Below are 57,671 nucleotides of genomic sequence, written 5' to 3'. Positions count from 1 at the left end.
CGATACTTGGCTTCACTCTTTTGTAAAGACTCCTCTGCTTGCTTACGCTTACGCCGCTCCTTAGCTTCCCGCAATGCGCGTTGCACCGAGGGAACTAACCGCCCTAGTCGTTGCTTTAATACATAATCGGTTGCACCGTTCTTCAAAGCTTCGATCGCTAATTCTTCACCCAGTACGGCAGAGACAAAGATAAAAGGAACCTCAGGACAACGATTCCGGGCAATTTCTAAGGCAGAAATTCCATCAAAAGAGGGCAAGGCATAATCGGCAAGAATTAAATCGAAAGCCTCTGTTTCCAAAGCCGCTAGGAAATCAGCACCGGTTTCGACTCGGATCAGTTCGCAATTAATTCCCCCTTCGGTTAATACCATTTGGGCAAGCTCTGTATCTAACAAGCTGTCTTCCAAAAGGAGGAAACGCAGGACATTCATCAGTTGCTCTCCTTTTGAGGATGAGGCGCTGGCGGTAAAGCACCAACAGGAGGCTGATTGAGTACTGCCCAAAATAGGCCGACACCTTTAATAGAATCGACAAAATCATGGTAATCTACTGGCTTCACAACATAAGCATTCACCCCTAACTCGTAGCAGCGAACTAAATCCGGTTCCTCGCGGGAAGAAGTCAGTACCACAATTGGAATTACTCGCATTACTGGGTCAGATTTGAGTTGTGCCAGCACTTCTAACCCATCAATTTTAGGCAGTTTCAAATCGAGCAGCACGACAACAGGATACCCCTCCATGCGCAACCGGAACAACCCCCGGCGATAAAGGTAATCTAATGCTTCTTCGCCATCACGTACCACCACTACTTCATTGGCGAGATGGTTTTCTGACAAGGCGGCTAGGATTAACTCTGCATCGTTGGCACTGTCTTCAATTAGCAGAATTCGCTTCAGTTCTTTCATTCACTCTCCTTCTGGGACAATTTAGGCAGCGAGAAATAAAAGGTGGCGCCACTGTCAACTACAGCCTCTGCCCAAACTCGACCATTATGCCGATGAATAATGCGTTGCACGTTTGCCAATCCAACACCAGTGCCTTCAAATTGTGGGTCGCTATGCAGGCGTTGAAATACTCCGAATAGTTTGTGTACATATTGCATATTAAAGCCTACGCCGTTATCTTGTACAAAAAAGACAACTTCGTTTTCATTGTCAATACTGCCAACAGTAATTTCTGCTGGGTTTTGAGTCTGGGTATATTTTACGGCATTGCCTATCAGGTTACGAAGCACCAGGCGCAGCATGGAGGGATCGCCCTGGGCTTCTGGTAGTGGCTTTATCTGCCAATGGATTGTGCGTCCTGGGGTTTCTGCAATTAAATCGCGTTTTACCTCATGTACCAATTCCTCCATATTGAGGTTGATGTAGCGCATTTCGGTGCGCCCCATACGAGAAAATGTCAGCAATTCATCAATCAGTATTCCTGCCTGTTTGGCAGTTTCGGCAATTATTTTTAAATAGCGCTGACTCGTTTGATCTAAACTTGTTGAGCTATGGCGTTTCTGAAGTAATTCGATAAATCCGGCGATGTGGCGCAGCGGTGCCCGCAAGTCATGAGAGACTGAGTAAGAGAAGGATTCGAGTTCTTTATTGGCGGCTTCGAGTTGGGCAGTGCGCTCTTGAATTCGTTGCTCTAGCATTTCATTGAGTTGTTGTAAGGCGGCTTCGGCAACCTTGCGATCGTGAATGTCGCTGGCGATGCCCACCCATTTGATAATCTGTCCGCTTTGATCTCGAAATGGTAAACCCCGGACAATATGCCAACGATAGCTACCATCAGAAACTTGACGGAAGCGAATTTCTATTTCGTAGTTGGTCGCGTTAGCAACAGCCTGCATCGAACTTTTAAAGACGCGATCGCGATCGTCGGGGTGAATGGAATAAATCCAGCCATAGCCAGCAGTCTGCTCCATTGTCAGTCCGGTGAAATCTAACCAGTGTTGATTGCAATAGGTAATACCACCATCGCTACTGCCCATCCAAATAGCCTGTGGCGACACTTCCGTTAAAATTCGGTACCGTTCCTCGCTGTCACGTAGCGCTTCTTCTGCCAACTTGCGCTCGTGGATATCAACACAAGAGCCAATATAGCCAAGAAATTCCCCTGTTGGTGCCAACCGAGGCACACCAGTATCAAAAACCCAATGGTATTCGCCATCAAAGCGTCTGAGGCGATATTCCATTTGAAAATTTTGTCGGGCATCAAAAGCATTGGTATATGTATCTAAGCAACGCTGAAAATCATCAGGATGAAGACCTTCAGTCCACCCGTTGCCCATCTCTGATTCCAGAGTCCGCCCGGTAAAATCTAGCCAGGGTTTATTAAAGTAGTTACAAAGTTTGTCAATGCCGGACATCCAAATCAGTACGGGGGCGGTGTCTGCCATCTGGCGAAAGCGGGCTTCACTTTCGCGCAACGCAACTTCTGCCCGATCGCGATCGCGTAGCGCAGCTTGCTGTTCGCTAATATCGGTGATTAACGCCACATACCCTTCAACAATTCCCTGTTGATTAAATTGGGGAACGTAAATGGCATTAATGTAACGTGTCCCACCATCTTTATAAGGAACTTCACTTTCAAATGTTACCTGCTCTCCTGCCAGTACTTGTTCCACATAAGGACGAAGCACTTCATAAGCGGATTCACCCAATACTTCCCAAAGATGCTTCCCATAAACTTCTACCGTCGAATGCCCAAACCAATCTTGATATGCTCGGTTGTTGAAACGGTAGCATTGTTCTGAATCTACAAAGGTAATCAGAACTGGCAATGTATCTGTAATTAAACGAAGTTCTGTTTCTCGTTGGCGCAGTGCTTCTTCTATGAGCTTACGGTTGGTGATATTGCGCCAGCAATCTATTGCACCAATAATCTGACCTTGAGAATCCCGAATCGGGACGACATTGGCGATCGCTGTAATTGTAGTACCATCTGGACGTTCAATGATGCATTCTTCATCGCAGATCGTTTCTCCATAGCGCGTAGCACGGTATAAAGGTAGTTGCTCTAAGGTAAGGGGCGTTACACCATCAGCTAGGAACAGACTGTAGAGCTGAACATAAGACTCAGAAGACATACCAACCAGAGATTCACTTGGTCTACCCAAAAGCTCTTGCGCGAGTTTGCTGTTAGCGATGATTGGGAAATCAGGGGGCCCACCAGCGATCGTAATTCCCTCTGGGACGTGTTCTAGGAGCATTTGCAGGATGCTCTGAGCAACTTCTGCTTGGTGGGATCGATCCTGGGCTTCTGCTTCGGCTTGTTTGCGTTCGCTCAAGTCAAGAACAAAACCAATGATTGTCCGATCTCCCTGTTTAGCAAAACCAAGTAGAACAGGAACTAGAGAACCGTCTTTGCGGATGTATTCCTGTTCAAAGGGCTTACAACTCCCAGTTATTGTCAGTTCTTGAATCCCTCGCTCGCTCACCTCAATATATTCGAGTGGAACAATCTCCCCCCAGCGGATTCGACCAGAGCGCAAATCCTCGCGGGTATAATTGAGCATTTTTAGAAAGGCATCATTGGCTTCAACAATTAAGCCGTTGAGGTCGGCCACAATTACTCCAATAATATTGGATTCTGTTAAGCGACCAAACCGCGCCTCGCTTTCGCGTAGTGACTTCAGGTTCGCCTCAGCTTGCCGTTGGGCTGTGCGGCGTGATTCGTTAAGCCAGCTGATTAACCCTGCTGTCAGCATGAACACTACCAAGGGAACTACAAGATTCAGATTTGTAATGTTCTGCGGATGGAGTGGCTTAAAAAAGAAATAATTAACTGCAAAAGTAGACAAAAGGGTTGCAAGTAACCCTGGCCCTAAGCCCCCGTACCAGGCACTCACCATCACCGCACCAAAAAACAGCGCCCCAGGCGTTGAAGTAAGATATGGATTGAGTAGTAGGGTTGCCCGCAGTGCTAAGGCAACGGATAGGAAGGCAACACCATAGTGCAGGAGTCTCTCCCGGATGAATGCGCCCTTGTCTCTATTGCCAAAAAAGATGTTTTGGGATTCAGATGTCCTCGCCTTACGACTCATAACCCTACTCTGCTTCTGGAAAATACTGATTTAGCAGTCTTTGTCCGGGTTCACCCATCTTCCGTAACATTTCTTCTATTAGTTTTACTGCTATCCGTGAAGGGACTGTATGCCCATTCTCCCAACGGTTGACTGTTTTGAAGGAGACTCCTAATTTAGCAGCAAACTGTTTCTGAGAAAGATTGAGCTGCTGACGAAGTTCCAAAATTAAATCTAAAATTTCCAGCCGCTTTGTTACAGACATCTCTGTAGTTTATCCTCATAGGATAATTGGCGTAAGACAGGTGTCCTCTTTATTATCCCTTACTTAAAGAATATTTTCTCTGTTTTCGTCTCTGACTGAACTGTTTGAGTTCAAAGGTTCGGCGATGAAGCAAAAAGGTTCAAGTTTCAGTATCTAATACCAATTTGAAACAAGAATGCGACAAATAGACCATTTGTAGAGACGCGATTCATCGCGTCTTTACCCAAGGATGTGTTGGAATCATTAATTGAATTGGTATAAGGGTGAAACTTGAGCTTTCTAATGTTCGGGTGGTTGAAGATTTTCCCGTAGGATGGTTGTGCGATCGCCAGAAGTTCGATTGTGGTACGGGGTGGAATAATCGTGTTAGTAATCCTAGTCTCCAAACCTTTACTAGCTTGGGTTTAGGCTTGCGATGGCAACCGTTTCAGGGATTAAATTTACGCGCAGACTACGCATCCACTGTTTGAATGCTGCATTCTTTATCTCATAAGCTTTTTAGCCTATTTTGTCACCCCGTCAGGTTCTACCATCGCCATTTCTATCTTTCGATTTCATCTATTTCTTTGGGAACCCCCGCAGTTAACACCTCATGTCCCCCAGGTGTAACTAACACATCATCCTCAATCCGAATGCCAATGCCAACCCATCGAGGATCGGTCTGTGGCTGGTCTTCTGCTAGTTTAGTATCTGGCACAATATATAGTCCCGGTTCCACTGTCAAAATTTGACCTGGTTGTAAAATCTGTGGTTTGTCTTCACCATGCTGATAAACACCGACATCATGGACATCTAAACCTAACCAATGACTGGTGCGGTGCATATAATATGGTTTATATTTCTCTTCTTCAATTAACTTATCAATTTCACCCTTGAGAATGCCAAGTTCGACTAAACCTTCTGTGAGGACGCGCACCGCTGTATCATGAACTAATTTAAAGGGATTACCTGGTTGCACTTGAGCGATCGCTTGTTTTTGCGCCTCCAAAACAATGTCATACAAAGTCTTTTGTTCTGGCGTAAACTTACCTCCCACGGGAAATGTTCGGGTAATATCCGAGTTGTAATAACCGTAAGCACAACCGGCATCAATTAGCAGTAATTCTCCATCCTGCATTTGACGATTATTTTCAATGTAGTGGAGTACGCAAGCATTGACACCAGAAGCCACAATGGAAGGATAAGCTGGCCCCATTCCACCCCGCACTCGAAAGATGCGTTCCATCTCCGCCTGGATTTCGTACTCATAACGTCCCGGTGCGGCGATTTCTTGGGCGTAATTGTGTGCTTCAGTGGCGATCGCAGCTGCTTGACGCATCAATTCCAATTCAGCTTCGCTTTTGATCAATCTCATGCTATTGAGGACAGGGCCAGTATCTTCAATAGCGATCGGCCCAGTACCGCGCTTCGGATAAGTCCGCAACAAACTTTGGTAATGTTTGAGGATTTGATCGTTAAAAGTGCGATCGCGTCCTAAGTGATAGTAAATCCGGCTGGCTTTTTCTAAATACTGCGGTAACTTTTCATCTAACTCGCTAATCGGGTAAGCTTCATCAGCACCATAAATTTCCTTGGCTGCATCTACCCCACAAAGATAACCAGTCCATACTTCCTTTTCGCGATCCTTCGGTTGAACAAACAGCACAAATCGATGTTCCGAATGATGCGGCGCTAACACTGCCACTGCTTGTGGTTCATTAAAACCAGTCAAGTAAAAAAAATCACTTTCTTGACGATAAACATACTCGACATCGTTGTGCATCACTGCCATTGGCGCACTGCGAAAAATGGCTGTACCATCACCAATTTTTGCCATTAACTGCTCGCGACGCTGCCGATATTCTGCTTGCATAGTTGATCTACTTTTAAAAGTATTGTATTATTTGACACTTTTAACAACTAATAGATGCCCAGATGATGCCTCCTAATAGTTGCTAATTTAAGTTATTCTAACCAATATTTGTTTCCACTTAAGTTATACAGCAGAATACAGAATTCAGGAGTAAAACAAGCTTTATAACTGGCTAACAGACTTAGCTGGTTTCCCTCACCAACTTGAAATCTGCTGTAAATTATTGGAACAGAATTAATTATCTCGAAAGGCTCAGTTTTCCTACTTTTTAAACGATTCAGAAATCTTGTTGTTATCGAATAATTGAGGATATTCATGAAGTTAAATAAGTTTTAAACGTTTATTTTATACAAACTTTGTGATTTCAGACATTTCACAATACATAGTAAAAAATATGTCTACTCAACCCCTAAGAAAAAAAGCGATCGCTTACGTAACCAACAAAGAGTTGCAATGATTCGCTTAATGCTGAGAAGACTCGCTTAATTGAATTGTTTAATACTTTTCAAACATCCTCTTAGGAAGAATGTAGCGTCCGCTTCTATTTTAATTAAGTCTGTTAATTAAACATAAAATAAATTTCTGATTTATAGGTACATTTTTGATACAACCTTCAAATGTCAAAGAACATAGATAACAAATGATTATTTTATCTATAAATAATCACATATAAATCACAAAATATATTTTACAATTGCTTATATAGAACTTGAAAATTTTAGAAAAATAGTTTAAAACAAACAAAGATTTATCTTAAAAGAGTGACATTAACAAAGAAAAAATAGTTATAAAGAAATCTTGAAACCCAAGTAAATGTTATTTCGTTACAGAAAGAGATTGCCAAAAAAAGTTAAAAAAATATGACAGCCAATAATAAAAATTCACCATGCCTGAAAATCAAAATTCCTCACCCTTAGCTTTGAATACATCTCGATTAGCATCAGATTCTTTTGCAAAATCACAAATCTTGACAGATTCTTTTAAGAGTTTAAATTATGATTTGGGGTTTGGAAATAAGAGTTCTTTTCTAGCACTAGAAAGTCAACCGGTAACTGCGCCTGTTAAAACGTCAGCAAATCCCAATCCTAATCCATACTTAACTAGTGCGGCGATTACTCCTGACTTTAACGGTGATGGTAAAACAGACAAAGTTTGGGTCAATTCTTCAACTGGTGAGATTATCATTCGGTTGATGGATGGCACAAAAGTTATCGAACAGGGTTCTTTGGGTCAATTTGACCTATCTGCCTATGATTACAAAATTGCTGACTTCAATGCTGATGGCAAAACCGACTTCTTATTACGCAATAAGACAACCGGTGAGAATAGCGTTGTCCTGATGGATGGCACCAGAGTTGGTAATGCGGCTGCTCTAAGTAGCGTCGATCCAGCCTGGAGTCCTCAGATTGGAGATTTCAATGGCGATCGCAAAACCGATATCTTCTGGCATAATGCAACCACCGGTGAGAACGCTATTTGGGAGATGGATGGCACCACTGTTCTGAATGCAACTGTTTTAGACACTACAGACGCAGCACTAACTCCTACCATTGTTGATTTCGACGGCAATGGCAAGAGCGATATCTTCTGGCGCAATCAGACAACTGGCGATAACGTCGCTTGGTTTATGGATGGTACGCAAAAGACTGACTTTGCTCTACAATCACAAGATGCCGCCTGGACTTCTAGCCTTGGTGATTTCAACGGCGACTTTAAGACAGACATTCTGTGGAGAAACGCTCAAACAGGTGAGAACAAGGTTTGGACGATGAATGGTATCTTAGTCACAGAAGGTGCTTTGGGTACACTTGACTCATCCTGGACTTCCAAAATTGGTGACTTCAACGGTGATGGCAAGACCGATATCTTCTGGCACAATGGAACCACAGGTGCGAACACAGCTTGGTTGATGGATGGCACAACAGTTGCGACTGAAGCTTTCTTACCAGCTAATAACGCGGCCTTGACACCATCTCTTGGTGATTTCAACGGCGATGGCAAGACTGATATCTACTGGCGCGATCAGACAGCAGGTACAGACAACATTTGGACTATAAATGAAACGACAGCAGTTGAGACTCCCATCAGCGACGCAGATAAGCTGACCGGAGAGTGGTATACGTTCTAAAATCAGAATTCAGAATCCTGAATTCAGGAGATGGAGGCAGGAGTCATTATTTTCCCCCTGCTTCCTCTGCTTCTTTCCCAATCCCCTTTATTCAAAATTTGTAACTCAAAACCTGAATTTCCCCCTTTTCCGGCAAATCTTTAGGGCTAATGGAAATACTATCTCCATTACTACGCCGCACTGTCATACCTTGCATCAGGGTCAGAAAATTATCCAATGGCGAAAGATCGCATTTAGCAGCATCAGCCGCTTGTGTACGGTAATGAGTCGGAATCACTAACTTGGGATTTAATACTTGAACAGCCTGCTTTGCTTCCTCAGCATTGTAGGCTTTTGCACTGCCTCCCACTGGAATAAATGCCACATCGGGACGCCCCATCAAGATTTTTTGCTCAATGGAAATGGGTGCAGCGGCTCCTCCTAAGTGTAGGATATTAATTCCGCCTTGCTTCCAACTCCAAGCGGTATTTGAGCCAAACTGTCTACCACCCTTGCGATCGTGGTCTATGGCAACTCCTTGGAATTTAATGCCTTTAAACTCATAAACTCCTGGTTCGTAGATCAGTTTTGCATTTCCCGGTAGTACATCCACAGCACCTTCATCAAGCAGTTGGCTGCTAATCAGTACTAAATCTGCTGCAACTTTTGGGGGACGATACCCAGCAGTACAGCCGACCGTCCGAAATGGATTGACGAGAACTTTCGCACCACCACCAGTAAAAAGAAAGCAAGTATGACCCAACCACTTAACTGATAAACCGCTAGATTGTGCGTCAGCTTGAGATTTAGAACCCAAGTTAGTAACCAAAGCTGTTACCAACCCCGCCCCAGCATAGCCCATCAACTGTCGTCGTTTCATTAATTATGCTCTTGACTGTAACTGTTCCAGAAAATTTCGTAATAACTGTTTTCCTGAAGCTGTCAGGACACTCTCTGGGTGAAATTGGACGCCCTGAATGTGAGGATAGTTCCGGTGTCGCACTCCCATAATGGTGTTATCTTCAACCCAAGCGGTGATTTCTAACACATCTGGGCAAGTCTCACGTTCGATTACCAAACTATGATACCTAGTGGCGATTAGAGGATTTTCTAATCCCCGGAAAACCCCCACTCCAGTGTGAGACACTTGAGAGGTTTTGCCATGCATCAACTCTGGAGCAGGAATTATTTTACCACCGAACACTTGACCAATGCTTTGATGTCCCAAACAGACACCCAAAATTGGTAACTCTTGTCCTAGCTGTTCAATCAATTCTAAAGAAATACCCGCATCTTCCGGGCGACCAGGCCCAGGAGAAATAACCACAGCTTCCGGTTTTAATGCCCGAATCTCATCTATGGATATCTTGTCGTTACGAAAAACTTTAATATCATCTGCCACTGGGAACTCTGATGCCAATTCTCCCAAATACTGCACTAAGTTATATGTAAAACTATCATAATTGTCAATAACTATAATCAAAGCTTATCACTCCTGGTTTTACCACTTATCAGTTGCAAAAAGCATAGATAAGTATCTCATGCTATTTGTTCGTTAGATGTAAAAATAATACTGACGTAGACGTGTAAGTATGAAGCGGCTACTCTACGGCCACTTTTTAAAGATTACCAAAATCCTTTAGCCAGGATGCTTGCCGCGTTGGCGTAGCCCTTCTCCTGTCGGAGACGCTGCGCGAACGGCTGCGCTCAGGAACCACCCGTCGTAGACATCACACAACTTAAATTTTAAATATATTCTACAAAGGGAATCGGACAGAGTGTGATTCTCTTAATGAGTCACTTGGCGATACCTGCGGTAAATGCTAGCCTACGCAAATCACGTCTACAAAGCCGATATAATTAACTTTACCAGAGGAGGGAGCAATAGCGTACCTGCTACTAGCATCGCTACGAAAGCAGAGACAAGCACTGCACCAGCCGCACAATCTTTAGCAATTTTTGCCAAATCATGGTATGTCTGCTTAACGGTTAAGTCCACAACGGACTCGATCGCTGTATTGAGTAACTCTAGTGCCAAAACTAAACCACTAGTTATACCAATTACCGCTATTTCCACCGCTTGCAGATGCAAAAAAACGCTTAAAGCGATTGCCAAAGCACAAACACTTACATGGATACGAAAATTACGTTGAGTTTGAAAACTATAGCTGATTCCAGCCCAGGCATATTTAAAACTAACAAATAAATTAGAGGCTACTTTCCAGGAGAATTCCCGTTCGTTAGACACCAGTGTTTGTAACGAGGTAGGCGTTGGTGATGGAGAAATTTTTTGGGACATAGACTTAAAAACACAAGAACAGAGTTGCTACAGTGGGGATATTCGCCGATCTTAATGGCAGAATTAACTTTGAGGCAATCTTTAGGCAATTTTCCACAGAAGTATTATAAAAGTATTACCCAAAATTGACATTAAGAGATACTTCAACTACTGCTATTCGATGTCAATAGCAATACCTATTGTATTCAGCAATCCCACTTGCTGTTTTAACATTCGCTCCAAACTTTTTTCATCAGGATGATCCCAGCCCAAGAGGTGCAATAAACCGTGAGCAGCTAACCAGGCTAGCTCGGTTGGTAAGCTATGTTCCTGTTGTTGAGCTTGGCGTTTTGCTGTATCTACAGACACAATAATGTCACCTAAGTATAATGGGACAGAGGCAAGCATTTCTTTGCTTTGAGGAAAATCCACCTCCAAAGCTGCAAAGGCTAAAACATCTGTCGGCTTATTTTGCTGACGATATTGAGCATTCAGTTCTTGAATTTGTAAGTCATCTGTTAAACGCAACCCGATTTCATAACTTGGCGCTGGTGGAATCTGAGGCTGAAGTATTTTCAACCAGTGATTAAACCAGTTTTCCCAAGTTTCAGGAGTAATTCGGTCATCAGTCTCGTCAATTTTTACAGATGTTGTCGGGGACAACTCATAAAAATACTCCTCCACATATAGTTCAACTCTCAGGGGCACACAGTCTCCTTGTCTGAGGTTTACGATTTGTCGTTAGTGAGTGAGGTAAGCAAGACCAACAAGCAGAGCTAAAAGCCCTACAGCAGTCAATCCAAAATGCTTTAGGGAAGTTCCACCCTTCCGCACCATGTTTCGCATGGCGAGTTTGACGTAGCTAGGTTGAGGTTCTGTTGAAGGTGAGTTGCTCATAGTTATTTGTCTACAGACTCTTTTATAACTGTAACAGTTGGTCTGGGATAGAATTGCGATCGCCAATATATTGCTAAGGCGTTTCTCAGTGAAACGCCTTAGCAATCGGGGTGTTATGTAACGAGTGCCTCTATGCTGGAGTGTTTTCTACCAGTTTATTTTCTTGGCGCAGATAAGCTTGGATGAATGTATCAATTTCGCCATTCATCACATCGCCAATCCCTGTTGTTTCCGTGCTTGTACGCAAATCTTTTACCATTTGGTAAGGGTGAAACACATAGTTACGGATTTGGTTGCCCCAAGAGGCTTCCACCATATCGCCACGAATTTCGGCAATTTCTTGGGCACGTTGCTCTTTAGCTATAACCAACAGTTTTGCTTTGAGGCGATTTAGGGCTTTTTCTTTATTTTGCAGCTGCGATCGCTCTTCTGTACAGCGCACAGCAAGACCCGTGGGAAGGTGAACAATCCGCACCGCAGTTTCTACTTTGTTGACGTTTTGCCCACCTTTACCACCAGAACGAGTTGTGGTGATTTCCAAATCTTTATCTGGAATATCCAATTGCACAGAGTTATCAATCTGCGGCATCACCTCCACCCCTGCAAAACTGGTTTGTCGCTTGCCGTTAGCATTAAAAGGTGAAATTCGCACTAAGCGATGTGTACCCATTTCTGAACGCAAGTAACCATAAGCATAGCGACCAGTAATTTCTAGGGTTGCCGATTTTATTCCGGCTTCATCACCCTCCGACTCTTCAGCTAAAGTTACCTTATAGCCGTGAGCTTCGCCCCAACGGGTGTACATCCGCATCAGCATAAACGCCCAGTCTTGAGCATCTGTACCACCAGCACCAGCACTAATCGTCAGTACAGCACCTTCCGCATCATAGGGCCCAGAAAGTAACTGTTGTAACTCCCACTGATCCAGGTCACGATTCAGTTTAGTGATGGTAGATTCTGCTTCTTGGAGTAGTGCCTCATCGGTTTCTAACTCCAACAATTCAACAACTGCCTTAGTATCTTCTAGATTGGCGTGCCAGCGATCGTATTGCTGGAGGTGGGCTTTCAGGTCGTTGAGTTCTTGTAGCGTTTGTTGTGCTTGGGTTTGCTCATTCCAAAATTCTGGTTGAGCGGATATTTTTTCGAGGTCTTGAATTTTGGCTGTCAGTGCAGGTACGTCAAAGATAGTCCTGGGTTTTACCCAGGCGGCCAGACAACGTTTCGATTTCGCGTTTGAGTTCTAGGACATCCATAATGCTTGCTGAATGATAGATAGAGCGCTTTGGATTGGAAAATTGCTCTTTTTATGTTTCTTGATTTTAGCTGTAGTTGGGCAAATTTTTTCTGCACAACTTGTATAGGTTACAAAAGTTACTTGAAATTATCAAGCACTTCCTTATCCCCTGAAGTAGTAAGATATAGCTGTTGCAGATAGGCTTTGATAAACAAATCAATTTTACCGTCTAATACTTCTGTCGCAGCAGGTGTTTCTACATTAGTGCGTAAATCTTTCACCTTGGTGTAAGGATGCAAGATATATTCACGGATGAGCTTGTTGTATAGAGATTTTATTAGCCGAGATTGAATTTCATCAATCTGGACACCTTGGGCTAGTGCAATCGCAAACAGTTTACTCTTGAGAATAGCTAAGGCTTTCTCTTTGTTTTGCATCTGGCTGCGCTCCTCCTTGCAAAATACACTAATCCCAGTAGGAATGTGAAACACCTGCGCCCATGTTTCTGGGCGGTTGACATTCCCTCGATCGCGCGGCAAAGTAATTTCTAAATGCTTCTCTGGAATCTCAAAATCAACAGACTCATCTAAAATCGGACTGACTTTTACGCTGGCTAGGCAAGTATGCCGTTTGCCATTGCTATGAACAGGAGAAATTCGCTCTATTCTTGCATGAGTTCCTTGTTCCGATTTTAGCCAGCCATAAGCATAACGCCCTATAATTTCCAGGGTGGCATGTTTGAACCCTCCTAAATCACCTGCTGACTCTTGCACTAGATACACTTTATGGTTATGATTTACTGCCCAACGATGGTATAGCTGTAATAACATAGCTGCCCAGTCTTGAGCATCTATACTTCCAACCTCAGCCGTAATTGCCAAGAATGCCCCCTTTTGGTCGCAGGGAGCGGACAGGAATTGTTCTATTTCTAGTGTTTCGAGTTCTTTTTGGAGTTGAGTTAGGTTGGTTTGCGCCTCTTGCAATAATTCTTCATCAGCAGATAATTCTAGTAGTTCTAGTGCAGCTTTGATATCTTCTAGAATGAAGTGCGATCGCTGATATTGTTTCTTTTTAGCGTTGAGTGAATCAATTTCTTGAAGTGTCTGACGGGAAGTGACGGAATTATGCCAGAAAGTAGGTTGAGAAACTAATTGATTCAAGTCCTGAATTCTTCCACTCAGTTCTGGGAGGCTAAAGACAGCCTTCAGCCTTGGTCAAGATATTAGACAACTTTTCTACTTCAATTTTGATATTTAAGAGTTCAAGCATAGTTTTGCTCACTTGAGGCTTAACTTATCTAGATATTATACTATTAAAACTATTAAAACGATGAAAAAACCGTGGTTGCTAAAAATTAAACCACGGTTTTACTTTAGAAAATTTTACTTATGTTTAGTGCCTACAGGCAATTAATCGCGGCCATTGATGGCAATTAGCAACCGCAAGATAAAGACAAACAAGTTGATGTAAGTTAAGTACATCGACAAAGCAGCAGGCAGATATTGGTCATCGCTGTAAGTGCGGGGCAAGATGTAGAAATCGACAACAGAAACCCCAACAAACAGGAATACTCCTAAACCGGAGATGGCGATTTCTAACCAATTTGGCGTGTAAACACCAAACATGGCAAACCCGAATTGGGCGACGCACACAACCACCAAGGCAATGACACCAAGATTGATGGTTTTCGTCAAAGCCATACCATCTTGTTCAGAAAGATTTGACCCAATTTGACGGGCAGCAATAAAGGTCACACCACAACCAAGGGCAGCCAATCCAATGCCTTGAATGCCAACACCTTGGGATCTCAAGGCGACAAATACCAAACCACTGAGGGTATATCCAGACAATAGGCTGTAGGTTGCCAACAGGGGTAGTGCAAGACCCTTATTACCTTTTTGGGCAACATTTTGGGCAACAAAGAACAAAATTAACTCCAAAATCACCGCACCAATGAAGGTGGGAAAGAATATTTCCGGGTTAGTACGGATAACTCCCAAACCGCCGTAGGTTCCTAATGCCGTTAGCACCAATCCACCACCGACGTAGGGGAGGGCGTTGGCAATCACATTTGGGCCAACTAGGGCGTGAGATTTAGCCTCACGGATAGCTTCACGAAAATTACTGGTATTGCTCATATTGAAAAACTGTTTTTTAGGAAAACGTTCTGCTTATTCCTATTCTTACCAATCTTTGCGGTTAACGGACAAGGATTTAATATCGTTGCCAAATCTGAAGGGTGGCTTTGTTGTTGAAAATTAAAGTCGTCAGTTTTTGAGGATTTCACAGCCTCTTTAGTACTGATAGCATACTCTTTACCCTTGATTGCAACCTATTTTGCGATTAATTCAGTACCGATTCACTTGCACTCAGTATGACAGATGCGTATTAGGTCAGTCATGCATTTTTCAGCATAAATAGCTAGTTTTTGTTGCAAAAGCTAAAGATTATTTACCATTCAAGAGTTATATAAAAAGCAAAAATAACTTGTAACAGAGAGGTTCGCAAAATCATGCGTACAAATACTGAATTGTGGAGTTCGACCCCTAACAAGTTCAGTGAAACGACGATGGCTTATTCTTCCCTGACTCAGCAAAATAATAACAGCTTAGAAGAAAATATACGCAACTCCATTTTCTCAGGAATAGGAGTTACAACAAGGGAATGTATATGGCAACAAGTGAGTCCTCTTTACGAACTGATGGTATAGAATTATTGCACTTGTACCACCAGAATCCTTCTATTAAACTTCGTAATAAACTTGTACAGTTACATACTGGCTTAGTACGGAAGATGGCTCATAAATTCAGCCATCAATGTAATGAACCTTATGAAGATTTAGAACAAATTGGGTATTTTGGTTTGATTAGGGCTATTGAGCGTTTCGACCCTAGCCAAGGATATGCTTTTAGTTCCTTTGCAGTGCCATATATTCGCGGTGAGATGCTGCACTTTTTGCGCGATCGCAGTACTCTATTAAAAATTCCCCGTCGTTGGCAGGAATTATATAATGAAGGACAAAAGATTCGCAAGGACTTGTCAATCTCTTTAGGTCGCCCGCCCAAGGATGCTGAAATTGCCAGCCAACTTCGGGTATCTGTACAAGAGTGGCAGGAAACCAAGTTAGCTGCTCAAAACCGGATGCCCTTGAGTTTAGATGCAACCGCAGTTAACTATGTTGATTGCCAAATAACCTTGGGTGAGGCACTTCCTTGTCCTCGCTCTCATGTGCTTCTACAACAAGAAGAAGAACGCCAACAACTCCAAGGCGCAATCAATATGTTGGAAGAAAAGCCCCGCATGGCAGTTGAAATGGTATTCTTGAAAGAACTTTCTCGCAAGGATGCTGCTAAGAATATTGGTACTAGTCCAATGACAGTAACGCGCTATCTGCAAAAGGGAATTCAAGATTTGATTTGTTATTTGCAACCACAGGTAATGCCCACTGGGTCTTGATGTTATTAGTCAATGGTCAGTGGTTAGTAGAAAAGCAACTGACAAATAAATGACAAATAAGTAATAACTAATTATCTAGATTTTAAATCAGCGATCGCACCTTTGGTCATAGCAGCAATAGCTTGGTCTGTCGCTTTCGGCAAATGATAATATTTACCGCCTGCTGTTTGCGATAATTCCTTAGCAAAACCCGTGGACACAAATTTACTTTCCGTATCAATTACTAATAGTTGCATTCCTAAAGCACGTATTCTCGCAGCAATTTCTAATAATTCTCCTTTGATATCTGGCTTTTCTCCTGGTTCTAGCTGTTCGCCCAAAGAACGCGCTAAGGGAATATTACCCCGCCCATCGGTGATTGCAACAAGGACAACTTGCCCAATATCTCCACTCATCTGAGCATTTAAGCCGACGCGTACAGCTTGAGTTAAACCATGCGCTAAAGGCGAACCCCCACCACAGGGCAACCTTTCCAAACGGTTACGCGCCAAAGCAATAGAACGTGTTGGAGGCAATAATACCTCGGCCTGTTCTCCCCGGAAGGGAATTAATGCTATTTGGTCGCGGTTTTGATAAGCTTCAGTCAACAGTTGCATCACCGCACCTTTAGCCGATTGCATTCGATTCAGAGCCATTGAGCCGGAAGCATCTACCACAAATACTACCAACGCCCCGGCTTTGCGTACCAGGCGTTTCGAGCGAATATCAGGCTGTTCGACAATAACTTTTCTATCTGGTTGTCTTTCTCTGCGTGCTTTTTGATAAGGAGCAGCCGCCCTGAGAGTAGCATCTACTGCAATACGTCGCGCTTTCCCCTTGGGCAACATCGGCTTAATGTAGCGTCCCCTGTCATCGGAAAAAATGACACTGCGACTACCAGATTTACCTTGTCGCTTCGCCATTTGAGTAAAATACAGTACGTTGTCATCAAGGATTACCCCTTCTGGATCAAAAATGAATTCTTCCGGGATGCTAGGGGGTTCTTGCTCTTGATTTTCTTCCTGTTCTTCTTGTTCTTCTTGTTCCTCTTCAGATTCGTCCTGGGGTTCTTCTTGATTCTGTTGCGGTGGGGGTGGAGGCGGTGGTGGCGCTTGATCTGGTGGCGGTGTCTGCACAACTGTGGCGCGTGGTACAATTACCAATTCCACAGCACGGCGCAAATCTTCGGCATTAACTGTTGTTCGTCCCTCTAAAGCTGCGGCAGCCTTGGCAACCCGCGTGGCGAATAACTCGGCGCGATGTCCCTGAACTCCGCCGCGAATTGCCTCATCTACTAAGTAGGCAATTTGTTCGTGGGTGATGATTACTTCTTTCAACCATTCCCGCGCCAAGATGATTTGGGTTTTGAGGGAGTCTAAATCTTCGTTGTACTGTTGGAGAAAGTCTTGGGGAGATTTAGAATAAGCGATCGCAACTTCAACTGCTTCTACTCTTTGATCTAAGCCGAGTACACCGTCAGCAGAAAGTGCGATCGCAATTCTATCTAGCAGATGCTCTCGTAATCCGCCTTCTTCTGGATTATAGGTGGCAATAAATAGGGATTTGCACGGATGTTGAAAACTAATCCCTTCCCGTTCGATCTGGTTGCGTCCCTCAGATAATACTGTTAAAAGCTGATTTGATATTTGATCATCTAATAAATTAATTTCATCTACGTACAGTACACCCCGGTTGGCTGTAGCGAGTAAACCTGGCTGAAAAATAGTATCACCTTGCTTTACCGACTTTTCAACATCTACTGAACCGAGGAGTCGGTCTTCTGTGATACCTAGAGGAATTTGTAAAAAAGGCGCGGGGATAATTTCGACGGGAATATCTTGAATGTCTTTGTCTGCGTACTCCGCCAATAGTTGATCGTCCCATTCTTCTGGGTGGTTGGGGTCGCAATTACTGATTGAACCTTTGACAACTTCTATCGGCGGTAGTAGAGCGTGGATAGCACGAGCCATTACAGATTTTGCCGTACCGCGACGACCTGCGATCGCCACTCCCCCCAAACCAGGATCGACTGCGGCTAATAGCAAGGCTAATTTAATTGCTTCTTGACCGACTACGGCTGTCAAGGGAAAAGCAGTGATGGTGGGATTGATAGTAGGCGCAGGCATTGTTTGCTTTGATAGCGAGTCTCGGCCTTTAGCATACCAATTTCTGACACATTTAGAATATAAGTGCGATCGCATTGCTTTGGGAGAAAGATTTATGAGTATTGCTCAGGCTAAACGCTTCACACTAGATGAATACCACAGGCTTGGAGAATTAGGCTTTTTCCATGAAGATGACCATATTGAATTAATCAACGGGGAAATTATTGAAATGGCATCCAAAGGTAAAGCCCATGAAACTTGTTTAAGAAAACTGTGGAAGGAACTCCCCAAAATACTAGGAGACAAGGCTACTTTGCAATCTCAAGCTCCGATTGCTTTGCCACCTAACAGTGAACCTGAACCAGATTTTGCGATTCTTCAAAACCGTGCTGATGATTATCTATCGGCTCATCCTAAACCTGCTGATGTTTTTTTGGTAATGGAGGTTTCAGATTCTTCTTTAGCTTATGACCAAGATGTGAAAATACCTCTTTATGCTCAAGCGGGTATTATTGATTATTGGATATTCAATTTATTCGATAATTATTTGGAAACTTACAGTGAACCATATCAGGATAACCAAGGCAGATATGGTTATTCAAATAAGCGAATTTTCTTGTCAAATGAGGTAATAACTTTTCCCTGCTTCCCTGATTTGTATCTTGATTTAGCTAGGGTGTTTCCGCCAAAGCTGAATTTTTAAACTTTTCTATAGAATTCAATTATAAGAGGATGTTTGAAAAGTATTGGGCGAATATAATTCGCTACTACACTAGCGTTGTCCACCTCCGTGGACTAATACAAAATCAAGGTTTTTAACCCACGAAGGTGGGTTTTGTTTGTGTAGCCGCACCTGTGCCAGGGTGAGTAATAAATTAGACTTGTTCATTCAACCTCTAAGAGAAAAAAGTAAGTTTTATGGCTTATAGTGATTTTAAACTTCTTGAAGTTATTGATTGTTTTGGGTTAGTTATCCACGAATCATCGGGACTATTCGCAAATGTACAGGAGCAAGAGTGTAGTGATTTATTATCTACTATTCTGAGGCAAAATGTTGATTTAGCAGTAGCGAGAAGTTCCTAAAAAGCTCGAAGTGAAATGATAATCAGTCCAATTTTATTAGAGATTAGACGCAAATTTAATTATGAAATTAGCTTTTTTTCTGGAGTTGACTTTACTGTTGATAGCCAACGAGGACTAAATGGCTTTTGTGATTTTATTTTGAGTTTTTCTACCGAGCAGTTGCTGGTGCGTAGCCCGGTGATTGTTTTAGTAAAAAGTAAAAATGAGAATTTGAGGTTTGGTTTAGCGCAATGTATTGCTGAAATGGTAGCGGCTCAGCTATTTAACGAGAGAGGTGGAAATCAAATCAAAGCTATATATGGTGCTGTTACTATCGGTACTATCTGGCAATTCCTCAAGCTTGAAGGTAACGTAGTTTCGATTGATTTGAGTGAGTATTATATTAAAGATATTAAGAAAGTTTTAGGTATTTTGTATGGTGCGATCGCTCAAAGTAAACCGTAAATTATTTATTAACTAAAAAAATGGTGGTTGTGAAAGAATACCATAGATGATTCTTAAAGTTGATGGATAACAGGCGATGTCTTACGACAAGCCGCTACGCGTCTACGGTTTTACGAAATCTTTATAAGTAACTATATTGACAATACGGCATCAGATATGAAAGTATGTACTTAAGACAGCAAAAGAACTGCACTCTAAAGCGTAGGTTTTTGGTGTTGTCTCAGCAGCAGAATTCCTAGTTTCCTGCCGAGCTTCATGTTGTTCCTTCGGCTGAATATTCAGCCCAATGTCAGGTCAACTAATTGGCTAGACTTTCAATTGGAAGACAAGATGTTTGGATAAATATTCAGGGGAAGGTGTGACGCGAAACTTGCTAGGAAACTGGGAGTTCTACTGCTGAGACTTAAACCAAACGAAAGCGACGGTAGAGAGCTTTATTGCAGGGTAGTACTTTTTGAGTACAAACTCCTCATATAAAGCCCCGCTACTGCTAGATGTGTAATTTGTTCAAGCTGTCCAGTTCACCAAAGAATACTGGATGCATTACAATGAAACACGCTGATAAGTCTTCCAAAAAACAAACTAACCAGCAAAAAAATTCTGTCGGTATTTTTGCCGATATTCAGAACGTCTCTTCAATTAAAGGAAAGGGTGATTTGTTGCTTGAATTTGCCCAATCCAAGGGGCGTATAGACTGCAAAAATGTCTACTATAATTCACACTACAGAAACCAAGTTAGCACCAAAAATGAGCTAGAAATTCTTGGTATGAAGTGTGTTGATGTTCCTGATAATTCAAATAATAGTGCAGATTATCGATTGATCGCTGACTGTGTTCAAGCAGTTGCCTTTAATCCTTCTCTAAAAACAATTATCCTATTTTTAGGAGACTGGGACTATGCCGGCTTAATTTGTATTCTAAAATCTTTGGGTAAAAAGGTGATAATTTTTGCTCAAAGAGGTAGTGCTAGTCCAAATTTAATTAAACTAGTTGGTAATGATAACTTCTACTTTGTAGATGAATTACCTCAGCTAGTTGGCAATAGCAATAAGACTCAACCTCAAAACACGGCTCTTATATCTCAGATTAATTGCAAAGATGCCATAGAGTATCTAATTGAAGCTATCAAAACTGCCTCAAGGCAAGGTAAGCCTACCGTATTTGGTCACATTGATAAATTGATGCGTCAACGTTGTGCTAACTATCAAGGATACTTATCTATTTCTACAGATGATGGCAAGAAATTTAAGAGTTTTAGCCAGTTTATTGATGTTGTTGTAAAAGATGGCAAAGTCAAAAAGCAAAATCAGCAGTTATTTTTAACTGAGTTAGATATACTGGCTGCCTAAAATAGCTTTGAAAAACCCAGCTGAATAAAAAACTGGGTTTTCGCAAGCACCGCGATTTGCGGTTTTTTCATGTCTGAACAAAACAACACTTGTAAACTCTCCCAACAGTGAATTTCTGCAACAAAATATAAGATAAAATGCACAAACTTCTAATATTCCATAATGAAAAACTTCTACGCCGTGCGCTTACCCACCGTTCTTACGTTCATGAAAACCCAGGAGAAGGCGAACACAATGAACGCCTAGAATTTCTCGGTGATGCTTTACTGAATTTCTTAAGTGGCGAATATCTCTATGGTCGTCATGCAGAAATGGGAGAAGATGAATTAACCCGACGGCGTTCGGCACTGGTAGATGAAAAGCAATTAGCAAAGTTCGCTGAGGAAGTGGGTTTAGACTTTAGAATGCGGTTAGGAAAAGGCGCAATTCGAGACGGAGGCTACCAAAATCCTAATTTGCTCAGTAGTACTTTTGAAGCAGTTCTTGGTGCTTACTATTTAGATAATGAGTCCAATATTGAAACAGTTCGCGCAATTATAGAACCACTATTTGATTCTGTAGATCCTAAGCACATAATTGTACCCCGTTCTAATGTAGACTCAAAAAACCGCTTTCAAGAATGGGTGCAACGCAACATTACTCCAAATCCCCCTAAATACTTCACAGAACAAATAGGAGGCCCTTCTCATGCGCCAGAATTCATAGCCAAAGTATTGGTAGATGAAAAAATTTACGGAGAAGGTAAAGGACGCAATAAAAAAGATGCTGAGAAAGCTGCTGCTGAAGATGCACTAGCTAAGTTGAAAAAACAAGGTTTGTTGTAGAGTTTATGGGTTTAGAAACTTTGATAGTTTTAAAATTATAAGCTTGCTAACATGGAATTTTAAGTATTAATTTAACCTGAGTTCAACAAACCTTTCCCGACCTTTGACTCAAGTTCAAGTTTCTCCCTCTCCACATTAAAGAGGGACAGATTTTGCGTAGTAACACCAAAGAGAGGTCTTTTGATTAGGCTGATGCGACGGACATTATATGACCTAATCTGACGAAATTTTTCGCCATCAATGGTTTCCTTTATCTAGCTCCCACTTGATTCACTTACTATATCTTCCGCAACAATTTTCATTTCTGCCTTATCAGATCCCTGACCAGTTTTAGCCAAGTATATACCAACTAAAACTATGGAAAAAATTAGCATATTGACTAGACTTAAACTTTCAGCAAAGATGAACCAGGCAAGTATAGTCGTAATAATCGGCTCCAGCAGCAGGAACAGAGAAGTAAACCCTGAAGAAAAACGCTTGATACTATAAATCAGTATTCCTGCACCAATTACTTGACATACAACAGCTAAAAAAATAACGGCTAACCATCCTTGTAAGGAAGAAGGGAATAATCGATTCTCTGTGAATAGAACTACTGGAAAAGTTAAAAAGCTTCTCAGTAAACAAGACCAAATTAATATAGTAATCGTAGGAAACTTGACTCTCAGTTTTTCTGACACTAAAAAATTTGCTGCATAGAACACAGCAGAGAGTAAAGCCCAAGCATCACCGATGAGGTTATGAGCAGCGATGTGTAAATCTTGAATACCAATAGTGAGTGCACCCCCCATAGCAAGAGCCATTCCCATCAGAAATTTTCTATCAAAGTAATGGCCCAATAGCAACCACCCTCCCAGAGTAGTGAAAACAGGTGTTAAATTATGCAATAAATTAGCGTTGGCAACGCTAGTCTCAGTTAAAGACCAACACCAGGAAATCTGGGAAATAGATGTTACAATAGCCGATACTATTAAAAGTAATACATCTTGTAGTGTATAAGTATGTTGTTGTGTGGGGGAATTACCGGAAAATTGAGAAACGAGTGACTTGATTCCCTGCAACAGTCCTAGTACAACAAAGGATATCCAGAAGCGATTGAAAACCGTGGCGTTAGGGCCGATATCCTGTTCACTCCATTTGATTAAGATTGCCGCAAAGGACAGGGTTAATACTGCTACGAATAATAAAATAACTGGTATTACCTTTGATGTTGATTTGGCCTCTAGTTCTGACAAGACTACTTGATTAGTTACCATACTAGTTTTGAGAAAAAATACTTTATCAATTAATATCGAAGCGAAAGCGATCAATAAAACGTAACGCTAAACTGAGATGTTACACAATAGGATACCCACTCTTGATTAGCAAATTTATGACTTAAAAGTATAAGGGAGTTTATTTTTGGGGACAGACTAAATATTAGTATTTAAAGACCTAATTTAGCAGGCATTTTGGGTTTAGTATTGGAAATTATTTCGATGCTAAGTAATGTTTTAATAGGATTGTTCTATTTTTTACTTAATTTTAAAAAGATTAGAATTCATATACTTACCATGTAACTAGCCAATAAGTTAAAGTTATCACTTTTCTCTCAATTTATAAATTTTGTTTTATCTACAATTATTAACTGTCCTATCTTTCTTAACTGTCTTATCTGTCATTGCATTTTCACTCAGAAGCTGAGAATATATACAGGCGTATATGCAAATCATATTGTATATATCAAGCAATGACGCATAAGCGTAGCCAACCATAGACAACGTTAGCTTAAAAATTGTGTTCACAACCCCGATTTGATAAATTGTTAAGCACAATTGCTTATTTACAAATACTTGATGCTCTAAAATCTTCACCAATTGTTGGTGCTAGACGATTCGGTTGTGTAACCCAAAAAAAAGTACCAGTTCCCTATCTTGGAGTAAATTGTTGATCCCTGTTTTTTCATCTCTGTTGATAAATCCAGGCATATTTCTGGGAAATTCGTATTAGGAAATCATTGAATGTTCAACACTCAAGCTACATTGCAAACATTTTCTTTGACTACAGAAGAACTAGCTAATTTTCATCAACGTGGTTATGCTGGGCCTTTTACCTTATATGAACCTGAAGAAATAAAAGCATTATGGCAAAAGGTTCGGCCACAATTGTTTAATAGAAAACAGGCTGTATATCATCAGGAAATTGCAGTTTCAGGAGTCACAAATATTGCGAACTACGATCGCCATCTTGATGTTGACTTTTTAGCTGAACACGTTTGTCGTCCAGAAATCACTGATAGAATTAGCAGTATTCTAGGGCCCAACGTTCTATGCTGGCGCTCTGAGTTCTTTCCTAAATATCCTGGGGATGAGGGAACTGATTGGCATCAGGCAGATACCTTTGCAAATGTTAGTGGTACTCCTCAAATTGTCTGGCCAGAAAATGATAGTTTTGGAGGCACTATAACTGCTTGGACAGCTTTTACTGAAGCAACCATAGATAATGGTTGCCTTCAATTCATCCCTGGTACCCATAGTACAATGTACTACGATGAAACTAAACAGATGCACTACGATCCAAATCAGATAAATCAAGTCGAAAAAGAGGGTATTAAACGCGGATTTCATGGGTATGACTATCGCCAGTTGCAAATTAATCCAGATTGGAAACCAGATGAATCCAAGGCTATATCTTTACAGATGCAACCTGGCCAGTTTATTTTGTTTTGGTCAACCCTAATGCACGCTTCGCACCCCCATAGAGGTAAAACAAAAGAGATGCGATTGGGCTATGTCAGTCGCTACGTTCCGACTTCAGTCAAGATTTATCCTAACTCTGACTATTTAGATGAATATGGAGGGCGGGTAAGTCTGGAAAAATATGGTGCGGTATTAGTATCTGGTAAAAATGATTTCAATTACAATCGCATCGTTACCCATACAACTAAAGGTAAGCCATTCAACACTCGGTTTGCTGAATTAGAGTAACAACAGTTATCTGATATAAATGTGTAATTTGAGATAGGTAAGTTAAGGTTAACAAATCGAACGACTGATGTTATAAAATGTGAAGTTAATTAATGCCTTAAAAATAAATAGCTTCACAATTTTATAAAACTAAACATACATCGATTTGATCGTGCCAACTTAATTTAGTTGGAAGATTGGCTAACTCACATAAAGAGGCAAATTTGATGCAAGAAATTGTTGAGCAACTCAAAAAAAATAACATGGGCTTAGAGCCAGTTACACAAACAGAGAAAAGTCTTGCTGATATCTGGATCGAGATATTTGGTATATCTGATATCAAGCTGGACTCAGATTTCTTTGACTTGGGAGGTAATTCCCTAACTGCAATTAAACTGCTGAGTCGCATTGAAGATATTTATGGTGAGGATGTATTGTCGCCTGATACGCTTTTCTCAACTGGACAATTGAGACAGCTTGCTGCTGCCATTGATGCTGCTCTTCAAGAAAAGTAAACATAAAACGGAATCAGTTACACATCTTAGGGCTATTTCATTCTCAAATATCACGTTTTATTGTAAGGTGTTGATTTTCATCAAATTGGTATTTTTGAGGGTGAGATTTAATTGCTAAATTGTTGTGAAAAACAACAATATTCGTGAAAGCAGCCCTTAAAACTAGAATGAAATAGCCCTAGTAAATATATACTGAGATGACATATATCCACCCACGCACTAATAGTCAGACGAATAATCCTTGGTTTGCTTGGCTAGACCCTCGAAAAGATTCATTGATGCGACTATTCTGTTTTCCCTGTGCTGGTGGAACCCCAAGTATGTTTTGTAACTGGTCTAACCAATTGCCAAAACATATAGAGGTTGTTGCTGTTCGGCTCCCTGGTCGGGATATGCGTATTAAAGAAACTCCATTTTCAGAGTGGCCACTTTTGCTCAGTGCTGCCGAACAAGCACTAGATCCATATCTTGATAAGCCTTTTGCTTTCTTCGGTCATAGTTTGGGCGCACGGCTCGCTTATGAATTGACTCGAAGACTACAGGAGAAAAAAAAGTCGTTACCAAGGCAATTACTCATTGCTGGATGTAGATGTCCGCATATTCCTAGTCCCAAGCCATATATGTATGATTTACCTGAGCAAGAATTTCATGAGTGTTTGCAGAAAATGAGTGGAACTCCGCCAGAAGTTCTGGCAGATCGTAGGCTTATGGCTATGCTTGAACCAACTATCCGCGCTGACATGAAATTGGCAGAAGTTTGGGGAGGGACTGTCAAAGAGCTACTCAACGTTCCGATCGCAGCTTTCAGTGGATTGCAAGACGATATCGATCCTCCCGATAAAATGGTGGAATGGAAGCGCTATACTAGTGTGGATTTTACCTTTCACACCCTTTCTGGAAACCACTTTTTTATCCGTTCTTCTGAGGCATTGCTGCTCGATCTCATCGCTAATATTTGTGGTTTAGCAGCCGGAGCTTAATTGCTTTACTCTTTTTTAGCTTATTATTTATCTTGATATTTTGAGGTGGATTTTAATGGCTGTTAGCCACACAACTACAACCAAATATTCTCAGGGTAGTTAATTTTAAACTTGTCAATTATAAAAAATGAAAAGTTTGGACAATAGTTTTTCTTCAGAGTCAGAACAATTCCGTATTCTTCAAACTCGATTACCCCATCACGGTTTAGAACTAGAAGACTTTGGTGATGAAGAAATTGATATATTAGTAGTTCCTTCCATTAGCTTGAATCAGGAGGATGCACAGACAATTCTTGGTATTCAGCATTGGGAAGAACGGCTTTTGCCTTACTTAGCTTTACTGAAATATCCTAATATCAGGTTAGTTTATGTCACTTCACAGCCTTTACATCCAGCACTAGTTGACTACTATTTGCACATATTGTTAGGAGTGACATTTTCCAACTCTGATATTAGCGATCGCTTGATATTCTTTTCAACTTATGACTCTTCTTTTAATCCATTAAGCAGCAAAATTATAGAACGCCCTCGCTTGATCCAACAGATCCGTCAGGTGTTGAAACTTGAGAAGTCTCTGATGCTGTGTTACGTCTCGACATCTTTAGAACGAGAATTATCTATTAAACTCCAAGTCCCTTTATTTTCTTTAGATCCCGATCTTCAGTATTGGGGTACTAAAGGTGGAAGTCAACAAATTTTTAGGGAGTGTGGTATTTCTCATCCAGACGGTAGTCAAGTTGTCTGGAATATCAAAGATTTAGCAACAGTAGCAGCAGAATTGTGGAATCGTCATCCCAACTTAACCAGAATGATGATTAAACTCAATGAGGGTATTGGAGGTCTCGGTAGTGCCATACTTGACCTGACAAAAGTTCAGCATCTTGCATCGAAAGACACAAAACAAGTAGAAAAAGTAGAAGCTATTTACAGTCAGTTTGACTCTGTTACCTTTCAAAATAAATCAGAAAACTGGGCTAACTTTATTAATCGTATCCAAGAACAGGGTGCAATAATTGAGATATATATAGACGGAAACGAAAAACGCTCACCAAGCGTTCAAGGCGTGATTACACCAGATGGAGAAGTTAAAATTATCTCCACTCATGAGCAAATTTTGGGCGGTTCAGATAGTCTACTGTTTCAGGGTTGCACTTTTCCTGCTGATGTGGCGTATCAACTGGAAATACGAGAATATGGGTTGAAAATCGGAAAAAACTTGGCTCAAAAAGGAGTCATAGGTAATTTCAGTATTGATTTTCTTGCTGTTCTTCAATCAGATGAAATTGGTACTTCTTGTTGGAACTGTCATGCAGTTGAAATAAATCTGCGAAAGGGAGGAACTTCCCACCCATTTCTGCTCTTAAAATTTTTGACTAATGGTTATCACGATATCAATACAGGGTTATTTTATAGCAGAAAAGGCTTGCCAAAATACTACATTACATCAGAACAAATTCACGAACGTAATAGCTATCGTGGATTGTTACCCGATCAACTGATAGATATAATGACAGTTCAGAAGCTTCATTTTAACTCCAACACAGAAACTGGTACTGTTTTTCACATGATGGGGGCGTTATCTGAATTTGGAAAAATAGGCATAACTAGTATTGGCAACTCATCTCAAGAAGCAAAAAACCATTTTGATAGAGTTATGAAAGCACTGGAAGAAATCTAGCTGAGACTTTTGGTCTGAGACTGCATAAACTTATACAATTTAATTTTATGTGCTTGCAAACTTCAATCATTATGTGGAAGTAGATAAGACATCTCCGAAACAGAATATGAAAGCCTTGTGCAATCAGGATAGATACCTGATTTACAGATTTGAAGTTTACTTGGAGATTCCTCGATAATGTTTGAGGCAACACCTATCGTATGGCATAATGGCAAGATTGTTCCTCGCGAACAAGCAGATCCATCCATTGCCAGTCATTCTTTGCATTTAGGTATTGGTGTTTTTGATGGCATCACTGCCTACTGGAATGGAGACCATTACTATATTCATCGACTCATTCAGCATCTTGAGCGACTGCACAATGGTTCTAACAAAATTGGTTTATATTATTCATGGTCAATTGAGACTTTAGCAGCAGGGATTGAGGAACTATTAGAACAATTACCACCAACTACTTACTATATCCGCCCAATTATATACCGATCGCAACCCAATATCTTTATTACTAATGATATTGCAGATGTAACCATTCTTGCTGTAACAGTTCCACGGGATGTAAACAAGTCTTTGAGTTGTCAGATTTCAACGTTTGAACGTGTTTCTAGTCGGGCAATTCCCATAGAATGGAAACTATGCGGAACTTACATCAACAGCTATCTGGCTCGCACCACATCTCAAGCAGCAGGATTTGATGATGGCATAATGCTCAACCAAGCTGGTAATATTGCTGAAGCCTCTGCTGCTAACCTGCTGTTTTTGCATCAAGGATCAATCATAACTCCATCTCTTGATTCTGATGTCTTTCCAGGTATTACACGCTATACACTTTTCGATATTGCACATGACCTTGGAATCCCCGTCATTGAGCGCACAATTCAGCCAAACGAATTAGCTTGCTTTGAAGGTGCTTTTTTAGCTTCCACGATGATGGAACTCAAGCCCATACATAACATTCAAAACTATCAATATCAAACCGCCAACAATCAGCTATTTAAACGCATATTGGCTGTTTTTCGGGAAATCACTCATCAGTAGAAGAGTTGCTGTTGCGAAACAATTGAGGTAGCAAAACTCATCCTGGAGAAAAAGTTGACCTACTACTACTAGTAGATACTCCTGTCACAGATCAAAGTGACATTGAGTACCATCTACCTCAAGGAACTCTAACTATAATGTGAGTCTCAAACGAAGGCGCACGTTAACTATACAGCTACTTTTACCTCACCAAGTACTATTTGGGCAATGATTTCGCGCATGACTTCACTGGTTCCACCAGCAATAGTACCTGCTCGCGTATCACGATATATACGAGCGATCGCACATTTCTCCTGGTAGCCGTATGCGCCATGAAATTGCAAGCACTCATCAACAACACGGTTGGCTAATTCGGTTGCTTTTAGTTTAGCCATAGAGCATTCTGCAATAGGTAATTCACCTTCCTGGTACAACCATGCTGTGTGATAAATAAGTTGACGGACTGCTTCCACATCCGTTACTAGGTCAGCCATACGATGGCGAAGTGCTTGAAAACTTGAAAGTGGACTATTGAATACTTTCCGTTGAGTCAAATACTGGCGCGTTATTTCAAGGCAGCAGTCTATGCCACCAAGAGCAAGGATTCCAGCTACCAACCGTTCTAGTTGGAAACACTGCATAATGTAATAAAAGCCGTGGTTGAGCTTACCTACTAGATTCTCCACTGGTACAGACACATTATTAAAGTAGAGTTCTGCTGTGTCAGAACAATACCAACCAATATTGTCCAATTTTTTAGCACTCAAACCTTCAGAAGCTGTATCTACAATTAATAATGAAATACCAGTCGCACCTCGTCTTTGTGTATCTTTTGAAGGTGCAGTTCTCACAGCAAGAACGACAAAATCTGATTTTGTACCGTTAGCGATAAATTTTTTTGTCCCGTTGACGATATAGTTATCGCCTTCACGCACAGCACTTGTTTGGATCTGGCTAAGATCGGAACCAGCATTTGGCTCGGTAATACCCAGTGCAGCAAGTTTGTTACCAGTGATGGCAGGAGATAAATATTTGCGTTTAAGTTCCTCACTTGCTGCGTGGGCTATAAAGGAAGTAGCCATATACGCTTGTACAGCAACGGCAACTCTAAAGCCGCCATAACCAGTACGACCGAGTTCTTCAAGAAAGACTACTGAAAAGAAGAAGTCCATTTCCGAGCCACCGTCATTTTTTGGGTGATTGATGCCCAGAAATCCTTGCTCCCCCATCTTCTGCCATAGTGTCTTTGGAACAAAACGTTCGTCTTCCCACATATCAGCGAACGGTATCACTTCCTTAGAGATAAAGTCGCGTACCCGTTTTCTAAAGGCATTATGTTCTGTGGTGAAGTAAGGGGATTTCATATTATTTCATTTGACCGAAATGACCTTTCCATTAGTGAGTTTTTCAATATCAGTAGAGCGTAGTTTAAAAACAGCATTCGGTGTCCCTGCTGCCGCCCATAGCTCCTCGTATTGAAGAAGATCCTCATCAATATATGTTTCAATTTTTTCTTTATGTCCCATAGGTGGTACTCCACCAATCACAAACCCTGTTTTTTCTCGAACAAAATCAGCATTTGCCTTCTCTATCGGTTCTGCAACAACTTCACCCACTTTTTTCTCGTTGATGCGATTTGAACCACTAGCAAGAACGATAATAGGTTTTTTGGTTTGTTTGGTTTGAAAAATCAGAGATTTAACGATTTGGTTGACCGTACAACCGATAGTTTGGGCTGCTTCTTGAGCTGTGCGAGTACTTGCTGGCAGTTCGACAACCTGAAAACTGATATCTAGTGCCGATAGAGCAGTTTGAACTTTTTGTGCGCTTGGACTTAACTCGTCTCCTGTATTCATAACTCTTAGTGCAATTTGATTAAGATTTTACCTCCAGCAGATTATAGCTCGATTTTTTGCAACCACTTGATGTTCAGTTCCTTCATTAGACCTCTTGCAAAAGTGCCTTTTGCAAGAGGTCGGGAAAGGGGGAAAGGTTAAAGGGTAAAGGAAAATTCTATCCCTTTTCCCTTTAACCCTTACCCTTTACCCGACTTATGCAAGAACTCTATTTTGTAGGGTGGCGTAAGTCTATCATTCTTAACCTCAAGGTGGGATTATCGAAAGTTGTTAGATTCCGACGATCGACCTTTCCATTCGGCGTTAAGGGCAAAGTTTCGAGCAAAATAAAGGTCGAAGGGATCATGTAGTTGGGTAGCTTCTGTTGTAGGTAGTTACGTAGTTCGTCGGCAGTTAGCTCTTGCCCCAGTACTGGAACTACACAAGCAACCAACTGTTTATCGTCATAGGAGTTTTCCCGGACAAAGACCGCCGCTAGACGCAATTTGGGATGAGCAGCGAGCAAAGTTTCAATTTCTCCAATTTCGATGCGGAAACCTCGAATTTTCACTTGGTTGTCAATTCGCCCGATAAACTCTATGTTCCCGTCGGGGAGATAACGAACTAAGTCTCCTGTTTTGTACAGGCGAAGTGCGCTGCCACGCGCCGCTGTGCTAATGCTCTGCGGAGGGTACAGTGGGTTGGGAATAAATCTCTCTTGGGTCAAGTCGGGGCGATTAAGGTAGCATCGAGCTAACCCTGCTCCTCCCACGTATAATTCACCGACAACGCCGATGGGAACAAGCTGAAGATGAGTGTCAAGAACGTAAATTTGAGTGTTGCCAATTGGACGACCGATGGGAATCGACGATAAATTTTGGTCAAGGGTTTTGGGAATTGGATAAGTCGAAGTGAACGTCGTGCTTTCGGTCGGGCCGTAGCAACTAATGATTTCCGTTGATGGTAATACTTCTAGTGCCTTTTTTATATGACCGACAGAATGGGCTTCGCCACCTGTCAATAGCTGTTGAATACCCAAAAAAGTTTCTGGTAACTCGTCAATAATAGTATTGAATAATGCTGTGGTTAGAAATAGCGTTGTAACGCCATAAATATTGATTGTGTCACGTATTCGTTGAACTGTAGTGAGTTTTCCCGCAAAAAGAACACAGCGAGCGCCATGTAGTAAAGCACCCCATAGCTCGAAAGTTGCTGCATCAAAAGCGATCGGTGCAATTTGCAAATGGACTCGTGATGAATCAAGACGGACATAATCAACGCCAAATAACAGACGGATAACGCCACGATGAGGAATTGCGACTCCTTTGGGACAACCTGTAGAGCCAGAAGTGTAGTTTATGTAAGCTAAATTATCAGCAGTGGTGCTAGCGATCGGATTTTCCTTACTCTTTTTAGCGATCGCTAGACTAGCTGAATCCAGAATAACAACCTTTGCATCGGTTGTAGGTAATGCTTTGATGAGTTGCTGTTGAGTTAAGAGAACGGATACCTGTGCATCCAAAAGTATATAGGCAAGACGCTCTTTGGGATAGGTGACATCCAGAGGGACATAAACACCACCTGCTTTGAGAATTCCTAACAGTGCCACAACCATTTCCAGGGAGCGTTCAATACAGATAGCAACGAGTGTTTCTGAAGTTACACCTAGTGTTTGTAGGTAGTGGGCCAGTTGATTAGCACGTTGGTTTAAATCTCGGTAAGTGAGTTGCTGCTCTTTATAGATAACTGCTACAGATTCGGGATTGCGTTCTACTTGCTCCTCAAACAACTGCTGAATTGAAAGCTTTTCAGGATAAGGGGTCTGAGTGTCGTTCCACTCTACCAAAAGCTGATGTCGTTCGGCTTCGCTCAATAAAGGTAATTCTGCAACCCGATGCTCTGGATTAGCAACAATCCCCTCTAGTAAAATTTGGTAATGGCAAGCGATCCGAGCTATGGTGTCGGCCTCAAACAGATCGGCGTTGTATTGCCAGCACAAAACAATTGAATTGCCTACCTCCCAAATTATTAAACTGAGATCGAATAATGCTCCTACTTGCCCCGTAAACAGATACGGTTTCATAATCAGTACAGAGTCAGACTCACCACTATTCAATTCAGTCTCGGCAGAGAGAACTGATTTTGGCTCTTGTGAGTACCAACGCTGCTCATCCCAAGTGAAAAAAACCTGATAAAGGGAGGAAAGGCTCCTATCTGGCTGTGGCATGAGTTGCTGCATGATTAAGGAGAAGGGATAATCTTGATGATCCTGAGCTTCAGTGACAGTTTGATTAACTTGCGCTAGAAATGCTTTGAAGCTTGGATTTCCTGCAAGATTGGATTGCAAGACAACAGGGTTAACAAAGGAACCAACAATCGTCTCGAATTCATCTTGTCCGCCACGACCTGCCATCGGAGTTCCAATATGGATATTGTTTTGCCCAGTATAGCGGTACAGTAATACTTTCAGCGTTGCCAATAGAACGCTGTAGAGACTTGCTTTTTCAGTTTGAGCTAGCTTCTGTAACTTGTGAAGAAGTTGGCGATCTAGTTCAACGAGATGAGAAGCACTGCGTTGGCTCTGTGCTAGAGAGCGCGGCCTATCTAGAGGTAAATTTAGTACAGGAATTTCGCCAGCTAGCTGTTGTTTCCAGAACTCGTAGTGTTGCTCACCTTTTGGGCTAGCTAACATTTCAGACTGCCAATTGACAAAATTCACGTATTGTAGATGAGTGGAAATACACCCTTCTTGATTTTCTTTGGAGGAAATACTTTCCGTCTGTTGGCAGATTTTAGAGCCTAAAGTATACAGTATTCGGAAATCGTTAAGTAAAATATTAAACGACCAAGCATCTCCGGCAATAGGGTGTATGACAGCAAGTTGTACTGCTTCTGCATCAAATTGGGTAAATAGGCGTACTCTCAGTACCGATCCTTGCTGAAAATTGAATGGACGATCAATTTCTTCTGAGATTTGATCCTGCAAAAACACTTCACTCCAGCCAGAGGCATCGATCGCCTTGATATCAATATCTGCTTGGGAACTAACCACCTGACAAGGCTGACCTTCAATAATCGGATAGTTTGTTCGCAAGATTGGATGGTATTCTCCCAGTTTCTGCCATGCTTTCTGCCAAGTGGCGATATCTAAAGCCGAACAAAGCCGAACAGTAGAGAAGATATGGCGAATCTTGTTCTCAGATTTCTGCTGTGAGAGCAACCACATCACCTGCTGATTATGGGACAGTGCAAACTCTGAATGTTTTTTTGTTGAGGAGTCCAGATGCCTTGGGCAGAAATTAAGATCCATTAGAGCAATACGGTTCAGTTAAGGATTGTTTGTGGAGATTTTATGTGTGTAAAGAAGTTGTATTACAACGTCTCAAAGCGAGGTTATCGCTCATACAAATTTTTTAACTGAACCATATTTTCCTATAGAGCGAGAAGAATATTTAATTTTTTGAACAAATTTGATCTGTTTACTGAATAAAATAGCAAAAATGGGGATGATATTCATATCATCCCCAAGTGATTTTATGTTATTGCGGTTCCCATTAGATGCAGTACAAGATTAGATTGAGAGTTGTAAGGGCAGTACCGTGCCCTTACAGATGTACCTTATGTAAACGAGAACTGCTATAGTTTGCTTATTCGCAGGCGATCGCTCAAAAAAGCTTCACCTACTTACTATAGTTGCGGTACGTACTGTTGCTTATCTGGGACTTCAGCATACTCAGCCACAATCTGGCGGAATTCTTCGCCATCAATGGTTTCTTTCTCGATGAGCAAATCTACTAAGCGATCGGTGACAGTGCGATGGTCACGGATGATCTTCTTAGCATTGTCGTAGCACTGCTCAACAATTTCTCTGACTTGTCCATCAATGCGGGAAGCGATGGATTCAGAATACTCAGATCGGGTTGTCCAGTCACGACCCAAGAATACTTCTCCCTGCTGGCTTTCTAACGACAGTGGCCCTAAGTCGGACATCCCGAACCGAGTCACCATCTGCCGGGCCATTCCTGATAACTGCTGCAAGTCTCCACCCGCGCCAGTTGTGACTTCCGCAGCGCCAAAAATCACCTCTTCAGCGGCACGTCCACCCAAAGCACCAGTAATTCTAGCTTTCAACTGGGAACGAGAAATTAATCCCTGTTCTTCATTGGGCGTAAACCAAGTTAAACCTTGTGCTTGTCCCCGTGGAATCAGGGTAACTTTCTGTACTGGGTCATGGTCTTTTAACAAAGTTCCAACTAAGGCGTGTCCGATTTCGTGGTAAGCAATTAAGCGCTTGCTCTTGCTATCTACCAAGGGAGTACCTTCCATTCCAGCTACCACCCTATCTACCGCATCATCAATTTCGCGGAGGGTGATCGCTTCTTTGCGTCTTCTCGCAGTGAGAATTGCTGCTTCGTTGAGCAAGTTGGCTAAGTCAGCACCAGTGAATCCAGGAGTGCGGCGAGCGATCGCATCTAAAGATACGCTAGGGTCTAGTTTCTTATTCCGCGCATGGACTTGCAAGATTTCCAAACGCCCTTTGATATCGGGTGCATCAACTGTTACTTGGCGGTCAAAGCGACCGGGACGTAATAAGGCTGAGTCTAGTACGTCGGGACGGTTGGTAGCAGCAATAATAATGATGCCTGTGTTACCTTCAAACCCGTCCATTTCGGTGAGCAATTGGTTGAGGGTTTGCTCTCTCTCGTCGTTACCGCCACCAATACCAGCGCCCCGTTGCCGTCCTACGGCGTCGATTTCATCAATGAAGATGATACAAGGGGCGTTGTCTTTAGCTTTCTTGAACAAATCGCGGACGCGGGATGCACCCACACCAACGAACATTTCCACAAATTCCGAACCGGAAATACTGAAGAAAGGTACGCCTGCTTCGCCTGCGATCGCTTTTGCTAATAAAGTTTTACCAGTTCCAGGAGGCCCAACTAACAGCACTCCCTTGGGAATCCGTGCGCCCACAGCCGTAAATCTTTCTGGCTGCTTCAGGAAGGTGACGACTTCTTGCAGTTCTTCTTTAGCTTCTTCGATTCCAGCTACGTCGTCAAATTTGACGCCGGTTTTTGCCTCCATTTGGAAACGCGCTTTGGATTTGCCGAAGTTCATTGCTTGACCTGGGCCACCGGGGAGGTTGCTAGAACGCCGGAACAAAAAGAACAGCCCAGTAATCAATAAAACTGGAAAGATGAGATTGCCCAACAATCCCCAAATTGCGCCATCATTTCGCATAGGGTGAGCATCAAAACTAATGGCTTTCTCTTTGAGCTTGCTAATTAACTCAGGAGCGTTAACAGGCAAATCTACACGCCATCTTTGGACACGATTTTCCAGGTCTGGATCGCGGGCTTCTATAATTGCCGTCCTGCCGCCTTCGTAAAGATCCACACTGTTGACGCGATCGCTGTCCAAGTATTCTAGAAAGCGACCGTAAGTCATGCGGGTATTAGCTGCATTCTTACTCATGTCAGCAGGAGCGCCTGCAAATGCCCCTTGCCAGAAGAAAAAGCCAATTACCAAAGCCGGCAATGTCCAGAGTGCTACGACTTTCCAAGAGAATTTCATTTTAATTTGCCTCTAGATGCCTATACAACTCGTTAGCTCTAGTAACCGAATGTTCATCACTCTGTCACTTTAAGCTGTTAAACGGATGTTTATAAATCCATTTTGTTTAATTTGATCTCTTACATGCACTGCCATAAGGCGATTAAAGCATTATGGCGATGCTAACAAGAATCTTAATCAAAGTTAACTTAATTTTAATACAATATCGCACGAGAAAAGGGAGCGCAACGAGATGCAAAGACAGAGAGAATTTCTCCAGAATGCTTCTCCTATCGTTCAAGCCGCTCTCAATAATGATTCTGGGGAAGTGGGGAGTGAGGGAGATGAGGAAGAAGGGGAGAAGTTACAGTAAGTTTTTCGCCCCTGCCCCTCGGCCACTGAGCGTAGCCGTTCGCGCAGCGTCTCGTAGAAAAGTGCTGCCCCTCTGCCCCTCTGCTTCTTGTGCCCAATACCCTACTTTACTTCTGTAATTTTTAGAGTGTAAGGAAGATACTTGCCCTTTTCATAGGAACCAACCCAAATTTGGTAACTTCCAGGTAGCCATTCACCAACAATGCCAGCATTTTTGCCATCAAAATCGTCATTGCACCAAGTACCACCAGGCCCTTTAATAATCATGGTGGTGTCTTCAGGACTTTGCACTTGCAGCTTTAGGTAGTCAAATTTACTTGTTAACGCTAATGTGTGGTCTGGTGTTTCATCCACAAATCCGGTACAAGGGCCAGTGGCTGTTTCGCTTCTCCCACCTACTTGACTCCCAGATATTGCACCACCACTCATCCCGCGAACTGTCAGGGGGTCTGGCGAAAACTGAGGGCTAAGGGTGACATCTCCAAATATCGTTGGCGCTTCCTGAGCATCAACCGCAGCATTAACTGTCGATGTGATGAAGAGCGTAACTATCATAAACGATAATCTCATCCCTCTATTGAGCGCTTTTGTTGGCATTGTAATTACGTTCGCTTCTAAGTGTTTTTGAAGACATGAATTTTACACACCAAGTTCCCAACATGAGGAGAATTGACTAACTATTTTAGATGTGAAATTGGGGATAATTCATTAGTAATTAGTCAATGATTTCCTGTTCCCATAGTTGCTTTACCTTATGGATAGGGGCACACGTTTGTGCGCCCCTAAAATCTCAAATATTTCTAAAATCTGGAAGTAATCGCTACTTAGCTTCAGTTATAGCCCGACTCAAGCGCGGTTTATCTAAACCAATCTGATTTAGTAGTAACCAAGATTGGATCAAGTCGGGGCCATGAACATCTCCAGTTAAAGCTGCTCGGAGCGATCGCATCACTAAGCCTTTTTTGACTTTCTGCTCTTTCACAACTTGTTTGATAATGTCCTGAGCGGAGGCTTCTGACAGTTGCGGCTGATTTTCTAAAGCTGTGACAATCGCCTCAAGCACAGCATTAGAACCTTCTTGCTTCAATTGTGTACTGCCTTCTTCGCTAAATTCAACTGTGTCGCTAAAAAACAGTTGGCCTTGAGGTACTGCATCTACCAGGCGAGTCAAACTCTGGCTAATTAAAGTTACTAGCTGTTTTAACCAGAGGCGATCGCGTCCACCATCAAATTTATAGCCAGCCGCTTCCCAATAGGGTATGAGTAAATCAGTGAGTTTATCTACTGGCGTTTTGTGGATATACTGACTGTTCAACCAATCCAGCTTGTCCCAATCAAACTTTGCACCTGCTTTATTGACGCGCTCAAAGCCAAATTCTTTAGCTGCTGTTTCTAAGGTAAATATTTCTTGCGTCGAATCTGGTGGCGACCAACCTAGCAATGTCATGTAATTTACCAAGCCTTCAGCAGTAAAGCCCATTTTCTGAAAGTCAGAAATGGAAGTGACACCATCTCGCTTAGAAAGCTTGCGCCCTTCCATATTCAAAATTAATGGCGTATGGGAAAACTCTGGAATTTTTGCACCCATTGCTTCATACAGCAGAATTTGCTTGGCAGTGTTGGCGATGTGGTCTTCTCCGCGGATGACGTGGGTGATTTGCATATCGATGTCATCCACTACAACGACAAAGTTGTATAAAGGTTGACCGCTACCCTCTTCTGAAGCGCGGGCGATGACCATATCACCACCTAAATCGCTACCTCGCCAAGACATCTTTCCCCTTACTAGGTCATTCCAGACAATTTCCCGCCCATCTTCGATTTTGAAACGAATTACAGAGGAGCGACCTTCTGCTTCAAAGGCGGCGCGTTGTTCTGGCGTGAGGTTGCGGTGACGGTTGTCATAGCGAGGTGCTTCGCCTCTAGCTTTTTGAGCTTCTCGGAGTGCCTCTAGTTCTTCGGAAGTAGTGTAGCAGCGATAGGCTAATCCTCGATCTAGCAGTTTTTGTACTGCTTCTTTATAAAGATCCAGGCGTTGGGATTGGAAAAATGGCCCTTCATCCCAGTTAAGTCCTAGCCAGCGCAGTCCTTCAAGAATATTGTCGGTGTATTCGGGACGCGATCGCTCTAAATCTGTATCTTCTATTCGTAGTATAAATTTACCGTCGTGGTGACGGGCAAATAACCAGTTGAATACAGCCGTTCTTGCTGTACCAATATGTAAATTTCCAGTTGGACTCGGCGCAATACGGACTCTAACAGTCACAGTTAATTCTCTCTTTCGCAAAGCATGATAAATGTAGCTTATATTTAAATCTTGAATCCTGAGTCAACCTCTTTGGGTAATTCAAAATCCAATATCACCTAAGTTAAGTGATTTGCTACTCATAAATTTAGAACGGGACTGACGGGGCTCGAACCCGCAACTTCCGCCGTGACAGGGCGGTGCTCTAACCAATTGAACTACAGTCCCTTGTTTGGCAACTTTGCTATTATCACTATTTTTTCTTTACTTGTCAAGTGTTTTGGAGTCAGGAATTAGGAATTATTTTTGTTACGTATCTCCAAGCGGCGAATTATACGTTAAAAAGACCGCGATAACACAACCTGTGGCTCTGATTCCAGATGTTGCAATATTCGGGATTGCATTTGTTTATACTGCTGTTTCAATAGCTGTTTGCTCAATTGGGGTTGAGAAGCTGGCGGTAGACGATGACTCTGTTGCACCCAAGTTTTCAACATTTGCCGTTGAGTTGGCTCAATGCGGCTGCTGAGAACCTTGATGCAAGAATGTGGTGCTTCCAGAGTAAAGAAAATCAAAGGATATTGTTCATTTTCAGCCAGAAAACTTACCATTTTCAGATTTTGGGGATTTTGCATATCTAAGTAGCACGGTAGCCACTTAGGAGCGAATTGCCGATTATAGAGTACAGTTACCCACAACAGCATCGGATGAGGGGATGTCACAAAGACAAACTGGTTATAACGGGTAGAAACCGCATAGTTTTTGATTTCTTGTTTAGATAACATCAACCATAGCGCTGTTATAGATCCTTGTGGAGTGTCTAGAAGCTGGGGAAAAACAATTTCTTGAATTGGTTTATTTTGAGGCCACAAAAGTTGCCGATAGCTTTGTTCTACAGTGATTGGTAATGCAGAATTCAAAGGGCTAGTGAGAATAGAATTAGAGGCAAAATTTTTAGGCAAAGTGGGACAATCCGACTGTTCTAGACTGTTTAAAACTTGTAAAATTTCAGCGATATTTTGAGGGCGATCGCTTGCTTTTTTAGCCAGACAAGCCATAATTAAATTATTTAATTTCTGAGGTATTTTAAGAGTAGGTTTAACATCTGCGATCGTTTTTGGTGCTTCAAAATGATGTGCTTTATACCAAGCACCAAAGTAATCAGTTTCTGTTTCCCAAGGTTTTTTGCCTGTAAGCATCTCAAACATCATCACACCCAGGCTATAAATATCAGAGCGACTATCTAATTTTTCCCCATCTAGCTGTTCTGGAGAACAATAGGGTAAAGTGCCATTAAATCCGCTACTTGTACTAGCTGTTGATGCATAATTCAAAAATCTAGCAATACCAAAATCGAGAATTTTAACTAACTGGCCCAATATCGGATCGGGAATAACTAATATATTGGCAGGCTTGATATCTCGATGAACCAACGGACAAATTTTGCCATCAATGTTAATTCCTTGATGGGCACACTGTAAGCCCAAACAAATTTGGCGAGAGAGAGTCAAAAACATGGGCAGAGATAACGGAATCAAATCTTTTAAACTCTTGCCACATAAATATTCCATGACGTAGTATGGTTTTCCTTTCTCATTCACACCATAATCATACGCCCGCACTATATGTACGCTCTTTTGACTCAAGGCTGCACTCATTAAAGCTTCACGAGCAAAGTCTTGTTGCATTTTGGTATTAACAACAGTTTGAGTCAAAAACTTGATAGCAACTGGTATACCTCCTAATAAAACATCATTTGCTAAAAAAACTTCACCCATGCCACCGCTGCCAATTAATTGCTTGAGTTGATAACGATTGGCAAGTAAGCCCGTACTACTTGGAGATGTAAATGGGCTTTGATTCACTTTGTTCACCTCTGATGCTGAGTCCATTTAAAGTTAGCAATAAACACATAAAAATCTTCTTAGTTAATGGTGGCAAGCATTTTAATTTTGTTAGCAGAACTTCAACGAGGTAATAGCATTTTCAAAAACATTTCCAAAAATTTATTCATCCAAGTTTTTAAAACTTCTGTCTCAGATTTTTGATGTGTGGCTAAGTTTCGTAATATATCTAACTTCAGCTTTTCGTACTCTGTTTTTAGAATATTTTTTGCTTGACTAGGCAAAATCAATTCATTTGACTGTTGACTCATATCTAACCAATCTAAAAGTTGCTGACGCTGTTTAGCCGTGAGATTTAAAGTCGTTACATGAGAGCAATGAGTTGGTTCTTCTAAGGGGAAAAATAGTAAATGATAGTAGCCTAATTCTGCTAAACCACGTGCTATATTTTGACCTTTGCTATCTTTTAAATCCAGAAAATAAGGTAGCCACTTAGTCATAGAAGATTGGGCGTCATATAGTACTGTTACCCACATTAGCATCGGGTATACATTCATTTTACTAATAAATTCAGTACTATGTATTTTATCCAAAAATTTTGCAATTTCTTGTTTAGGCAACATTGCCCAAAAAGTTGGTATAGGTCTTTGAGAAGTCTGTAGTAAATGGGGAAATCCAATTGGCGCAATTGGTTTATTTTTAGGCCAATTTTTCTGCAAACACTCTTTTTCTGATATTAAAGTTGCGGGTACTAATTGAACTGGAAGCGAGACTTTAATAATGTCAGTACTATTACTATAGATAACATTATTAACTTGAGCATTAACTTTTTCTAAATCTTCTAATATTTGGTTGATATTCTGAGGGCGATCGCTGACTTCTTTAGCTAAACAACTCATCAATATTTTTTCTAATATTTCTGGTATTTTAACTTGCGGATTTACTTCTTCAACTGTAGGTGGCATTTGAAAGCGATGGGCTTGATACCAAGTACCAAAGGAGTTACTTTTTGTTTGAAATGGATGTTTCCCTGTCAGCATCTCAAACATTAATACTCCCAAACTATAAATATCAGAGCGGACATCTAGCAGTTTACGCCCTTCCATGTGTTCTGGAGAACAGTAAGGCAAACTGCCAATAAAAGAATCTGTTAGGGTCATCCCACTCCGCTCTGTTAAAAACTTGGCAATACCAAAATCTAGTATTTTAACAATTTCACCTTTTTTACTATCTTCAGCAATAAATATATTTTCTGGTTTAATATCTCTATGAACAATAGGATAAATTTCCCCTTTAAGACTGATACCTTGGTGGGCACATTGTAAGCCTAAACAAATTTGATTACAAATTTCTAAAAACTTTGATATTGTTAAGGGCTGAATTTTCAGAATTTGTTTGAGATTTTTTCCTTGGAGGTATTCCATTACATAAAATGGAGTTTTATCCTCAGTAACTCCATAACTTAAAATGCGAACTATATGTTTACTTTTGCGACCCAATTGAGCGCCAATAAAAATCTCTCTGGCAAAACGTTGGGACATTTGTTGGTTTGACAAACTAAGTGATAGGATTTTGATTGCGATCGGCATACCGCCTTTAGCAGTATCTTCTGCTAGATAAACTCTACCCATGCCCCCTTTGCCAATCAAATCTCTGATTAAATAGCGATTGTTTAAAAAGTGTCCGATGTAATCGTCTAATTCTGCTTTTTGCCCTACCATACTCTCAATTTTATTTTCTGGCATAAAAATCATTTATAAAAAATGTTATTGGCAAAATACTTTAATTTAGTCTAGCTAATTATTAAATTGAAATCTCAGAAATATCTGAACTTTGAGAAAATTAATTATATGCTGTAAATATGCTTAAGCTCTGTGCAAAAGCTGCTAAACATTGTGTAACATATTTATTAAGGAGTACGGTTGAGAAATTACACGTAAACTATAAATAAGCTAGATAAAGTTACTTAGTAGATTCCGTGAATACACAGGAATAATCAAAAATAACTAAATAGAAGTCAAGCCGCGATGTCTACGACAGTCCACGCCTACGCACTTTTTTTCTATACGGTTAAAGGTTAAAATTTGGGATGAAACGGCGTAATAATCTAATAAGTGGATTTTCAATTTTAATTTTAAAGGCCAGTATTTGGGTGCGTTGTAGGGAGTTAAAATTGTTATCACTGATAAGAATTAATGATTGTTGACCATCCGGTAGTTTTGGACCAAGAGTTAAGCCTTCGATGTTGTCTAGCAGTACATCTAGTTTTCTCAGATCTAACAGCAGTTTTTTCTTAACAGGTTTAATATTTTTGGAGTCAACTGCTAAAAGGCTATCAATATTATGAATATCATCGGCTTCTTCTAAAGAAACCTGAAATAAGGAAATAGCAAATCCTAAACCAGTAAAAGACCTTTCTAAACTTAAGAAGTGTCCTTGATTATCGAGAGCAAGTAAATCGGGTAATCCACTAGCAAATTTGCCAATCAGATTCAAAAATGGTGCAACTGGTTCAGTTTGGTAAAGAAATTCCTTTTCTGACTGGTTGTTGAGCAAGTTGTATTGCAAAATTCGGCAAGGACTACCGATATTAGGTTTAGCTGCGACACCATCTTGAATTAGAGCATTTTCGGTGGCTGTGAATAGATGCTTATTATCGGGTGTGATGGTGAGGCTTTCAAAAGCCAAATTGTTGCGGATACCTTTTTGATTAGTTTTATCTGGTAAAAATTTGTTTGGTATCGGGAGTGTTGCAATTTCTCTGCCAGAAGATAGTGAGAACTCTTTAACAAAAGGATTGATTAATTTTGCAGCATCGCCTTCAGAAGAAATAAATACAGTTGCTTTATTAGTTAATGCAATACCTTCTGTATCAGTTTCAGCAGGTCGAAATGTTTGACCATTTTCATTTAATAATGTGGTAACGCTGACTGGAATAATTCCACCTTTTTGTAAATAACCTTTACTAAAGTCGATTTTCAAAGTGTAGAAACGAGCCGCAGCTTTTTGTCCACGATCGTCAGAGATAGCATAATAAAGGTTGTCTTTTGTATTATATGTAATTCCAGATAAACCTCCAATTTCACTTTTTTGAAAGATTAGGCCTTTTGGTAAGATAGCTTCTCCGATAAATTCTATGCTACTGATTTCAACACCATTTGATGGGAGCTTTGTGAGTACTATGGTAATAATTATAATCGGAATTAAAAATAAAAATATTCGTGGAAATTCGAAGATTTTTTTACTTAGCTGCATAGATTTTTTCGTTAAATCAATATTTATAAGGACTTATAACTGTACGTTCCTATAAATAATATCAATTAAATAAGCAATTGCACAGATATAAGCCTGGAACTTCTTACTAAATCAGGCTTTTTTAATTTTGAATTTTCCAGAAAGTCTGAGATGATGTTTCTTTTACCTAGACTTTTCAAGACTTATTTTGAATTTGAAAACTTTTAGAAAATACGAAATTACTTAGGCTCGTCGCAAACCATATTCATCTTGAAAAAAGTTGACAAGCCAATCTTTGACTTTAAGGGTGGCGCGGCAGTCATCTTCATTGTAACGTTGGATTATTTCTAATAAGGTGCGATCGCCTGTTTCTAACCATCGATCGTACCAGTAAATACACTTGGCACCACTGGCTTCTCGATCGCGCCACTCAAATCCTATCCAACGAGCGATCGCTTTCAAGGCATAGCTTTCTACGGGCAATGCTACACTTTGGGTTAATTGTTCATACACATCGACAAACCGATTCAGTACAGGACGCACTAAGGAGTGTGGAGTGCCGTAAAGTTTTGCCAACCGTTTGACTGTATCAAACTCGTAGACACAAAAATGATAAATTGGCGCTTCGGGATATTGCCAAACCAAATCTAAAAATTGCTGCCAAACTAATTCTTCGTCTTCTGGTTTGTCTGCTAAAAAAGAATAAAATTGTTCTGTATTAGCCTGTCTATTAACGACCAAAACCCCTAAAAGATAATCTAAATCTAAGTCTGGCTGGGCTTCAATATCAAAATAAAGCTCTATGGGCGCTGTAAATGTAATATCTTCTGTTGGTAGCGGATATGGTAGAACCAACGGTCGTTTTTCTAGTGCAGATTGAGCTTGTACTACCAATTTGGGCGCTACTTCGCTGTCAAAACCAAGTAGTTTTTCTAAGCTGCTGGGACTGGTATTAGCAAGAGATTCCAGTGTGGTAATGTCTAAGGCTTGGAGTTGAGTGTAGCGCAGTGGTGTTACACCTGGTAGCAGTGAGAGATGTTTTTCAGATTGAGCGATCGCATAACATTCACTATACCAATGGCAAAAATTGCACTTTTGGCGAGAAATAAACACCTCTGGCGGATTGGGTGACTCTAAAACTTGAATAAATTCCTCCAGAATCTGCTGCATCCGTGGCATCCATTTAAACAGATCCACTGCATAATTTGTATTTTTACTTCGCAATATAAGCGAAGCTGTTTCAGGTGCAACTCCCTGCACTGATGCCAACACTTGGACATGAAATGCAGCGACAACCTGATATTCTTGCTTAGGGCGCTTACCCAGTTCAATACTCGTCGGGACGTAGATCCAATCTCCAAAATGGGATTGTCCCGGTTGTTTCACGAGTAAATCTGGACGACTTAGCAGAGTGTCTGCTTCAGAATAATTTGCTAACAGTACTCCTTTATAGATGTACTCAACCCCACGCTGCATCAATTCTAAAGTTGCCTTCTCTGCCTTTTCCCAGTTTCCATAAGAATAATCTGGTTGGTGATAAGTCATCTGTGCCAAAGCACTCAACTGATGAGCGATTTTGTCCTGTTGGAGTTTCCGTAGCAACTCATTGGGAGCATCGCGCTGACTTTTGTCACCGTGGATATCTAGAAAAGGTCGGCGTTTACAGCGTTGGTATTGCAGTAGGAGTTCAGCATTAATTAGCATCCTTTTAAGTTAACAAGAATTAGCAGAATCTGGGAGTAACTGTGACAATTAAAATCTGGAAGTGGCGATACCTGCTCTGCGAGACGCTACGCGAACGGTGGGCTAGGCCAGCGCGCCACGCTTAATTTGCCGTTTCTTTTATACTGTCAACAGCTAGAGCGTTTGCTTTTCTGCCAAATTACAACTAAAAGAGAGTAAAAATCACAGTTTATCCATTATTACTATGACTAGTATTTTTGCATCACCAATCAAGCTCCATCGTCATCGAGAGCAATTTCCCGCTTTAGGTAATAAGGCTTATTTTAACTATGGAGGACAAGGGCCGATGCCCCAAAGGGCAATGGATGCGATCGCCCAAACTCAAGCTTATGTTCAAGAAATAGGCCCCTTTGGTAATGAGGCATATAGCTGGATAGCGCCTCAGACTCAAGCTGCCAGAGTTGCGATCGCTTCGGAGTTACATGCACCATCTGAAACAATTACCCTCACGCAAAATGTCACAATTGGCTGTAATATCGCCATGTGGGGCATCGAATGGCGTGCTGGCGACCATCTCCTACTTTCAGACTGCGAACATCCAGGCGTAATTGCTACAGCCCAGGAAATCTCGCGGAGATTCGCTGTGGAAGTTACTACCTGTCCTCTAAAAGCAACTTTAAATGAGGGCGATCCGGTAAAAGTTATTGTCCAGCATTTGCGTCCCAATACCCGTCTTGTGATCTTGAGTCATGTTTTCTGGAATACTGGTCAAGTTTTACCTCTTGATAAAATTGCCGAAGTATGCAGGAATAATTATTCTTTTTTACTGATAGATGCTGCCCAATCTGCTGGTTTATTGCCTTTAAACTTGACTGAATTGGGAGTAGATTTTTATGCTTTCACTGGTCACAAATGGTTATGTGGCCCAGCGGGTGCTGGTGGCTTGTATGTCCGCCCAGAAGCACGAGAAAGCCTAAAACCTACATTTATTGGCTTGAATGGCATTGTTGTAGATAGTCAATCTCAGCCTGTGGATTGGCTTCCAGATGGGCGGAGATATGAAGTATCGACATTAGCTTATCCGTTGTATCTTGGGTTAAAGGAAGCGATCGCAATTCATCAGCAATGGGGAACGTCACAGGAACGTTATGAGCAAATTTGTCATCGCAGTGAGTACCTCTGGCTACAATTGACGGCGTTACCCAATATTAAATGTTTGCGAACTTCCCCACCTGAAAGTGGTATAGTCTCTTTTCAACTTGCAAATAATCAGCCTCAAGCTCATTTGAAGTTGGTGCAATTTTTGGACTCACAAAAAATATTAACTCGGACAATTGCCGATCCTAGCTGTATACGTGTTACCGTTCATTACTTTACTTTAGAATCGGAAATCGACTTATTGATTGAGGCGATTCAAAGGTTTTGCAAAATTAATTAAAAGTTAGGAATTATAAGTCTGGAAATTATGATTTTAACTCCTAACTCCTAACTCCTAACTCCTAACTCTTAACTCATAACTCCTAACTTAAAAATGGAACGCCCAATCTTATACTTAGCAATAACTAACCACGGCTTTGGTCATGCTACCCGTACGGCTTCTGTAGCTGCCACAATTCAAAAGTTATGTCCAGAAGTTCTGCTAATTGTGGTGAGTACTGCCCCACGCTGGTTGTTAGAGTGCTATATAGATGGCGATTTTATCTATCGTCCCCGTGCATTTGATTTGGGTGTGGTACAAACAGATAGTTTGACAATGGATAAAGTAGCAACTTTAAAAAAGTCGCTGGATATTAAGAAGCATCAAAATTCGCTGATTGCCTCAGAAGTGAATTTTATCCGTCAAAATCGCGTTAATCTTATCTTGGCAGATATTCCCTTCCTCGCTCCTGGGTTTGCCAAAGCGGCAAATATTCCCTGCTGGATGATGAGTAACTTTGGCTGGGACTTTATTTACCGGGATTGGGGAGGCGAATTTACCGCAGTTGCAGATTGGATTAGTGATTGGTATGCAAAGTGCGATCGCTTGTTTCGTCTTCCTTTCCACGAACCAATGCCAGCTTTTAATAATATCACAGATGTCGGCTTAACAGGCGGTTCCCCCCGTCACTCTGCTGATGATTTACGTTCTCTGTGGGGAATAACTGCACCAGTCGAAAAAACTATTTTGTTGACCTTTGGCGGGTTGGGTTTACAGCAAATTCCTTATGATAAACTACAGCGATTTCCAGATTGGCAATTTATTGTATTCGATCAATCTGCCCCTGATTTACCTAATTTAGTGAAAATTAATGACCACAAATACCGCCCTGTAGATTTTATGCCTATTTGTGGGCGAGTTGTTTCTAAACCTGGTTATAGTACTTTTTCGGAAGCCACAATACTAGGATTACCAATTGTCACTATACCGCGTGAAGACTTTGCCGAAGCAACTTTCATAGTAGAAGGCATAGCTAATTATAATCAGCATCAAATTATCACCCCATCTGAGTTTTTTCAAGGGACTTGGAATTTTCTTTATGAGTTACCCCAACATCCAAGGCAATCTCAACAAATTGCTAAAGATGGTAATGAAGCGATCGCTAAAGCTGTTATCAATTATTTACAGACGAAATAAAGTTATTGAAAGTAACATCAATGTAATCATGCAAACTCTAACCATAGATAAATAAATCTATGTCTCAAGAATACAATTTACAGATGTTAGCTGACTTCAGAAAGATTTATAATAACCGTACTCAATCTAGCGATCAACTAACGGCAAACCAACAACTAAATCAAGCAGATTGAACTGCTAACTAGCTTTTACTGTCATCAATAGTTACTGTTTCAAATGACTCACTACCAAAAGTTACTAAAAATTTCTACTACTGGTAAATCTTTTTACAACATAACTGCAAAAATTGCAGATGCAGTTGCAGAATCGGGTGTTGAAACTGGTCTTTGTACTTTATTTTTGCGCCATACTTCAGCCAGTTTGGTCATCCAAGAAAATGCCGATCCTGATGTTCTTGTGGATCTAGCTAATTTTATGTCAAAACTCGTCCCAGAATCAGGCAAATACATTCATGATGCAGAAGGCCCCGATGATATGCCAGCACATATTCGTACTGCACTCACCCACACTTCTGAACATATACCTATTAATCGCGGCCACTTAGTACTAGGAACTTGGCAGGGAATTTATATTTGGGAACACCGCCAGCGCAGTCATTCTAGAGAATTAGTTGTTCACATTTCTGGATAGCCGATTCTCAAGTTTTATTGAAGGTATGGTTTTGTAGAGTTTAAATACTCTGGTTATACTGTCTACATTTTGGATATAATCTCCTAAAATCACGGTGATATGCATTAAAAAAATATCGCCTTGATAAATTTTTCATCACAATTATTGATGCAAAACTGACTAGATATGCATTAAATAGTCCGTGTATATTTGTAAATCAAAAAGTTAAGTTTATTTGTGATTATTCAATAATCCGCTGATGCCAAGATACACTAATATTTAGTATCAACTGCCTGGGTTATTACTATTACTATGAAGCAAGAACTAACACCAATTAATACTTTTCAGATTATTGATGAAATCCTTGCCCAGCAGTCTGTTAATTTATTTTCACTGAGTCCCCAAAAAACGTTAATTACCAGCTTTGCAGAATTAGGCAATTTGATTGCAGAACAAAATACCGACATTCAAATTATCACAACTATTCAAGACACTCTCAAAAGCATAGTCCGTACTCAATTGCAAAACTTCCCAGAAAACATCTTCTGGGATTTTGATTTTCTGGTAAGTAGTATGCTTAACCAGGCTTTAAATGCAGATGAGGGCGCTATTCCTTTCTTAAAAGTTTTTGGTGAAAAGATGGTTTGTCTGACAGAAATGTTCGGTAATAAAACGGAAATGCGCTTTCGTTATGTTCATGATTTTATGTATGGGTTTGAGTGGGCAAGATGGGTACAAAAAGAGCCACAAAAACGCGCACATATAGAGCCTTTTAGTCTGGTATTTTTGGATTATTTGCTCGTCAAAGGTAAAGAACTTTTACAACGTATTAATCATGGTCAGGTTGTATCTTATAAACTGTGTGAGACGGGCTACCGCAACCCCTTTACTTTTTCTCGCGAACCAGAAGATGAATACCGTCTGCTAACTTATCTGGCTGAAGAAGAACTTATTCCAGTAGCAGTATGGAACTGGAATGCTTGCCCTGTATGGAATAAACCTTTTCAGGAAATGCGCCAGCAATTAGCATTAAAATTAAATATTCAACCACAGAGACGCTGATTAGTAATTAAAAATTGCTGAAGAAAATAATTATGAAAATTGTTGATTTAATTACTTGGTTTGAAGCATGGGCGAATCCTTCTTGGTGTGAAAGTTGGGATAATTGTGGCTGGCAAATTGAACCAGGAGTTTTGCAGGAAAAAATACGGGTTTTGGTGTGTTTGACACCGACTTTGGCGGTAATGCAAGAAGCGATCGCAGAAAATGCTAATCTGATATTTGCCCATCACCCCTTGATTTTTAATCCTCTCAAATCTTTACGCACTGGTGAAGCGATCGCGGAAATGGTACGGTTAGCCTTTATCCATAATATTGGTATTTATACTGCCCACACGAATTTTGACCAAGTGCAAGATGGGACTGCTGACGTTTTAGCTCAGATTTTAGAACTCAAAGAAGCTACTCCCATAGAAGTTACACAGGGAGGATTAGGATATGGTCGTGTTGGTTTGCTAGAGCCATTTCTAACACTACAGGAATTACTCGCAACTATTCAAACCCGACTTTCTCCCCCTAATTTGATTTTTTCCCCAAGTGCTGATTTACAGCAAACAATTTCACGAGTTGCTGTTTTGGGTGGTTCGGGGGCTAGTTACATTTCAGCCGTCGCCAAAACAGGTGCCCAAGCTTATCTGACTTCTGACTGCAAATTTCATCAGTTTCAAGAAAGCCGCGATCGCAATCTCATTTTAATCGATGCTGGACATTACGCTACCGAACGTCCGGCTTGCGATCGTTTGGTGCAAAAATTCCAGTCTTTAAACTTAGACTGGGTGCAATTAAGTCAAAAAGATGAAGATTTCCGACAGTTTTTTGCTTGATTGCTAATGCTTGATTGTATTTTGTGGATGCTTGTTGAAAAAATTTTTGTATTTTAATTTTTTTAAAACATTCAGCTTCTCAACATTGATGTTGACAATTTCTATGCCTTTTTATCTATGTATATTAATAGACGAAGTATCGAAAAATCATATTGTGATGTAAATCACTGGTTGAACGTAATACTAATCACACAGTATTAATGTTTCATATCAATGAGTAACAAAGAAAAATGTTCCACACTAAATATAATAATTTGCTCACTCTGCCCTAATCAAGATGATTCGCACAATTATTGCATCTGCTTTCCAAACTGGATATCTGAGTGTTGAATCTGAGGGTTTACTCCAGCAGGTGCTAGCCACTAAATGCTATCAGTCAGAGGATTTGCCAGAGATTGCAGCCCTATACGATGCAGTTCGCGCAGGAAAAATTAAACGAGAAGCATCCTCGTCGAACGTGCTTATAGAATTTCCCTTACCACATAAACCCTCCTGAGACTTCTGGAGTAAAATTTTCTCATGGTCTTTTCCCTCTACCTCTTCCCTTACGCTGTTGCCTTTTTTTAGGCAAAAACCTGAAAAACTTAAAACTATTTGGGTGTTGTTGTTGAAAAGCATCAAGGTCAGCAAGAGAATGAGTTAAGATCAGATACAAGTGGGTAAAAGTAAAGCCAAGTCCCCGGACTTCCCAGTAATGCCAATGATTAAAAGTAGGCAAGTTAAACAACCGCAATCAACGATTGTTTTGGAGTATTCTTTATTACATAATGGTAAGAATGACTCACCAACAAATATAAACCTGGTTAGGACAGGTACCGAATTGTCTGACTTCTATAGAAGCAAACATTCCCTAGAATAAGCCGGAGCGAGATTGAGTTCATTGCTAGAGCATCTGATTTATGACCCAATATTATCCTGATATTTTGACAACTATAAGCAAATCTTGGGATTGGGTTATGAAGGGTACTTGTTCTGAACAGTGAAATTAACCTCTTAAAGGTGTAATGTAATGGGGTAGAACCCAGATTTTGACAGGTTTAACTACGTTGTTTAAAAAGGCAGAAACAGTACATGCTACACCGCAAGATTTATCAACTGTGTTGCGATGGGCGCGAGGTATGTGTTTTCTTGCGGGACCAGCAACGCTGGATTGAACGCGCCCGCATCATAGACATAGAGGGAGATTTAGTGACCCTACGCTATGAAACAGAAGAAGAGGACGAAGTTTGTTCTTGGGAAGAAATGGTTCGCCTCGAGAGCATTGGTGCTGTAACGCAAAAATTGGCTTCAGTACCGCGCGGTAATGTAGAACCTCTGATGACTGAAGATTGTCCCGAAGCAGAGCGCATCCACAACCGTTACACTGACTCGAATCCAGAATAATTCTGTGCTGAGTGCTGAATGCTGAGTAACAAATCCTAACTCAGCATTAAGCATTCAGGACTCAGGATTAGATAAGCCTTCAAAGGCAGGACAGTAACCTTCGAGAGTTACCTTAAAGTTATACAAAGGGGAAGCTGGGTTCCAACACCGCTGCCCCCTTTGATGTCGGCAAGTACCACAACAGTCTACATCTGTCCATGTATAGCGATCGCTGTTTTGGTTGAGCAGTTCTCGTTGAGACAATCCCCTTAATACTAGTTCTTCCCCTTGCCAACGAGCTTCGATTAAACCAGTATCGGCAAATTGCCGCCAACGCGGATCGGCAGTAATCACATTGGGTAGGGTGATTGTGATTACTGTTCCTAACTCTGTCAGTTCGCCTTCGTAGTTAGTCTCAGGTGCTGCCGGTTGTAAAAATGTGTCGCCGATGGGCAGTTCTACTAAGGTATCAGCCGCCGGGGAATGTACGTGGTAGCGGTTTTGCAACTCCTCTAAGCTAGTCAGGTCTGCCAAGTAGGCAGGAGAACCGTGGACAAAAATGACGTGCTGGGGTCGCAAATTATGAATTAGCTGCGTAGTACCAGGGCCATCACTATGTTGAGCTAAAAGATAGGTTTCGACAGTGGTGGGCGCTAAATATTCTTTGTTAACTTTTATATCAATTTTTTCTGGTAGGAGAATCAGCCAAGGGCCTGTATCTAATTGGCAGTGTTCGCCTAAATCAGATGTCGAGTCGGTAAGGACAATACAGGGTGACTTGCCTACACTGGAGCGATGTTCTGGTTGTAAGCGACGCACGCGGGGACGTACCCGTTCATCCCAAAACAAGGGTTGATGGCGGGCGAAGTTTTGCACCGATGGGGGGAGATGGGGTAGCAGTTCCAGGTATGCATCACACCCAGTGGCGACAGCACCATCTACCCAGATATCTAAATCTCGTCCGGTGAAGTGGTGATGCGATCGCAAGAGCATTAATAATTCTTGACCTAATCCTAAAGCCGGGGTGGGAAGGATTACAGAACAATGGTCAGCGATCGCGCGATTAATTCGCTCGGCTAGTTGATTTTCTTGGTTGCGGCGGTGAGGATGACGCGATGTGCCATAACTACCTTCAATGATTAGCACATCCAAGTCTAAGCCCCGCAGTTCCTCCAAACGCAAACCTTCTACCAACCGGGAGTTCGATAAGAAAAAGTCCCCTGTATACAGTAGCTTGTAAGTACGCTGCTGGGTGGTGTAGGTCAGGAGAATTGCTACTGCCCCTGGTAAATGTCCTGCGGGAAATAATTCTGCCACCAAACCATCTTGGAATTCCACTGGCGATCGCAATGGCAAGGCATGACAAAATTGAGAAATTTGCTCAGGGTCTTCGTCTACCCAATTTAGCGGCAGCAACTTGCTAGTCACCTCACTACCATATATGGGTAATTTGGGAAAAGCTTTATGCAGAGCCAGTAAGCCTTTGGCGTGATCTGGGTGAGCGTGACTAATCAAAACTAAATCTGCTGGTAGGGGCGAACTAATTCCACCTATCGACTTAGTAAGCCCCTTAGCCAGCGATGAAATATCCTCAAAACCACAGTCCAATAGGATGCGGTGTGGGCCCATTTTCACCAATAAACACACGCCCTCATTGTCATGCTGGACACTATAGGGCAAACATTCTAATTCACTACCCGCCTCCGCAGCATCTACGCGAGAGGATGCCGATAGATTATCCCTCATGCTCTCCTCCCCTCAAACCTCATCATCATGGACATATCCCAAAAGCCAAAAGTTACACAAATTTTGCTTTTGTGACTTAGGGGTAAGTTTTATCGTGCGCCCCTACACCCTGAGAATACAGATTTTTGATTGGGGAGGACGCCTGCACCGAACCCGCACTGGTTCAGAAAGGTGGGCTAACGAGAAGCTATCAAACTTGGAGCTACAGCAGTTTGCCTCTGGTTTCTTTTCCCTTTACAAGTTTTGAGCGCTCTTAGCCAACTCACCCTTCGGGAAGTCGATCGAGCGTTTACAGATATCTCTCAATGTGCGGAGCCATTGCCATGATAGTTATCTGAATCATAAAATCCGTTTTTCGTGCCGAAAAATAAGCACGAAACCGTAAATATAACTGTTAATCCAGCTAGAATCAGCTTTACATCCATTTGTCTGCTGCCCTTTACTCAAAGACTTTCCTATATTAATTTAGTGCTTCCGCAATCAAACGGAATCACTAGAAAATCTTTACTATGCTTATATGGATTGGGCAATAGGTAAATTTACCACAATCAGTCAGATTGTAGAACCTTTCGGTCAAGCTGTCTATCCATCTAGATGTAAAACAATATGACAGCAGGGGCAATCCTCTACAGCACGTAAAAATTCTCATCTAAAATCTGCTCAATCGAAAAAGGACAAACGGTAGGATACTCACTTTCTTCCGGTATCCGAATCCCAAACTTAGCTAGCTTATCTTCCTTAATCCCTAGTAGTCTGCCAACCCAAAAATGCTAAGTGAGGACTGGGAAAAGGGGAAAGGGAAAAGGGTAAGGGATTTAAACCCTTTTCCCCTTCCCCTTTCCCCTTTTCCCCGCCAAGTTTCCTTGGCGAACTACTAGCTTTCGAGCATCTGGGTAGGCTTTTTCCACTGCCTCTATTAGAAAACTTTTGAGAGAAGGAGTATCTGCCAAATTATTGATAACTCGCTGACGATGTTCAAGTATGGAGCTAGACCAGTTTCCTTTCATGCTATCGGGGATATCATACTGAACGCGTAACTTGAGTAAATGTGCTAATAAAATTGTCAGATAGCTACTCACTCGATCGTAGCGATGAAAGCGATTAGAGCCAAGGTGAATAAAATTGCCTGCGGTACACTGCGTAAACGCGGCTACACAAACAAAGAAGACGCGATTTATCGCGTCTCTACATGAGGGTTTTGTTGTTCATTTTGGACTGTATTGGGATTTAACTTTCTTACTCCGTTCTGAAATTACAAATTACGAATTACCTAGTTCGCAATAACTGCACAAAGGTATTACTCACCGTATTGTCTTTAGTATCCGCCGCATATTGAATCAAATCTTCCCGCAGTTCTTTGGCTGCATCTAAAGGAAGTAAGGTTGCCAGCAAGAAATAAACGCCACGAAAACGAGGGTCGCCCATTCTATCAACTAATATTCCTTCGGCGGTATCAGTTTCGCCGAGAAAGTTTTGCACCAAGAAGAAATCCATGATTTTATCGTGGCGGAAGTACCATTCTTTCTTGGCTTCGCCTTTTTCATCTTGCCACTGACGGCTGACTACCATTTTGTATTTCTCGTCTTCTAAAGACATGGCGACTTGGTGAAATTCATCGGCGGGTAAGGCTTGTTTGTCTTCGAGTCGCATTTCGTAGACGGCGGCGGAAAATCTTTTAAGCGGAAATTCTTGTTTCCATTCTTGCTGGTATTCTGCCGCCATCAGGTTGTATTGCTGTTCTTGCAGGCGAAACAAGTTTGGCTGTTTACCTTGTGATAACATCAGCGCTACCACTGTTAGATCCATTGGATTGGAAAGAATTCGGCGGACAGCATCTAACTCTTCTTGGGCTTGCTGGTTATTGAGGACTTCTTTTAAATAATTGGTGCAAGCTTGGGTGTAATCAGCACCTTGAATTTTGGCATCTTGGGGGAGTCGCAGCTGACGGGAGATCAAAAACTCTTGAATTTGTTGTTGTTCGAGGGGCTGCAAGTAGTAGGTTTTGGCTGTTGAGGGGGGTGTCCACTCTAGGGGCTGGGTTGTCATAATAATGTTGCCCCGGAAATAGCTTTCGACAAACTGGCAGATTTTGGCGCGGGTTTCGGCGGTGACTTCGTTGAGTCCGTCGATGCAGATATCTATCGCGCCACTGTAAATCAGGTTTTTCAGGAAGCCGGCATCTTGGGCTTGTCCGTGTAGCTTGTCTTGGATGGCTTCAATTACGCCTTTATGACATTTCTGGGCGGGGAGATAAACGACTATGCGCTGGGAGTTTTGCAAGAGATGACGGAGAAACATCGACTTGCCTAAGCCGGAATCTCCTTCTAAGATAATTTGTCCTTGAATACTGGGTAAGGCTGCGGTAATTGGCAGGATGTCTCCTGATATGGGAACTTTGACTTTAGATTCTGGGAAGTATGATTGGTCATAAAAATTATCTAAGCCTGCGTCGGCTAATAGGGAAGGTTTGAAGGGTTCAAATAATTTGCGGCGGAAGGGGGGAAACCAGGTAAGGAGAAAGCCGACATAGCCCACGCCGAGAATACGGCGTACCCAAGGGTTCCAGAAGAAGATGGCTTGGATTTGGGGGAATTTGGGGTAGGCGAAGATCAGGGCAAGCCAAAAGGCGGCGTGAGTGAGGATAGTAATTCTGGCGTTGAAAAACCACTGCCAACCTTTGAGGTTAATTATGACTGATTGCAGTGAGTCAGCTTCGTTGTAACCGGCGTTTTTCAGGTTGTGGTAGTGAGTTTCTAAAATCCAAATATCTTGTTGTTGCCAAGAGACTTTTCTGGCAACTACAGCAATTTGCCTAGCTAAGTCTTGTTGTAAACGTGGAAATTCTTGACTGAGTTTCCAGGTAGTACGGAATTCTTCTAGTGTTTTGACACCTTCAGGGTGCTTCAGATTATCGGGAGTTGCTTGAGGTCTGCCAAGCCATTTTAGTAAAGTTTGCATTTGCTCAGTGCCGCCACCCAGCAAATAAGTCCAAAATCGCCAGAATTCATAATTATTCTGACCATAACCAAAACTTCCCTGATTTGGTTCGTAGACATAATTCAAAACTACAGCAACCTCTTCTAATTTCAGTTGTCTGATTTTTCCCAATGCCGATGCCGCACCTGAACGAACGTTGGCGGGAACCTTTTCATCCTTGAGGAAATTGAGGATGTCAGGGACATACTTGGCTGCGGCGTCTCCCAAGTTGCCCAATACCGATGCCGCACCTGAACGAACGGTGGCGTCCACCTTTTCATCCTTGAGGAAATTGAGGATGTCAGGGACATACTTGGCTGCGGCGTCTCCCAAGTTGCCCAATACCGATGCCGCACCATAACGAACGGTGGCGTCCACCTTTTCATCCTTGAGGATATTAGCGATGTCAGGGACATACTTGGCTGCGACGTCTCCCAAGTTGCCCAATGCCTCTGCCGCACCATAACGAACGGAGGCGTCCACCTTTTCATCATTGAGGAAATTGAGGATGTCAGGGACATACTTGGCTGCGGCGTCTCCCAAGTTGCCCAATGCCGATGCCGCACCATAACGAACGTTGGCGTCCACCTTTTCATCCTTGAGGAAATTGAGGATGTCAGGGACATACTTGGCTGCGGCGTCTCCCAAGTTGCCCAATGCCGATGCCGCACCATAACGAACGTTGGCGTCCAC

Annotated in this window: 47 protein-coding genes, 1 tRNA gene and 1 pseudogene (1 of these 49 running past the window's edge); 19 read left to right on the top strand and 30 right to left on the bottom strand. The window is 41.7% G+C overall.

Going from position 1 to position 57,671, the window contains the following annotated elements:
- The 4 genes in view from V7K53_RS23025 to V7K53_RS23010 are tightly spaced (at most 4 nt apart) and all read right to left on the bottom strand, a layout consistent with a single transcriptional unit that may run on beyond the window.
- Positions 1-431, bottom strand: the beginning of a protein-coding gene (locus V7K53_RS23025; RefSeq protein ID WP_335199866.1) for a hybrid sensor histidine kinase/response regulator. The gene continues 1,537 nt to the left of window position 1, outside the view; 431 of the gene's 1,968 nt are visible here — the first part of the coding sequence; the start codon lies at positions 429-431; the stop codon falls past the left edge of the window.
- Entirely contained in the window at positions 431-907 is a 477-nt protein-coding gene (locus tag V7K53_RS23020) for a response regulator (RefSeq protein ID WP_335199865.1), read from the bottom strand. The genes V7K53_RS23025 and V7K53_RS23020 overlap by 1 nt, the downstream gene beginning before the upstream one ends.
- Positions 904-4,038, bottom strand: a complete 3,135-nt coding sequence (locus V7K53_RS23015) for a PAS domain S-box protein (protein ID WP_335199864.1) — start codon at positions 4,036-4,038, stop codon at positions 904-906. Before V7K53_RS23015 ends, V7K53_RS23020 begins: the two co-directional genes overlap by 4 nt.
- Positions 4,039-4,042: 4 nt before the next feature.
- Positions 4,043-4,282 carry a helix-turn-helix domain-containing protein gene (locus tag V7K53_RS23010; RefSeq protein WP_335199863.1) on the bottom strand — a complete coding sequence of 80 codons (240 nt, stop codon included), beginning with the start codon at positions 4,280-4,282 and terminating at the stop codon, positions 4,043-4,045.
- 263 nt (positions 4,283-4,545) lie between these two features.
- Here V7K53_RS23010 and V7K53_RS23005 point away from each other — a divergent pair, with 263 nt between their 5' ends.
- Positions 4,546-4,752: a hypothetical protein gene (locus tag V7K53_RS23005; RefSeq protein ID WP_335199862.1), complete on the top strand. Its 207-nt coding sequence runs from the start codon at positions 4,546-4,548 to the stop codon at positions 4,750-4,752.
- A 71-nt stretch (positions 4,753-4,823) separates the two neighbouring features.
- Here the strand turns inward: V7K53_RS23005 and V7K53_RS23000 are convergent, their stop codons facing one another.
- Positions 4,824-6,134: an aminopeptidase P N-terminal domain-containing protein gene (locus tag V7K53_RS23000; protein ID WP_335199861.1), complete on the bottom strand. Its 1,311-nt coding sequence runs from the start codon at positions 6,132-6,134 to the stop codon at positions 4,824-4,826.
- Between the two features lie 886 nt (positions 6,135-7,020).
- Here V7K53_RS23000 and V7K53_RS22995 point away from each other — a divergent pair.
- Complete coding sequence (locus V7K53_RS22995) at positions 7,021-8,262, top strand: FG-GAP repeat domain-containing protein (RefSeq protein WP_335199860.1); 1,242 nt, start codon at positions 7,021-7,023, stop codon at positions 8,260-8,262.
- 91 nt (positions 8,263-8,353) lie between these two features.
- On the opposite strand, the gene V7K53_RS22990 is transcribed toward V7K53_RS22995, so the two are convergent.
- The 8 genes from V7K53_RS22990 to V7K53_RS22955 form a co-directional block, all read right to left on the bottom strand.
- On the bottom strand, positions 8,354-9,121 hold the full coding sequence (locus V7K53_RS22990) for an MBL fold metallo-hydrolase (protein WP_335199859.1): 768 nt from the start codon (positions 9,119-9,121) through the stop codon (positions 8,354-8,356).
- 3 nt (positions 9,122-9,124) lie between these two features.
- Positions 9,125-9,724, bottom strand: a complete 600-nt coding sequence (locus V7K53_RS22985) for an anthranilate synthase component II (RefSeq protein ID WP_335051501.1) — start codon at positions 9,722-9,724, stop codon at positions 9,125-9,127.
- Positions 9,725-10,084: 360 nt separating this feature from the next.
- A complete protein-coding gene (locus V7K53_RS22980; protein WP_335199858.1) occupies positions 10,085-10,540 on the bottom strand; it encodes a diacylglycerol kinase family protein in 456 nt (151 codons plus the stop codon).
- A gap of 153 nt (positions 10,541-10,693) precedes the next feature.
- Positions 10,694-11,221: an rRNA maturation RNase YbeY gene (gene ybeY, locus V7K53_RS22975; RefSeq protein WP_335199886.1), complete on the bottom strand. Its 528-nt coding sequence runs from the start codon at positions 11,219-11,221 to the stop codon at positions 10,694-10,696.
- Positions 11,222-11,260: 39 nt separating this feature from the next.
- The gene (locus V7K53_RS22970) at positions 11,261-11,416 is read right to left on the bottom strand and encodes a DUF3285 domain-containing protein (protein WP_094350437.1); all 156 of its coding nucleotides are present in this window, start codon (positions 11,414-11,416) and stop codon (positions 11,261-11,263) included.
- A gap of 130 nt (positions 11,417-11,546) precedes the next feature.
- Positions 11,547-12,669 (bottom strand): peptide chain release factor 2 gene (gene prfB, locus V7K53_RS22965; RefSeq protein ID WP_334840900.1). Its coding sequence is split into 2 segments (ribosomal slippage): positions 11,547-12,596 and positions 12,598-12,669, totalling 1,122 coding nucleotides; the frame shifts between segments, so codons are not numbered across the junction.
- A 118-nt stretch (positions 12,670-12,787) separates the two neighbouring features.
- Positions 12,788-13,919, bottom strand: a protein-coding gene (locus tag V7K53_RS22960; RefSeq protein ID WP_335199856.1) for a PCRF domain-containing protein whose coding sequence is annotated in 2 segments (ribosomal slippage) — positions 12,788-13,843 and positions 13,845-13,919 — 1,131 coding nt in all. Because the reading frame shifts where the segments join, the coding sequence is not laid out codon by codon here.
- A gap of 140 nt (positions 13,920-14,059) precedes the next feature.
- Entirely contained in the window at positions 14,060-14,788 is a 729-nt protein-coding gene (locus tag V7K53_RS22955) for a Bax inhibitor-1/YccA family protein (RefSeq protein WP_335199855.1), read from the bottom strand.
- Between the two features lie 532 nt (positions 14,789-15,320).
- Between V7K53_RS22955 and V7K53_RS22950 the strand changes: the two genes are divergently transcribed.
- Positions 15,321-16,106 carry an RNA polymerase sigma factor SigF gene (locus V7K53_RS22950; protein WP_229498888.1) on the top strand — a complete coding sequence of 262 codons (786 nt, stop codon included), beginning with the start codon at positions 15,321-15,323 and terminating at the stop codon, positions 16,104-16,106.
- Positions 16,107-16,177: 71 nt separating this feature from the next.
- Here V7K53_RS22950 and bchD read toward each other — a convergent pair whose 3' ends face one another.
- The gene (bchD, locus tag V7K53_RS22945; protein ID WP_335199854.1) at positions 16,178-18,211 is read right to left on the bottom strand and encodes a magnesium chelatase ATPase subunit D; all 2,034 of its coding nucleotides are present in this window, start codon (positions 18,209-18,211) and stop codon (positions 16,178-16,180) included.
- A gap of 94 nt (positions 18,212-18,305) precedes the next feature.
- On the opposite strand from bchD, the gene V7K53_RS22940 reads away from it, so the two are divergent.
- The 4 genes from V7K53_RS22940 (at position 18,306) to rnc (ending at position 21,890) form a co-directional block, all read left to right on the top strand.
- Positions 18,306-18,893 (top strand): Uma2 family endonuclease, encoded by a 588-nt coding sequence (locus V7K53_RS22940; protein ID WP_335199885.1) that lies wholly within the window; start codon positions 18,306-18,308, stop codon positions 18,891-18,893.
- Between the two features lie 395 nt (positions 18,894-19,288).
- Positions 19,289-19,717: a hypothetical protein gene (locus tag V7K53_RS22935; RefSeq protein ID WP_335199853.1), complete on the top strand. Its 429-nt coding sequence runs from the start codon at positions 19,289-19,291 to the stop codon at positions 19,715-19,717.
- 548 nt (positions 19,718-20,265) lie between these two features.
- The gene (locus tag V7K53_RS22930; RefSeq protein WP_335199852.1) at positions 20,266-21,066 is read left to right on the top strand and encodes an NYN domain-containing protein; all 801 of its coding nucleotides are present in this window, start codon (positions 20,266-20,268) and stop codon (positions 21,064-21,066) included.
- 137 nt (positions 21,067-21,203) lie between these two features.
- On the top strand, positions 21,204-21,890 hold the full coding sequence (rnc, locus tag V7K53_RS22925; RefSeq protein WP_335199851.1) for a ribonuclease III: 687 nt from the start codon (positions 21,204-21,206) through the stop codon (positions 21,888-21,890).
- A gap of 254 nt (positions 21,891-22,144) precedes the next feature.
- Here rnc and V7K53_RS22920 read toward each other — a convergent pair whose 3' ends face one another.
- Positions 22,145-23,146 carry a DMT family transporter gene (locus V7K53_RS22920; protein WP_335199850.1) on the bottom strand — a complete coding sequence of 334 codons (1,002 nt, stop codon included), beginning with the start codon at positions 23,144-23,146 and terminating at the stop codon, positions 22,145-22,147.
- Positions 23,147-23,890: 744 nt separating this feature from the next.
- Between V7K53_RS22920 and V7K53_RS22915 the strand changes: the two genes are divergently transcribed.
- The 5 genes from V7K53_RS22915 to V7K53_RS22895 all read left to right on the top strand — a co-directional run bounded on the left by V7K53_RS22915 (position 23,891) and on the right by V7K53_RS22895 (position 29,043).
- The gene (locus V7K53_RS22915) at positions 23,891-24,856 is read left to right on the top strand and encodes a chlorinating enzyme (RefSeq protein ID WP_335199849.1); all 966 of its coding nucleotides are present in this window, start codon (positions 23,891-23,893) and stop codon (positions 24,854-24,856) included.
- A gap of 206 nt (positions 24,857-25,062) precedes the next feature.
- Entirely contained in the window at positions 25,063-25,350 is a 288-nt protein-coding gene (locus V7K53_RS22910; RefSeq protein WP_335199848.1) for a phosphopantetheine-binding protein, read from the top strand.
- A gap of 197 nt (positions 25,351-25,547) precedes the next feature.
- Entirely contained in the window at positions 25,548-26,330 is a 783-nt protein-coding gene (locus V7K53_RS22905; RefSeq protein ID WP_335199847.1) for a thioesterase II family protein, read from the top strand.
- Positions 26,331-26,457: 127 nt separating this feature from the next.
- The gene (locus V7K53_RS22900) at positions 26,458-28,008 is read left to right on the top strand and encodes a peptide ligase PGM1-related protein (RefSeq protein WP_335199846.1); all 1,551 of its coding nucleotides are present in this window, start codon (positions 26,458-26,460) and stop codon (positions 28,006-28,008) included.
- 177 nt (positions 28,009-28,185) lie between these two features.
- Positions 28,186-29,043, top strand: coding sequence for an aminotransferase class IV (locus V7K53_RS22895; protein WP_335199845.1), 858 nt, complete (start codon positions 28,186-28,188; stop codon positions 29,041-29,043).
- A 167-nt stretch (positions 29,044-29,210) separates the two neighbouring features.
- On the opposite strand, the gene V7K53_RS22890 is transcribed toward V7K53_RS22895, so the two are convergent.
- From V7K53_RS22890 to V7K53_RS22840, 11 genes are all read right to left on the bottom strand, one after another.
- The gene (locus tag V7K53_RS22890) at positions 29,211-30,386 is read right to left on the bottom strand and encodes an acyl-CoA dehydrogenase family protein (protein WP_335199844.1); all 1,176 of its coding nucleotides are present in this window, start codon (positions 30,384-30,386) and stop codon (positions 29,211-29,213) included.
- Positions 30,387-30,392: 6 nt separating this feature from the next.
- Complete coding sequence (locus V7K53_RS22885) at positions 30,393-30,878, bottom strand: YbaK/EbsC family protein (RefSeq protein ID WP_335199843.1); 486 nt, start codon at positions 30,876-30,878, stop codon at positions 30,393-30,395.
- Between the two features lie 208 nt (positions 30,879-31,086).
- The gene (locus tag V7K53_RS22880; protein ID WP_335199842.1) at positions 31,087-34,167 is read right to left on the bottom strand and encodes a non-ribosomal peptide synthetase; all 3,081 of its coding nucleotides are present in this window, start codon (positions 34,165-34,167) and stop codon (positions 31,087-31,089) included.
- A gap of 377 nt (positions 34,168-34,544) precedes the next feature.
- Positions 34,545-36,431: an ATP-dependent zinc metalloprotease FtsH2 gene (gene ftsH2 / locus V7K53_RS22875; protein ID WP_335199841.1), complete on the bottom strand. Its 1,887-nt coding sequence runs from the start codon at positions 36,429-36,431 to the stop codon at positions 34,545-34,547.
- 453 nt (positions 36,432-36,884) lie between these two features.
- Positions 36,885-37,379 (bottom strand): hypothetical protein, encoded by a 495-nt coding sequence (locus V7K53_RS22870; protein WP_335199840.1) that lies wholly within the window; start codon positions 37,377-37,379, stop codon positions 36,885-36,887.
- 223 nt (positions 37,380-37,602) lie between these two features.
- Positions 37,603-39,048, bottom strand: coding sequence for a glutamate--tRNA ligase (gene gltX / locus V7K53_RS22865; protein WP_335199839.1), 1,446 nt, complete (start codon positions 39,046-39,048; stop codon positions 37,603-37,605).
- A gap of 133 nt (positions 39,049-39,181) precedes the next feature.
- Positions 39,182-39,255 (bottom strand) — tRNA-Asp (locus V7K53_RS22860).
- Between the two features lie 110 nt (positions 39,256-39,365).
- Complete coding sequence (locus tag V7K53_RS22855; protein WP_335199838.1) at positions 39,366-40,892, bottom strand: serine/threonine protein kinase; 1,527 nt, start codon at positions 40,890-40,892, stop codon at positions 39,366-39,368.
- Positions 40,893-40,993: 101 nt separating this feature from the next.
- Positions 40,994-42,616 carry a serine/threonine protein kinase gene (locus tag V7K53_RS22850; protein WP_335199837.1) on the bottom strand — a complete coding sequence of 541 codons (1,623 nt, stop codon included), beginning with the start codon at positions 42,614-42,616 and terminating at the stop codon, positions 40,994-40,996.
- A gap of 325 nt (positions 42,617-42,941) precedes the next feature.
- A complete protein-coding gene (locus tag V7K53_RS22845) occupies positions 42,942-44,126 on the bottom strand; it encodes an esterase-like activity of phytase family protein (RefSeq protein ID WP_335199836.1) in 1,185 nt (394 codons plus the stop codon).
- A 222-nt stretch (positions 44,127-44,348) separates the two neighbouring features.
- Positions 44,349-45,809 carry a TM0106 family RecB-like putative nuclease gene (locus tag V7K53_RS22840; RefSeq protein ID WP_335199835.1) on the bottom strand — a complete coding sequence of 487 codons (1,461 nt, stop codon included), beginning with the start codon at positions 45,807-45,809 and terminating at the stop codon, positions 44,349-44,351.
- Positions 45,810-46,032: 223 nt separating this feature from the next.
- Between V7K53_RS22840 and V7K53_RS22835 the strand changes: the two genes are divergently transcribed.
- The 7 genes from V7K53_RS22835 to V7K53_RS22805 all read left to right on the top strand — a co-directional run bounded on the left by V7K53_RS22835 (position 46,033) and on the right by V7K53_RS22805 (position 52,277).
- Positions 46,033-47,226, top strand: a complete 1,194-nt coding sequence (locus tag V7K53_RS22835) for an aminotransferase class V-fold PLP-dependent enzyme (RefSeq protein ID WP_335199834.1) — start codon at positions 46,033-46,035, stop codon at positions 47,224-47,226.
- A gap of 93 nt (positions 47,227-47,319) precedes the next feature.
- Positions 47,320-48,402, top strand: a complete 1,083-nt coding sequence (locus V7K53_RS22830) for a glycosyl transferase (protein ID WP_335199833.1) — start codon at positions 47,320-47,322, stop codon at positions 48,400-48,402.
- A 216-nt stretch (positions 48,403-48,618) separates the two neighbouring features.
- Complete coding sequence (locus V7K53_RS22825; RefSeq protein WP_335199832.1) at positions 48,619-49,032, top strand: secondary thiamine-phosphate synthase enzyme YjbQ; 414 nt, start codon at positions 48,619-48,621, stop codon at positions 49,030-49,032.
- A 291-nt stretch (positions 49,033-49,323) separates the two neighbouring features.
- Positions 49,324-50,073, top strand: coding sequence for a hypothetical protein (locus V7K53_RS22820; RefSeq protein WP_335199831.1), 750 nt, complete (start codon positions 49,324-49,326; stop codon positions 50,071-50,073).
- A gap of 32 nt (positions 50,074-50,105) precedes the next feature.
- Positions 50,106-50,894, top strand: coding sequence for a Nif3-like dinuclear metal center hexameric protein (locus V7K53_RS22815; protein WP_335199830.1), 789 nt, complete (start codon positions 50,106-50,108; stop codon positions 50,892-50,894).
- A 277-nt stretch (positions 50,895-51,171) separates the two neighbouring features.
- Positions 51,172-51,390, top strand: a complete 219-nt coding sequence (locus V7K53_RS22810; RefSeq protein WP_335199829.1) for a hypothetical protein — start codon at positions 51,172-51,174, stop codon at positions 51,388-51,390.
- Positions 51,391-51,965: 575 nt separating this feature from the next.
- Entirely contained in the window at positions 51,966-52,277 is a 312-nt protein-coding gene (locus V7K53_RS22805; RefSeq protein ID WP_012408115.1) for a DUF6679 family protein, read from the top strand.
- Between the two features lie 54 nt (positions 52,278-52,331).
- Here the strand turns inward: V7K53_RS22805 and V7K53_RS22800 are convergent, their stop codons facing one another.
- The 4 genes and pseudogenes from V7K53_RS22800 to V7K53_RS22790 all read right to left on the bottom strand — a co-directional run.
- Positions 52,332-54,002, bottom strand: a complete 1,671-nt coding sequence (locus V7K53_RS22800) for an MBL fold metallo-hydrolase (protein WP_335199828.1) — start codon at positions 54,000-54,002, stop codon at positions 52,332-52,334.
- A 626-nt stretch (positions 54,003-54,628) separates the two neighbouring features.
- Positions 54,629-54,751 (bottom strand): annotated as a pseudogene (locus V7K53_RS34115) (DUF29 domain-containing protein); the annotation flags it as partial.
- Between the two features lie 66 nt (positions 54,752-54,817).
- Positions 54,818-55,081 (bottom strand): DUF29 domain-containing protein, encoded by a 264-nt coding sequence (locus V7K53_RS22795; protein ID WP_335199827.1) that lies wholly within the window; start codon positions 55,079-55,081, stop codon positions 54,818-54,820.
- A gap of 187 nt (positions 55,082-55,268) precedes the next feature.
- Positions 55,269-57,671: HEAT repeat domain-containing protein (locus V7K53_RS22790; protein WP_335199826.1), on the bottom strand; the 2,403-nt coding region annotated here is incomplete at its 5' end.

Source organism: Nostoc sp. (assembly GCF_036917355.1).
Classification (GTDB): Bacteria; Cyanobacteriota; Cyanobacteriia; order Cyanobacteriales; family Nostocaceae; genus Nostoc.
This window is presented reverse-complemented; position numbering and strand designations above follow the sequence as displayed.

What these genes read in the sequence shown, in the direction of transcription:
- V7K53_RS22895 (WP_335199845.1), top strand. Translation starts at nt 28,186, where the DNA reads ATGTTTGAGGCAACACCTATCGTATGGCATAATGGCAAGATTGTTCCT.
- V7K53_RS22805 (WP_012408115.1), top strand. Translation starts at nt 51,966, where the DNA reads ATGCTACACCGCAAGATTTATCAACTGTGTTGCGATGGGCGCGAGGTA.
- V7K53_RS23000 (WP_335199861.1), bottom strand. Translation starts at nt 6,134, where the DNA reads ATGCAAGCAGAATATCGGCAGCGTCGCGAGCAGTTAATGGCAAAAATT.
- ftsH2 (WP_335199841.1), bottom strand. Translation starts at nt 36,431, where the DNA reads ATGAAATTCTCTTGGAAAGTCGTAGCACTCTGGACATTGCCGGCTTTG.
- V7K53_RS22890 (WP_335199844.1), bottom strand. Translation starts at nt 30,386, where the DNA reads ATGAAATCCCCTTACTTCACCACAGAACATAATGCCTTTAGAAAACGG.
- V7K53_RS22930 (WP_335199852.1), top strand. Translation starts at nt 20,266, where the DNA reads ATGAAACACGCTGATAAGTCTTCCAAAAAACAAACTAACCAGCAAAAA.
- V7K53_RS22955 (WP_335199855.1), bottom strand. Translation starts at nt 14,788, where the DNA reads ATGAGCAATACCAGTAATTTTCGTGAAGCTATCCGTGAGGCTAAATCT.
- V7K53_RS22840 (WP_335199835.1), bottom strand. Translation starts at nt 45,809, where the DNA reads ATGCTAATTAATGCTGAACTCCTACTGCAATACCAACGCTGTAAACGC.
- V7K53_RS22940 (WP_335199885.1), top strand. Translation starts at nt 18,306, where the DNA reads ATGAGTATTGCTCAGGCTAAACGCTTCACACTAGATGAATACCACAGG.
- V7K53_RS22810 (WP_335199829.1), top strand. Translation starts at nt 51,172, where the DNA reads ATGATTCGCACAATTATTGCATCTGCTTTCCAAACTGGATATCTGAGT.
- V7K53_RS22880 (WP_335199842.1), bottom strand. Translation starts at nt 34,167, where the DNA reads ATGGATCTTAATTTCTGCCCAAGGCATCTGGACTCCTCAACAAAAAAA.
- V7K53_RS22815 (WP_335199830.1), top strand. Translation starts at nt 50,106, where the DNA reads ATGAAAATTGTTGATTTAATTACTTGGTTTGAAGCATGGGCGAATCCT.
- rnc (WP_335199851.1), top strand. Translation starts at nt 21,204, where the DNA reads ATGCACAAACTTCTAATATTCCATAATGAAAAACTTCTACGCCGTGCG.
- V7K53_RS22990 (WP_335199859.1), bottom strand. Translation starts at nt 9,121, where the DNA reads ATGAAACGACGACAGTTGATGGGCTATGCTGGGGCGGGGTTGGTAACA.
- V7K53_RS22885 (WP_335199843.1), bottom strand. Translation starts at nt 30,878, where the DNA reads ATGAATACAGGAGACGAGTTAAGTCCAAGCGCACAAAAAGTTCAAACT.
- V7K53_RS22850 (WP_335199837.1), bottom strand. Translation starts at nt 42,616, where the DNA reads ATGCCAGAAAATAAAATTGAGAGTATGGTAGGGCAAAAAGCAGAATTA.
- V7K53_RS23020 (WP_335199865.1), bottom strand. Translation starts at nt 907, where the DNA reads ATGAAAGAACTGAAGCGAATTCTGCTAATTGAAGACAGTGCCAACGAT.
- V7K53_RS23010 (WP_335199863.1), bottom strand. Translation starts at nt 4,282, where the DNA reads ATGTCTGTAACAAAGCGGCTGGAAATTTTAGATTTAATTTTGGAACTT.
- V7K53_RS22935 (WP_335199853.1), top strand. Translation starts at nt 19,289, where the DNA reads ATGATAATCAGTCCAATTTTATTAGAGATTAGACGCAAATTTAATTAT.
- V7K53_RS22800 (WP_335199828.1), bottom strand. Translation starts at nt 54,002, where the DNA reads ATGAGGGATAATCTATCGGCATCCTCTCGCGTAGATGCTGCGGAGGCG.
- V7K53_RS22980 (WP_335199858.1), bottom strand. Translation starts at nt 10,540, where the DNA reads ATGTCCCAAAAAATTTCTCCATCACCAACGCCTACCTCGTTACAAACA.
- V7K53_RS22830 (WP_335199833.1), top strand. Translation starts at nt 47,320, where the DNA reads ATGGAACGCCCAATCTTATACTTAGCAATAACTAACCACGGCTTTGGT.
- V7K53_RS22825 (WP_335199832.1), top strand. Translation starts at nt 48,619, where the DNA reads ATGACTCACTACCAAAAGTTACTAAAAATTTCTACTACTGGTAAATCT.
- V7K53_RS22910 (WP_335199848.1), top strand. Translation starts at nt 25,063, where the DNA reads ATGCAAGAAATTGTTGAGCAACTCAAAAAAAATAACATGGGCTTAGAG.
- V7K53_RS22920 (WP_335199850.1), bottom strand. Translation starts at nt 23,146, where the DNA reads ATGGTAACTAATCAAGTAGTCTTGTCAGAACTAGAGGCCAAATCAACA.
- V7K53_RS23015 (WP_335199864.1), bottom strand. Translation starts at nt 4,038, where the DNA reads ATGAGTCGTAAGGCGAGGACATCTGAATCCCAAAACATCTTTTTTGGC.
- V7K53_RS22835 (WP_335199834.1), top strand. Translation starts at nt 46,033, where the DNA reads ATGACTAGTATTTTTGCATCACCAATCAAGCTCCATCGTCATCGAGAG.
- V7K53_RS22820 (WP_335199831.1), top strand. Translation starts at nt 49,324, where the DNA reads ATGAAGCAAGAACTAACACCAATTAATACTTTTCAGATTATTGATGAA.
- V7K53_RS22995 (WP_335199860.1), top strand. Translation starts at nt 7,021, where the DNA reads ATGCCTGAAAATCAAAATTCCTCACCCTTAGCTTTGAATACATCTCGA.
- V7K53_RS22845 (WP_335199836.1), bottom strand. Translation starts at nt 44,126, where the DNA reads ATGCAGCTAAGTAAAAAAATCTTCGAATTTCCACGAATATTTTTATTT.
- V7K53_RS22950 (WP_229498888.1), top strand. Translation starts at nt 15,321, where the DNA reads ATGGCAACAAGTGAGTCCTCTTTACGAACTGATGGTATAGAATTATTG.
- V7K53_RS22905 (WP_335199847.1), top strand. Translation starts at nt 25,548, where the DNA reads ATGACATATATCCACCCACGCACTAATAGTCAGACGAATAATCCTTGG.
- V7K53_RS22915 (WP_335199849.1), top strand. Translation starts at nt 23,891, where the DNA reads ATGTTCAACACTCAAGCTACATTGCAAACATTTTCTTTGACTACAGAA.
- V7K53_RS22970 (WP_094350437.1), bottom strand. Translation starts at nt 11,416, where the DNA reads ATGAGCAACTCACCTTCAACAGAACCTCAACCTAGCTACGTCAAACTC.
- V7K53_RS22900 (WP_335199846.1), top strand. Translation starts at nt 26,458, where the DNA reads ATGAAAAGTTTGGACAATAGTTTTTCTTCAGAGTCAGAACAATTCCGT.
- V7K53_RS22870 (WP_335199840.1), bottom strand. Translation starts at nt 37,379, where the DNA reads ATGCCAACAAAAGCGCTCAATAGAGGGATGAGATTATCGTTTATGATA.
- bchD (WP_335199854.1), bottom strand. Translation starts at nt 18,211, where the DNA reads ATGCCTGCGCCTACTATCAATCCCACCATCACTGCTTTTCCCTTGACA.